Here is a 56,532-nt window from a genome sequence, read left to right as displayed (position 1 = left end):
GCGCATCCCCATCGCCGCCCTCTCCGGCGGCCAGCGCCAGGTGGTCGCCATTGCCCGTGCACTCGTCGGCGACCCCAAGATCGTCATCCTGGACGAACCCACCGCCGCCCTCGGCGTCGAGCAGACCGCCCAGGTCCTCGACCTCGTCGAGCGCCTGCGCGACCGCGGCCTCGGCGTCATCCTGATCAGCCACAACATGGCCGACGTCAAGGCCGTCGCCGACACCGTCGCCGTCCTGCGCCTGGGCCGGAACAACGGCGTCTTCGAGGTGGCGACCACCTCGCACGAGGTGATCATCTCCGCCATCACCGGCGCCACCGAGAACGCCGTCACCCGTCGTCAGGCCCGAATCGCGGAAGAAGCGAAGTGACCACCGAACAGACCACCCCCGCCCCGGCCGCCCCCGCGGTCGACCCCCGCCTGCTCGTCCGCGAGGCCGGCCTCGCCGGCTACCTCGCCGAGTTCAAGCGGAAGATGAAGAACGGCGATCTCGGCTCCGTGCCCGTCGTCCTCGGCCTGATCCTCATCGGCGCCATCTTCCAGGGCATCACCGGCGACTTCCTCAACGCCGACAACCTCACCAACATCACCAAGTGGATCGCCGGCCCCGGCCTGATCGCCGTCGGCATCGTCTTCGTGCTCCTCCTCGGCGAGATCGACCTCTCGCTGGGGTCCGTCGCCGGCGTCTCCGCCTCGATCGCCGCCGTCCTGTCCGTGCGCTCCGGCTACAACGAATGGGTCGCCTGCCTCATCGCCATCGGTGCCGCCGTCGCCATCGGCGCCCTGCACGGCTTCTTCTTCGCCAAGATCGGCGTCCCGGCCTTCGTCGTCACGCTCGCCGGCCTGCTCGCCTGGAGCGGCCTGCAGCAGTACGTGCTGGGCGACAAGGGCACCGTCAACGTCGTCAACGACGGCGTGGTGGCCAACCTGGACACGTACTTCCTCGGCGACGGCGACATCGCCTACACCTGGGGCCTCGCCGTCCTCGGCGTCGCGCTCTTCGCCGCCGGCCAGATCCTCGACGCCCGCCGCCGCGCCACCGCCGGCCTCGCCGCGCGCCCGATGAGCGAGATCGCGCTGCGCACCGGAGTCCTCGCCGTCATCGCGCTGACCGCCGCCTACATGCTCAACCAGGACCGCGGCCTGCCGCTGCCCCTGCTCGTCTTCCTGTCCGTCGTCGTCATCACCGACTTCGTCCTGCGCCGCACGAGCTACGGCCGGCAGGTCTTCGCCGTCGGCGGTGGCGTGGAGGCCGCCCGCCGTGCGGGCATCAACGTCGCCTGGATCCGGATTTCCGTCTTCATGATCTCCGCCGGCATGGCGGCCCTCGGTGGCCTGTTCATCGCCTCCCAGCAGGGTTCCGCGGACAAGATCCTCGGCGGCGGCAACGTCCTGATGAACTCCATCGCCGCGGCTGTCATCGGCGGCACGAGCCTGTTCGGCGGGCGCGGCAAGACCTGGTCCGCGCTCCTCGGCATCCTGGTCATCCAGTCGATCATCACCGGACTCGACCTGGTCCACGTCAACCAGGCCATTCAGTACATGATCACCGGTGCCGTCCTGCTCGCCGCCGTCGTACTGGACTCCGTCTCCCGCCGCACCCGCAAGACCGCCGCGCGCTGACCCGGCGTGACACGCGGCACGGGCCGGCCCGGTACCCACCCCTCGGGTACCGGGCCGGCCCGCCGTGTCGTACCGGCCGGGAGCAACCCTGCCCGCGCTGACTGCTCCGGTCCGGGCTTGACGGCTCACCGCCTCGTCGAGGGCGGACCCGGGCGGAGGCGGCGAGGTGTGAGGGTGGACGCAGACGGCGTCCACAAACGGAACCGTCCTTTGTCGTAGGCGAGTTGCCAGGTCTGTCCGACCCCTGTGACGGCCCGGTGGGCGTGGCTAGCATGAGGCAGCCCAGTCAGAGATCCCAATGACCAGAATCACCGGGAGGATCCACATGAGCGCAGTGATGACCGACATCCGCGACGCAGGCCTGCTGGACATCGACGAGGACACCCTCACCTTCGAGGACGAGCTCGACGCGGACCTCACGCCGGTCGCGTGTCTCGCCGACCCGTGGGTCACGTACGTTCCGACCCGCTTCCCGTGCGAGGTCGACTTCTGACCCGCTTCCCCTGCGAGATGAACGCCTGACCCGAGCGATCAGCCGGGCACGAAGCGGAACCGGGGAAGGGACGGAACCATGGACGCACCACCCGACCCCGGCTCCGCCGAATCGCTGCGACGCAGAGTCGAAGAGCTGTTGCGAAGCGGCGAGGCGCCGCAGCGGAGGGGTGAGGCGCCGCCGAGAAGGGGTGAGGCGCTCGCCGCCGCCACTCCCGTCCCGCGCGGGCCACTGCGCGAGGACGGGCCGTGGTGGTACCTCCAGGACCCGCGGATGCCGGAGCTGGCCCACGGATGGAAGCTGCACGTGTCCACCCGCCCGGGCGAACTGGCGGACCTGCTGGACGTGGTGGTCCCGATCCTGCTGCGCCACACCTGCGACGCGAAGTTCGCCCGGAGCGCCGCGGTGCTGCAGGAACTCAACAGCGGCCGCCACGGCGCCGCCGCCGTCGGCAAAGCCGTGACGCTCTACCCCCGGCCGGACGAAGTCCACGCCCTGGCAACGGAGTTGGCGCGGGCCCTGACCGGATGGGCCGGCCCCGCGGTGGTGAGCGACCGCCGGATCCGGCCGGACGCCCCGCTGTACTACCGCTACGGACCGTTCCGCGTCACGGACGACGAAGCGGAACGCGGCATGACCGGCCCCGACGGCTCGCCGTTCCCGGGCCTGGCCGAAGCCCGTTACCGCCAACCACCCTGGGCGAGCGACCCGTTCACCCCGCCGGACGCCCCCGCCCGTCCGGCGACCACCCGGGTCGGCGACGGGCGCTACCGCATCACGGCGGGCATCACCCGCGCGCCGAGCGGCCACGTCTACCGCGCGGTCGAACTCGCCACCGGGCGCGAGGTGGTGGTCAAACAGGCCAGGGCCTTCGTCGCCGAGGACGGCGCCGGCACCGACGCACGCGGCCGGCTGCGGCACGAACGCCGAGTGCTCGCCGCACTGGCCGGGGTGCCCGGAGTGCCGCCGCTGGTCGACTACTTCCGGCACGGCACCGACGAATACCTGGTCAGCGGCGCGTGCGGGAGACGGGACCTGCGCCGTGACGTCCTCACCTCCGGCCCGTACAGCGCCCTTGCGGTCGCAGGCCCCCGGGACGGTGGGCGCGACGGGTGGACACTGGCGCGCGGGCTGCTGCGGATCCTCGACGCGGTGCACGCGCGCGGCGTGGTGGTGTGCGACCTCAAACCCGCCAACGTGGTGCTCGACCCCGACGGCCGTGCCGCACTGGTCGACTTCGGCGTGAGCGCCCTGGCCGGCGACCGCCCGCCGGGCGCCACCGCCGGCTACGGCCTGCCGGGCGGCACCGGCGACGACCCCACCGAAGACCACTACGCGCTGGGCACCACCCTGCACTACGCCCTCACCGGACTCGACCCGGTCGTCATCGACCCCGACCCGGCGACCAACCGCGACCGCACCCTCGCCTGCCTGCGCGCCGCCCTCCCCGAGGCCGACCCGGTGGTGGACCTGGTCGCGGGGCTGCTGAGTTTCGACCCGGCGCAGCGCGCCGCAGCGGCCTCGCGACTGCGCCGCGCGCGTGCGGACGCCGCTCCCGTACGGCGGCGGCCGACGCGGCCCGGGCGCGCGCTGCTGGACGAGGCCCTCGACCACACCGTCACCACGTGCGTACGGATGGCCCGCGAGCTGGTCGCCGCCGGCCCCGGCGCGGAGCGGCCCCGCACCCTGCTCTCCCTCTACGACGGCGCGGCCGGGCTCGGCCTCGAACTGCTGCAGCACGCGGACCGCCCGGACGCCCGCTCCGCCGCCGCCGACCTCGCCCGCTGGACCGCCGCCCACCCGGCCCTCGACCGCCTCGACGACTCCCTGTACCAAGGCCGTACGGGCGTCGAGCTGTTCCTCGCCGAAGCGGCGGCCGCACTCGGGACGGAACCGCTCCCCTCCGGTCTGCGCGCCGCGCCTGGCCTGGGCGTGGGGACGGACCAGATCGCCGGTGCGGCCGGGATCGGCACCGGGCACCTGCTGCTCGCGGCCGTCGGCTCGGCCGTCGGCGGATCGGCGGCCGTCGGCTCGGCGGGAGACCGGCAGCGCGCCGACCGGCACCGCGCGGCTGCCGCCCGCTGCGCCGCACGGCTGACGACCGGACCGCTCGACGAACCCGAGGACCCGCCCAACCCCGGCACCGCCGCCCTCGCGGAGGGCTTCGCGCACGGCCGGGCCGGCGTCGCCCACTTCCTGCTCGCGATGCCCGACGAGGCGTCGCAGCACACCGCCCGCCGGATCGTCGACGGCCTCGCCGCCGACCTCCCCCGGATCGCGGACGCCGCCCGCCGGCCCGGCGCGACCCGCCGCTACCTCTCCTGGTGCCGGGGACTGGCCGGACTCGGCACGCTGCTGGTCCAGGCCGGCCTCCGGTACGGCGACGAGGACCTGCTCGCCCTGGCCGCCGACGCCGCCGCCACCTGCCGAACCGTCGCTCCGAGGACCGCCCAGGTGTTCCGCTGCTGCGGCCTGGCCGGTGTCGGGGACCTCCTGATCGACCTGGCGGACGCCACCGCAGACGCCCGCCACTGGGCGGCGGCCGAGGACCTGGCGGGTCTCCTCCTCACCCGTGCCGGCGGCCCGCCGAACCGGCCGGTCTTCCCGGGCCGGCAACCGGACGCGGAGGCGCGCGCCTGGGCGGTCGGCACCCCCGGCGTCGCCACGTTCCTGCGCCGCCTGTCCCGGCGCGGCGGCCCGGTGCCGGGGCTGCTGCCGCTGCGCTGAGAAGGCTTTGGAGGGTCTTCGCGGGTGCGGACCGGCCGCACCCGCGCTTCGGTGTGCTCCCAACTCCCGGTGCTGAAAGGGATGTCAGGCACCTTCGGCGGTGGCACGTGGAACGTGGCACGTCGGTCGCGGATCGCTCAAGCGCGGCTGAAGGAGCGACGGGGATGCGCCGCCGGTGCACGGACTACCGGCCCCGACCTGGTCGTCAGCCTGGACGACCACGTCGGCCTCAACGCCCTGCCCGAGGCGCAGCCCCGGCTGGACTTCCTCTTCACCGGCCCGCCCCCGGTGCCCTGGACCGAGCACCTGCCCGGCACCCCCGCACCGGTCACCGACCTGACCGACCTGCTGGAACGCACCGTCGCCCGGCTCGCCGGGGAGGACCTGGAGGTCGTCGTGGTCACCCAGGACGAGCCCGGCGCCCGCGACCGGCTCGGCCTGCACTGCGCCAAGGTGATCGTGCCCGGCACGCTGCCGATGACCTTCGGCCACGTCAACCGCCGCACCCGCGGCCTGCCACGGCTGCTCGAGGTCCCGCACCGGCTCGGCCGCGCCCCGGGACCGCTGCGCCACGACGAACTGCCGCTCCACCCGCACCCGTTCCCCTAGCCGCACCCGTTCCCCTGGCCGCACCCGTTTCCCTGGCCGCACCCGTTTCTCTGGCCGCACCCGTCCCTCTGGCCCGAACCCGTCCCGCCAGCCGTCCCTGTTCGCCCAGCCGTCCGGGAAGGACGCGATGACCACCCACCGCCTGCCCACGATGCTCTGGCACAGCCTGCGCTCGCGCTGCCGCCGCCCACGGCCTCGGCACCACCCCCCTCGGCGGCTTCCGGGACGACCTCGCCCACGAACTCCTCGGCCTCGACGACCGGGAGGAGCCCATCCAGTACCTCCTCCCGCTGGGTCGGCCGGCGGTGGCGTGAAGCCGTGGCACCAACCGGTGGTGCTCGCGTCCGGCCGCCCACGTCCTGGAGGCAGGACCACGATCGGGAGGTGGAGATGGGCGGGCCCGCGCCCGCTGCGGCCCGGTCGGCGGGACGCCGTAGAGTGCCTGGCATGTCGGATGACGAAGTGCGGCGGATCAACGCCTTCCTGGCCGGGTTCGCGCGTCGGCGGGCCGAGCGTACGGTCGAACTCCCGGGCGGGTTCGCGGTGTTCGACGACCGCTTCGCGGGCTCGTGGTCGAACAACCAGGTCTTCGTCGACCGCACCGACACGGCGCCGGCCGCCCTGCCCGGCCTCGTCGACGAGGTGATGGGCGAGCGGCCGTTCCGTCTGGTGTCCGTACTGGACGGGGAGTTCGGGGAGGCGTGCGTCGAGCCGTTCCGGCGGGCCGGGTACCGGCACAGCACCTACCTGGTGATGCTGCACACCGGCCCGACCCCCGCCGTCGGCGAAGGGCGCTGCGTCGAGGAGGTCGACCTGGAGGCGATCCGGGAGCCGCTCTCGGCGAGTTGGCGGACGGCGCTCCCGGCGGCGGGCGAGGAGGTGGTCCGGTCGCTGGTCGACCGGCGGGTGACGTCCCGGCGCGGGGCCGAACGCGTCCAGCTCCTCGGCGCACAGGCGGACAACGGCGAGGTGGCCGCCTGGACCGACCTCTACCTCGAACCCGTCCTCGGGATCGCCCAGGTCGAGGACCTGCTCACCGCCGAGGCACACCGCCGGCGCGGCCACGCCGATGCCGTCCTGGCCGCCGCCCTGCGCCGTGCGACGGACGCCGGCTGCGGCACGCGCTTCCTGATCGCGGAGTCCGACGACTGGCCGCGAAACTGGTACGCGCGCCGTGGCTTCGAGGTCATCGGGCACACCCACGGCTTCGAGCGCACCTGACCCGGACGAACCGGCGCGATTCCCTCACTACGCGCCTTCGGCGGCTCTGCGGACCGCTGAGGAACGTCCGGCGTCGAGCCGCACCACCGTTGGCGGAGGTGCGAAGGCGCGAAGAGCCGGGCGGCGTGGTCAGGACGGGTCAGTCCGCGAGGCCCAGGGGGTCGGGGGCGCTCTCCAGCAACTCGGGGCCGTTGTTGCGGACGCTGTTGACGGTGGGGGAGACGGCGCGGACGCGCAGGTCGCCGCCGGCGGGGCGGCGCAGGAGGTGGTGGAGTTCGGCGGGGTCGGTGTGGGCGGGGGAGAGCCAGCCGGGGAGGTCGTCGGGGGTGATGGTGAGGGGCATCCGGTCGTGGATGCGGCCGGCGCTGTCGGTGGCGTCGGTGGTGATGACGGTGGCGGTGGCGAGCCAGGCGAGCGGGTCGTCGTCGGGGCGGGTGCGGTCGCGCCAGAACTCGTAGAGGCCGGCCATCAGCATCAGGCCGCCGGTGCTCAGGAAGTACGGCTGCTTGTACTTCTTGCGGTCGGCGGTGGCGGGGATCTCGCGCCACTCGAAGTAGCCGTCGGCGGGGATGACGCAGCGCCGGGCGGTGAAGGCCTTGCGGAAGGCGGGCTTGGTGTCGACCGTCTCCGAACGGGCGTTGATCATGCGGGCGGCGCCGGACGGGTCCTTGGACCAGGACGGGACCAGTCCCCAGCGCAGCGGGCGCAGTTGGCGCAGCAGCTCGCCGGTGTCCCGGTCGACGCGCTCCAGGACGGCGGGGACCGGGTCGGTGGGGGCGACGTTCCAACTCGGCGCGAAGCTCTCGGCCGGGTCCCAGCGGAGTTCTCCGAGGAGCGAGACGAGGTCCTGGGGCGTGGTGGTGGAGACGAAGCGGCCGCACATGCCCCCAGCCTGCCACCCCCGACGGACAACCGGGCCGCAACGGGGCCATCACCGGACCGCATCCGGGCCACATCCGGATCACATCCGGGCCATGACCGGGCCGAAGGGGCAGGGGTCGGCGCGGCTCGTGGCCGCCGTGTGGGCGTGGTGCAGCCGCAGCTGGGGCGAGGCGCGCAGCCGGTGGTGGACGAGCCGTGGCGGGGGCCTCAGCGGGGGAGCTGCCCGTGCTCCGTCCACGGGCGCAGCTTCTCCGGGTTGCGGACCGCCCAGATGCGGGTGATGCGGCCGACGTCCACTCCGAAGGCCGCCACGGTCGCGGTGACACCGGCGTGCTGGGCGACCAGGCCGGGTCGGCCGTTGACCGTCCGCTCCAGGAGGGTGAGCCCGGGGGCCTTGTCGGCGATGTGGATCAGGTACTGGGCGATCCGCTCGGCGCCCAGGACGGGGCGCAGGACGGCGCCGACCAGGCCGCCGCCGTCGGCGGCCATCGTGGCGTCGGGGGCGAGCAGGCCGACCAGGGCCTCGATGTCCCCGGCCTCCCAGGCCTCCTTGAAGTGCCGCACCAGACCGGCCTGCCCGGCCCTGGGGACGGTCGGCGGCTGCGCGCCGCGCACCCTGCGGCGGGCCGAGGAGGCCAGCTGCCGACAGGCCGCGGGGGTGCGGCCGACGATCTCGGCGACCTCGGGGAAGGGGTACCGGAAGACGTCGTGCAGGATGAACGCCACGCGTTCGGCCGGGGTCATCGCCTCCAGGACGACGAGGAAGGCCATGTTCACCGACTCGTCCAGGGTGACCCAGTCGGCCGGGTCGGCCGCCCTCTCCCGGCCGCCGCCCGGCCCGCCGATCCACTCGGTACGGTCGGGCAGCGGCTCGGGTATCCACTCGCCGACGTAGCGCTCGCGCCGGACCCGCGCCGATCCGAGCAGGTCCAGGCAGACGCGGGTGGCCACCGTCGTCAGCCAGGCGCCGGGCGCGGCGACGGCCTCCTGCCGCTCCCGCGGCATCGCGTACCAGCGGGCGTACGTCTCCTGGACGGCGTCCTCGGCCTCAGTCAGTGAACCGAGCAGCCGGTAGGCGAGGTTGATCAGCTGCCGCCGCTCGCCGACGATCACGCTCAGGTCCGGTTCGAAGGGACTGTCGTGCGGTCGGTCTTGCGGTCCGTCGTGCGACCGGTCGGGGCCGGGCTCGGAGGGGGTGCTCATGGTCGGGGCCGCTCCCTGGTCCGCTCGTCGTTTCAGCCCGTCGCGGCGCTCGCCGTGTCGACGAGGAAGCGCACCGGGCTGTGAGGCCGGACCGGACCTCACACTCGGCGGCCCTGCGTCGTCGGTTGACCGAGACACTATCGATCACCGCCGCGAGGCAGAAGAGGGGACCGCGTCATGGTCACACCGACGACGGCAGCAGAACCGCGCAGCGTCACGTTCCTGCGGGCCGCGATCGCCCTGCAGACCGCGGCCGTCCTCTTCCAGGCGGTCACGGCCGGCCTGCTGCTGTCCACCTCCTACGGTGAGGTGCTGCACGGCGTCGGGGCGCGGGTGATGTACGGGGCGTCGATGCTGTACGTGCTGGCCGCGATCCTGGCGTGGCGGCCGGGTGGCGGATCGCCCCGGCCGATCCTGTACGCGTCCGGTTTCCTGGTGCTGGCCTCGGCGCAGGTGGTCCTGGGCATCGCGCACGTTCCGTCGGTCCACGTCCCGCTGGGGGTGCTGATCTTCGGCCTGAGTGTGGCGGTGCTGGTGCGGGTGCCGGCCGCCCGCGTCGCGCAGGCGGCCGGCACCCGGTCGGGGTGGCTCAGGAGCTGAGGGTGCCATCCCATCGGCGGGGTCAGGGCGTTGCCGTTGCCGAGCGGGTCGGCGGGGGGTGCATGCGCGCACTCCTGCGGGTGTGGGGGATGCGACAGCCCGTCAGGAGCTTGGGGGAGCCGCGGCCGGCCGGGTGGGGCCGGCCGGCCGCGGGTGGTGCGGTGTGGGGGTCAGCGGTGTGGCGGGGGTCAGTCGGTGACCGCCGCGGTCGCGGAGCGGCCGGGGGCGAGGGTGACGGTGGCGTAGGTGTACGTGACGCCGTCGACGACCCTGGTGTGCGCCTCCCGCGCCTGGCCGTCGACGGTGACGCGCGCGTGCGGCCCTCGGAAGCGGGCCTCCCAAGTGAGCGGCTTCGTACCGGTGTTGGTGACGGTGCTGGCCCGTTCGCCGTCGTGGCGGACGGTCACCGTGCCGTCGCCGACCGGAATGGACGCGACCTGCAGCCAGCCCATCGAGGCGGGTAGCCGGGAGGCGGTGGCGAGCGTGCCGGTGGCCGCGTCCGGCTCGACGCCGAGCAGGCCCTGGACGGTCTGGGCGAGCAGGGTGAACGGAACCTCGGGGTAGTCGCCGTTGAGCATCTGCCCGCTGGCGTGCTGGGCGCCGACGCTCTCGTAGACGTACCGCATCCACTTCCAGGCGGTGGTGCCGTCCTGGTTGGCGAAGAAGGCGTCCGGCAGGTAGGTGTAGGCCTCCAGGTTGACCGAGCGTTCCGGGCCGGAGTCGGCGGCGTCGACGGCGGCGAGGAGGGCGTCCCGGCGGGGCCCGGGGTCGATGAGCCGCTTGACCGGCATCAGCACACTCGCCTCGTAACCCCAGCCGGTGACCGGCCGACCGGCGGTGTCGTAGCCGTGCACGACCTCGCCGGGGTGCTGACTGTCCACGCTCCAGGTGGAGTTGACGTACGAGCGGAGCGCCTCGGCGGCCTGCCGGTAGCCGGCGGCGGAGGTGGCGTCGCCCCGGGCGTCGGCCAGCGTGGCGGCGGCGAGGTAGGCCTGGTACTGGGCGCCCAGCGCGTCACCGGCCTCGGCGTAGGTCCCGGCGGCGTTCTCGGCGTAGCTGGCGGTGCCGGCGAAGATGCTGCGGCTGGTGGCCTGTGGGATCGGCAGGCCGCCGTTGTCGACCGGGCCGGGGTGGCCGGCGATGAACGGGCCGAGGGTGTTGCGGACGTAGGTGCCGAGGGCCGGGTCGTCGGCGTAGTCGCGGTCGCCGGTCCAGCGGTAGGCCTCACCGGCCTTCTGGACGAGCTCGAAGGGCGCGGGCAGCTCGCGGACGAAGCGGTTCGGGCCGCGGTAGTCGATGGCGCCGTACGTCCGGGCGTCGAAGTTGAGCGCCCAGACCGGGTAGAGCCCGTTGACCTCGGTGGCGGAGGCGGCGAAGCCGCGCAGCATGGTCTTGTTCTCGGCGTCCAGGCCCAGCAGGTGCGCGCCGACCAGCTGGTGGGCGAAGTCCCGGCTGTAGAAGGCGGATCGGAACGGGTAGCCGGCCCAGTACGTGGTGTCGTAGGCGGTGCTGCCGGTGCCGCCAGGGTGGTTCTCGTCCATGTCGAGGACGCCGGTGGTGCCGGCCTGCTGCACCCAGCTGTTGGCCTTGGTCTTGGCCCAGTCGAACAGGGCGGCGACCTCGGGGTCGGAAGAGGTGGCGACCGGGTCGTTGGGGGCGGACGGGGCCACGGCCGCGTCGTCCACGTTGACCCAGCCGGTGGGCGAGGAGCCGACGGTGAGGACGAGCCGGTCGCCGGCGGCGACCCGGATCCGGGGGAGGGTGTACTTCGCGTAGGTGGACTGCTCGGGGAGGGTGAGCGAGCGCACGACGGCGCCGTTGACGCTGACCGAGAGGGTGCCCCCGGGGCCGCCGGTCGCGATCCAGGCGGAGAGGTCGTAGCTGCCCGCGCCGGCGGCGGTCGCCTGGTGGGTGATCGCGTAGCCGGGCCCGGCGTCGAGGTAGGCGAGGCGGGCGCCGCCGTGCGGGTTGTTGGTGGCGATGCCGGTGTGCCCGGTGAGGGTCCAGCCGTCGGCGCCCTGCTCGAAGCCGGGGTTGGCGAGGACGAGGGGTTCGGTGCGGGTGAGCGTCCAGCGGTGGGCCGGACGGGCGTCGCAGCCGCCGTGCGCCGGGGTGGGAGCGACCGTGGGAGTAGCGGTCGAAGTCGGCGTCGGCGTGGGCTCGGTGCTCAGGCAGGCGCCGGTGCCGCGTACGGCGAGGGTGTACGTGCCCCGGGGGCCACGGGAGACGGTGAAGCGCTCGGCGTCGGGGGCGGTGCCGCAGTCGGCGGTGGCGGGCGGGCGACCCGGGCCGTCGAGGGTGAGGCAGCGGCCGCTCGCGGCGTTGACGAGCAGGTAGTCGTCGCCGGTGCGGCGCAGCTGCCAGCGCTGGCTGAGCAGTCGTTGGCAGTCCGCGCCGACGACGGGGGTGCCGGGGGCCGATTGCGCGTACTGCGGGCCGAGGCAGCTGCCGTCCAGGGCGGAGCCGAGGACGTAGCTGCCGCCGTCCACGAGCGGTGCCCGGTTGTTGGCGAACGCCGGGTCGTCGGCGAACGCCGGGACGCTGCCGAGGGCCTGGGCGGCGAGGACGGCCAGGAGCAGGAGACCGGACGGTAAGGCGCGGGTGCGGGGCGGCATGGCGGATCCTCTTCCGGTCGGGGGCGGGGTGCTGGGTGGTCGGGAAACTGTTTGAACGTTCAAATCGCTGGATGGTGCATCGCGTGTGATGGGTGACATTTCACATGTTCAGACAAGCCGCGTCAACGGGCCGTGCGGCACCGGCTGTCCGAAAAGAAGCGGCGAGGGCCCCTGCCCGACGGGGGTGGGCAGGGGCCCCCGCGAGGCCGCGCGGTCCGGGCTCTGCGCCCGAGCGCGGCGAGCGTGTCCTCCGGCGAGAGGCACGGACAATGCTCCGTGCAGAGACCGCGGTTGTTCGGTCAGGTCAAGTACTGGGAAAGCCATGATCGTTCCTGATCGCTAATCTGGCGCGGTGACGATCGAGCTGCGCATTCTGTCGACGGTCTCCTGCCGGGGAGAGGAGGTCACCGCGCCCGGGCTGCGGGGGCTGTTGGCGCTGTTGGCGGGGGAGGTGCGTGGTGGGTGCGGCAGCGGGCGGCTGGTGGACGGGCTGTGGCCGCAGGAGGGGCCCGAGCGGCCGGGGAAGGCGCTGCAGGTGCTGGTGTCGCGGGCGCGGGCGAGGTTCGGGGCGGAGCTGATCGTCAGCACCCCGACCGGGTACCGGCTGGGGCTCGGGGAGGAGCGGGTGGACGCCTCGGCGGTGCTGTTGCACGCCGCCGCCTGCGCGGAGAAGGCGCGGGCCGGGGACCATGCCGGGGCACTCGCCGAGGCCGAGGCCGGGCTGGAGCTCTGGGGCCCGGGGGACATCGCGGACGAACCCGCGGGGGCGGACCCGGTCGCCGTGCTGCGTGCCGAACGGGCGCGCACCTACCGGGCGTTGCGGCGGGCGCGGGCGCTCGCACTGGCGCGGACCGGACGGCACGCGGAGGCGGTGGAGGCCCTCGCCGTGGAGGCGACCGGCCGGGCTCGGGACGAGGAGGTGCTGCTGGAGCTGCTGCGCTGCGAGGCCCGGACCGCCGGGGCGGCGTCCGCGCTCGGCCGGTACGACCGCTACCGCCGTGGGCTGCGGGACACGCTCGGCACCGACCCGGGGCCCGAACTTCGGGCGCTGCACCAGGAGTTGCTGCGCGGTGAGGCGGCCCCGGTGCGGCGCGGGGTGCCGCACGAGCCGAACGCGCTGGTGGGCCGGGAGGCCGACCTCGCCGCCGTGGCCGAGCTGCTGCGGACCGCCCGGGTGGTGTCGGTGGTGGGCCCCGGCGGGCTGGGGAAGACCCGGCTGGCGGCGGCCATGGCGCGGGAGGCGGCGCAGCGGGTGGTGCACCTGGTGCCGCTGGCAGGGGTGGTGGCGGACGAGGACGTGGCCGGGGAGGTGGCGGCGGCGCTCGGCGTGGGCGATCCGGCCGGGATCTCCGGCGCGCTGGGCCCCGGGCCGGCGCTGCTGGTGCTGGACAACTGTGAGCAGGTGGTGCGCGGAGCCGCCGAGTTGGCGCACGCCCTGGTGGCCGCCCGCCGGGACGTCCGGGTGCTGACCACCAGCCGTGCGCCACTCGGTATCTCCGCCGAATCGGTTTACCTGCTCCCGGAGTTGGGCCGGGACGCCGCCGTCGAACTGTTCACCCAGCGGGCCCGCGCCGCGCGCCCCGACGTGGAACTGCCCGCCGGGCCGGTCGCCGAACTGTGCGCCCGGTTGGACGGGCTGCCGCTGGCGGTGGAGCTGGCGGCGGCCCGGGTGCGGGTGTTGTCGGTGGCCGAGATCGCCGGACGGCTGGCGGACCGCTTCGCCCTGCTGCGCGGCGGTCCCCGGGACGCGCCGCAGCGCCACCGTACCCTGCAGGCGGTGGTCGACTGGAGCTGGAACCTGCTGGAGGCGCCGGGCCGGGCGGCGCTGCGCGCGCTCTCCGTCTTCCCCGGCGGCTTCACCGCCCGGACCGCCGAGCACCTGCTGGACGACCCCGACGCGCTGACCGTGCTGGAGGACCTGGTCGACCAGTCGTGGCTGCGACTGGTCGACACTCCGACCGGCGGGCGCTTCCGGATGCTGGAGACGGTACGGGAGTTCGGCGCCGCCCAGCGCGCGGACGAGGGGGAGGAGGAGTCCGTCACCAGCCGATTCCTCGACTGGGCACGGGAGTTCGGCCTCGCTCACCACGACGGACCGTTCGGTCCTGCGGCAGTGGCGCAGTGGCGGCTGATCCGGGCGGAGCAGGACAATCTGGTCCGCGCGCTGCGACTGGCCCTCGCCGCCGAGAACGCCGAGAACGGCGGGGGCGCGGGAGACGCCGGGGGCACCGGGGATGTCGGGGATACCGGGGTTGGTCCGGCGATCGCCGCGATCGCCGCCGTCCTCGCCGCGCTGTGGACGACCGAGGGCAACTACGTCCGACTGCTGGCCTTGGCCGAGGACACCGGCGGCCCGGTCTCCCGGCACTGGACCGAGCTCGAACGGGCCGACACCGCCCAGGAATTGGCGGATGCAGTGCGCACCCTCACCGCCCTGAGCACCGTCAACACCCTGCTCACCGCAGGCGGCGGCCTCGGCGCCGGCACCGGCGCGCTGCGCCTGCTGGCCACCCTGCGGCGGCTGCCCCCGGCCGTGCCCGACACCCCCGTGCGGGCGATCGCCGCCGTGATGGCGGCCGTGCCCGAGGTGCTGGGCCCGGACGGCACCCGGCTGGCGGAGCTGTGCGCCGCGTCCGAGCCACTGCTCGCGGGCGTGGCCGAGGCGGTGGCCGGCTACCGGTGGGAGGGCGCACGGCAGGTGGAGCGGGCGATCGCCTCGGCGCGGCGGACGCTGGCGGCCTTCGAGTCGCTGCGGGTGCCCTGGCTGCGGGTGCTGGCGCCGGCCCGCCTGGGCGAGCTGTACCTGCAGGATGAGCGGGGTTCGGAGGCGCTGCCGCTGCTGCGCGCGGCGATCGCGGCGTTGGACGAACTCGGCGACTGGAAGGACATGTTGGGCCTGCGCTGGGGCATGGTGATCGGTAGCCTGCAGGCCGGGGACTCGGACGGCGCCGAGCACTGGCTGGAGCTGGCGGTACGGCACCGGCCGGAGGAGGCGGTCGACCTGGTGGCTCCCGAGCTTGGGGTCCGGGCGGAACTGGCGCTCGCCCGGGGCGAGTCGGCGGCAGGACTGGCGCTGTGGCGGCGGGCCGCCGGGCTGTCGGCCCGTGGGGCGGAGCCGCCCGCGGGCCCCCTTACGGACCCGTCCTGGGCGCTGGAACTGGCGGCGGTCTGCGTGGCCGCGCACGCCCGGCACGGCGAGCTGGAGCGGGTCGCGCCGCTGGCCGCCGCCCTCCCGGAGCGGCTGGCCGCACTGCTGGCCGGCGACGGCGAGGACGGCCAGGCGGTGTTGGTGGCGGGCCCGCTCGCCGGGGCACTGCTGCTCGCGCTCGGCCTGGCCGCGCTGGACCGGGGTGCCCGCGAGTCCGACGCCGAGCGGACCGGGGCCGGGGTGCGGATGGTCGCGCTGGCCGAGCGCTTCCGCTGCCTGCGCAGCTTCCAGCCGACCATGGGATCGGCCCCGGCCCGGCGCGACGCCGAGCGGGCCGACGCGGGGGAGTACCACCGGGCGGTCACCGGGTACGCGGCGCTGGACCGGGCCGCCCTGGCAGCGGAGGCGCTGGCGCTGGTGCGACCCTGACTCCCTGACTCCCTGATGCCCTGACGCCCTGGCGGCGGAGGCGTCGTCGCTGGTGCGGTCCCGGGGCCCTGGCGGGACGCCCCTGCTCAGAGCCGCACCGGCAGCCGCAGCAGGTGGAAGCCGTCGGCCGGCCAGTGGCCGAACTGCAGCTCGTCCCGTCCGACGCCGAGCGCCGCGTCCGGCCGCCGGATGAGCACCTGGTCGAGGACCACCGAGGTGACCAGTCGGCCGAGGGCCGCGCCGAGGCAGTAGTGCGCGCCGTGGCCGAACGCCAGGTGGCCGTCGCCGCGCCCGAACTCCCGGGCGATGTCCAGCCGTTCGGGCGTCTCGCCGTACTCCTGCGGGTCGTGGTCGGCGGCCAGCAGGGCGACGGTCACCGGGTCGCCGGCCTTCAGCGCCGTCGCGGCGAACTCGAAGTCCTCGGTGGCGTAGAGGGTGGCGCCGATCCGCACCAGGCTGATGTACCGCAGCAGTTCGGGGACGGCGCGCTCCAGCAGCTGCGGCTCGGAGCGCAGCCGGGCGAGCTGGTCGGGGTGGTCGAACAGGGCGAGCAAACCGTGGGCGAGGAAGAGGGCGGGCGGGGTGATGCCGGTGTTGATCAGGAGGAACACGACGGTCACCAGGTCGTCCTCGGCCAGCGGCTCCTCGCCGTCGCGGGTGTCGTGCACCAGCGCGGAGATGAGGTCCTCGGTGGGCTCGGCGCGGCGGCGGGCGATCAGCTCCTTGACGTAGTCGACGATGCCGACCAGGCCCTCGACCATCCGGCTGCCGTCGCCGTACGCGAAGTCGCGGATCCATTCGCAGACCCTGGCCCGGTCGGCCGCCTCGACGCCGACCAGCTCGCAGACCACGTACGTGGTGAGCGGGTAGGCGAACTCGCCCAGCAGGTCGGCGGGTTCGTCCTGGGCGGCGAGGCCGGCGATCAGCTCGGCGGCGGTGCGCTCGACGAAGCCGCGCAGGTCGGCGATCCGGCGGGCGGTGAAGGCGCGGGTGAGCGGGGCGCGGCGGCGGGCGTGGTCCTCGCCGTCGAAGAGTGCGAGGTGGCCGGAGAGGTACTTGGCGTAGTCAGCGGGGAAGCCCTCGAAGGCGGCGGCCAGCAGTTCGTCCTGCGGGTCGGACTCGGCGCCGGCCGGGGCGGCGATGCCGCTGCGGTCCCGGACCAGGCGCGGCTCGGTGAGCGCGGCCTTGACGTCGGCGTAGCGGGTGACCAGCCGCACCGGGCTCTCCAGGCCGGGCAGGACGACGTGGGGCAGCTCGGCCTGCTCGCGAAAGGCGGCGTAGGCGCCGACGGGGTTCTCGATGTCCTCGGGGGTCAGCCGGACGGGGGTGGCGGGCGTGCTGGTCACGTGGGTTTCTCGTTTCGTGAGGTGGGGCTTCCGACGTCCCAGAGCCTGCCGGGAGCCGCCTTCAGCGCGGTTTCAGCGCGGTTTCAGGATGCGAGCGTGGTGTCAGGAATCAGGGAACCCGCGCAATTGAACGCGTTCAGAACTCTGGGCTAGGCTGGCCCGAGAAGAAGAGGGGGAACGCATGAAGGTCGTCATTCCCGGAGGAGCCGGCGCCCTCGGCATGCTGCTCGACCGCAGCCTGACCGCCGCCGGACACCAGGTGGTCACCCTGAGCCGCAGACCCGACCGACCCCGGCAGGTCGGCTGGGACGGGCGCACGCTCGGAGCCTGGGCGGAGCAGATCGACGGCAGCGACGTCGTGGTCAACCTCGCCGGGCGCAGCGTCAACTGCCGCTACACGGAGGAGAACCGGCGCGAGATGATGGACTCCCGGGTCCTCTCCACCCGCGCCGTCGGCCTGGCCGTCGCGGCCGCGCGCCGCCCGCCCGCCGTCTGGCTGCAGATGAGCACCGCCACCGTCTACGCCCACCGCCACGACGCCCCGAACGGCGAGCACGACGGCCTGATCGGCGGCGCCGAACCCGACGCCCCGGCCTCCTGGCGGTACAGCATCGACATCGCCCGGGCCTGGGAAGCGGCCCAGGCGGAAGCCGACACCCCGGCCACCCGCAAGGTCGCGCTGCGCACCGCCGTCGTCCTCGGCGCCGAACGCTGCGGCGCCTTCGACTCGCTCTCCTGGCTGGCCCGCCTCGGTGCCGGCGGCCCGATCGCGGGCGGCGCGCAGTACGTCTCCTGGATCCACGAACACGACTTCGCCCGCGCCGTCGACTTCCTGATCGCCCACGAGGAGCTGACCGGTCCGGTCAACCTCGCCGCCCCGCACCCGCTGCCCCAACGCGAGTTCATGCGCGACCTGCGCACGGCCTGGGGCATGCCGCTGGCCCTGCCCGCCGCGCGCTGGATGGCCGAAATCGGCGCCTTCACCCTGCGCTCCGAGTCCGAACTGCTGCTGAAGAGCCGCCGCGTCGTCCCGACCCGGCTGCTCGAGGCCGGTTTCACCTTCGAGTACCCGCGCTGGCCGGCCGCTGCCCGCGACCTCGTCCGGCGCCTGCGCGGGAGGTAGGGAGGCAGCGGGCAGCGGGCAGCGGGCAGCGGGCAGCGGGCAGCGGGCAGCGGGCCGGTGTGGCGGGCGGGTTCGTCACGGAGCCGTCACAGCTGCCGGCCCGCGCTTGTCCGGGCCGCGCGCCGACCGCGAGGGTGGGAGCACGACCGGGGAGGGGCGGGATGGCGACGGGACAACTGGCCTTGATACGGCTGGCGTTCATGCGGCGACGGGCGGACGTCATCGGGGTCGGCTGCCTGCCGGCCCTGATCGCGGCGATCGTGCTGAGCTCGACCGGCGCCACGAGCGTCGGGACGACCCTGCTGATCGGCGCCGCAATCGTCGCCGCCGTGACGGTCGGCGCGCCGCGCACGTTCTGGCTGCGGGAGACGGAGTCGGGCCTCACCGTGGTGCGCCTGCTCGTCGCGAAGCACTACACCTGGTCGGAGATCCGGGGGATGGCCATGGACTTCGACGAGGAGCAGGAGAACAGCGCCCATCGGGTCCGTCTGCGGCTGCGGCTCGTCGACCCGCCCGGCCGGTTCTGGGGTCCGCTCCTCGGCGAACTCACGATCGACGACGACGACCGGCCGCGTGGAGTCGAACCGCGCGCCCTCGCCGAGCTGTTCGCCCTCTTCGGCCGGCACGGCCTGCCCGTCGACCGCCCGGAGTTCGCGGACGCCGTGCTCTCCGCCCACGGCCTGCCGCCGCTCCCGCCCCCACCCGCACGGACCGTGCCGGTCGGGACGGTGCCCACGCCCGGGGAGGCGTACGCGGACGCGCCCGCCGTCGCGGAGGAGAACCGGCACCTCGACGCGTACCGGCGCAGCGGCAACGAGCCGCCCCGGCGGCGGCGCGAGTACCTGCTGCGCCGCGCCGCGCTGTGCGACCGGCTGGCGGCGGGCACTGGCGACGCGGACCTGGAGGAGGTGGCGGGCGCGCGGTTCGCGGCCGAGCAACTGGCCGACCACGACGGCGTCACCGCCGACGGCGACCCGCGCGGGTACGTCCGCCGGCAGTACCTGGACTGGAGCCGACGATCGGGCCGCTGACCCCCTGCTGACCCGGCTGGGCCCGGACCCGCCAGAGCTGCCAGAGCTGCCCGGGCACGGAGGCGTGATCAGCCCCGGGTCGGTCCCGCCCACGCCAGCAGGCGTTCGCGTGGCCAGGTGGTGACCAGCCGTTCGGGGCCGAGGCCGAGGCGGGCGGCGCGGGCGTACCCGGAGGTGATCCAGTGGAGCTGCTCGGGCGCGTGGGCGTCGGTGTCGACGGCGAACAGGCAGCCCGTCTCGGCGGCCAGGCGCAGCAGCTCGTCGGGCGGATCGCGGCGCTCGGGGCGGCAGTTGATCTCCACCGCCGTGCCGGCCTCGGCGCAGGCCGTGAAGACGGCCTCGGCGTCGAAGCGGGACGGTGGCCGGCCCCGCCCGGTGACGATCCGCCCGGTGCAGTGCCCGAGGACGTCGGTGCGCGGGTCGCGGACCGCCGCCAGCATCCGGGCGGTCATCGGCTCCGGGTCGGCGCGCAGCTTCGAGTGCACGGAGGCCACCACGAGGTCGAGCCGTCCGAGCAGGTCCGGCTCCTGGTCGAGGGAGCCGTCCTCGAGGATGTCGCACTCGATCCCGGTCAGCAGCCGGAACGGGCCGTCCTGCTCGTTCCAGGCCGCGACCGCGTCGAGTTGGCGCCGCAGCCGTTCGGGTTCGAGGCCGTGGGCGATCGTCAGCCGGGGCGAGTGGTCGGTGAGCACGGCCCAGCGGTGCCCGAGAGTGCGGGCGGCCTCGGCCATCTCCCCGATCGGGCGGCCGCCGTCGGACCAGTCGGAGTGCAGGTGGCAGTCGCCCCGCGCGGCGCCGAGCAGCTGCCACCCGGCGGCCGCGGCGGGCCCCGCCTCGGCCTCCAGCCGGGCCAGGTACGGCGGTGTCACGCCCGTGGAGGCCTGCGCGATGACCTCGGAGGTGACCGGTCCGACGCCCCGCAGCCGACGGACCCGGGCGGCGTCCACGGGCCCGGGCGCCAGGCCGTGGACCGCGTCGGCGGCCGTGTGGAACGCCCGGACCCGGTAGGGCGAGGCTCCGTTCCACTCCAGCAGGAAGGCGATCCGCCGCAGCGCTTCGGTCGGGTCCACGGCCGTGACCGCCTCAGGGCGCCGCGAGGGTGAGCGCCGCCAGCTCGTCGACCACGGCGGTCAGCCGGCCCCGGCGGCGCAGCGCGCGCCGCTGGCGGTCGGCGCCGGTGCCGTGCCGGTGGATCCGGGTGAGGGCGGCTTCCACCGTGGCCAGGTCACCGGCGGCGGCCAGGCCGGGGGCGGCCCGTTCGAGGAGGCGGTCGGCGAGTGCGGCCATCGGGACGTGCCGTCCGGTGAGCGGGTCGACGCCGTTCCCGGACAGACCGCTGCGGGCGGCCTGCCAGTGGGAGGCGCGGACCACCGCGGCCGGACACACGGGGGCCGGCCGTCCCTCGCCGATCTCGTCGAGCAGGACGACGGCGAGCCCCCGCAGCAGCGCGGCGAGCAGCAGGACGGTCCGCAGGTCTGCGTTGACGTCGGCGACCCGGACCTCCAGCGTCGGGACGTGCTCCGAGGGCCGGGCGTACCAGTAGACCATCCGGCGGTCGAGCAGGACGCCGGACCTCACCAGGGCGGCCACCAGGGCCTCGTACTGCTCCTCGTCCAGCACCGGGGCCGGGCCGACGGTGGGCCAGCGCGCCCACCGGACGGTGCGCCAGCTTGCGTACCCGCTGTCCCGGCCGTCCGTGAACGGGGAGTTGACCGCGATGGCCTGGACGACCGGAAGCCAGGGACGCAGGTGGTTGCCCAGTGCCAGCGCCTGTCCGCGGCTCACCGTCCCCAGGTGGACGTGGCAGCCGCAGAGCGCGCCGGCGTAGCCGTCGACCACCCCCTCGTAGCGGGCCGCCATCGCCCGGTAGCGCGGGTCGTCGGTGACCCGGCCCGGCCGCGGGTCGCCGAGCACCGGCGTGCCCGAGGCCACCAGCAGGCAGTCGGCGTCGGCCGCCGCGGCCGCGACGACCGAGCGCAGGCGGACGAGGTCGGCCCGCAACTCGTCGAGCCGGGTGGCAGGCTGCGTGCACACCTCCACCTGAACGGCGAAGAACTCGGCCTGGACCTGCTCGCCCAGCACGGTCGCGGCGTCCGCGATGACCTGGGGCGCACGCTCGGCGGGCAGCCGGGTGTGCCGGTCGACCAGCAGGAACTCCTCCTCCACCCCGAAGGTGGGCAGAACCGGCCTGGCTGCTCCCCCGGTGACCGCGGCTCGCCGCCCCGGGGCGGGTGCGCCGCACGCGGCGCCCTTGACGTCGATCGGCCCGGGCCCGGCGTCGGTCGCGAGGCCGGGGCTCGGAGGGATGTGGATCCGCATGGCGGGCGTCTTGCCGGGCGGCCGGCGCCGAAACGTCGTCCGACGGGCCTGCGCCCGAGGCTGCTGCCGGCCCCGCGCCCGGGCGCGTGCAGGCGCGCGTGTAGGCGCAGGAGCGCCGGGCAGACGCTGGTCATGGACGAGGACCAGGCGGCCTGCCGGGCCACCTCCGGGACGGACCCGCCGGGTCCGGCACCGCGGGATCCGGGTGGGTCCGGCGACCCCGGATCGGCGTGAGGGGGACGGTATGGACCTCTTCGGACATGTGTCGCTCCCACGCCCCGTCGGGGCACCGAGCGCGGAGGTGAGCAGGAGGCTCGTCTTCCCCGGCCGCGGCGGCAGTTGGGTCGGCGCCGGTGCGGTGCAGCGCAGCCGTGTGTTCAGCCGGCAGGTGCTGCGGTCCTGGCACTGGCTGCCGACCGCCGACGAGGAGCGGCAGTTGGTGGTCGAAGATGTCCTGCTGATGGTCTCCGAGCTGGTCACCAACGCTTGCATGCACGCCCCCGGCGGCCCGCGTGAGCTGCGGTTGCGCTGGGACGGCGAGCGGCTGCGGGTCGAGGTCGCGGACGCGAGCCCGGTGCCGCCGAGGCTGCGCCCGTACGCCGACCCGGGTCGGCCGGGCGGGCACGGGCTGCGGGTGGTGGAGCGGCTCTCCCGGTCCTGGGGCTCGGAGCCGGAGGGCGGCGGGAAGCGGGTCTGGCTGGAGGTGGCGGCCCCGGTCCCTCTTGTCGACCATGGCGGAGAACACGAGCTGACGGGTCATGAGGGCCGTACGGGACCCCGGGGGACGTGACCCCGGAGGACGTGACCCCGGAGGCGGCACCGGCACCGGCACCGGTTAGGCACCGGCACCGGTTTGGCGCCGGTGCCGGCCGGGTGTCGGTCGGCTCGGCTCAGTGGCCGAGCGCGTTCGCCAGCTCGCGTTTGTTCATCTTCGAACGGCCCTTGATGTTGCGGTGCTTGGCCTCGTTGTACAGCTGGTCGTAGGTCGGACCCTGGGAACCGCTGTGTGAGCGCTTCCCGCCGCGGTGGCCGGAGGACACGTCATTGATCGAGCTGCGGCTCGCGGTCTCCGACTCGCCGTGCCGGGCGCGCTCCTTGTTGACCGTCCGGGCGGCGATCTCCTTGGCCCGCTTCTCGCTCTCGCCCCGGTCGAGCGCGCTCTCCTTGATGTGCTCGTACTGGCGCTCCCGCTTGGGGCTGGATCCTCGGGGCATGATGCCCCTCCTTTCGTGGCCGAGGTGGTTCGAGGTGTGACGGGATCGCGACTACCCGTACAAATCAGAAAAAAACGATCGAAACATGAATTCAATGTCGTATGTCGGGTAGAACCTCATGCAGCGGCCACGACCGGATCCGGCCGCTCCAGCACCCGCCGGGTGCCACCGGGACCGCGCTTGAAGAAGCCGGGCACAGGTCCTGGGGGAAGAAGCCCCCGACGCGCGAACGAAAGCTCGCGCCCCGTCGCCGGGCGTTCACCCCGATGCCCAGGAGAAGTCAAGTGTCCACCTCACTGGAAACAGCCCGCCAGGATGCCGTCACGCCTCCCGTGCTGCCCGCCGACCTGCCGGATCTGCCTGCCGACCTCCCGCCGAGACCCTCCGAGGCCGAACTGAGGTCGATGGGGAAGACGGAGGCCCGCGAAATCAGCGACGCCCTGTTCGAACGTCTGGCCGGCCTCGCCCGGGAATCCCACGCCTACAGCTACGTCCGCGGCACGATCATCGAACTCAACATGCCGCTGGTGCGCTTCATCGCCGCCCGCTTCCGGCACCGCGCCGAGGACATGGAGGACATCCTCCAGGTCGGCACGATCGGCCTGATCAAGGCCGTCGACGGCTACGACCCACAGCGCGGCGTCGAGTTCGTCACCTACGCCATCCCGACCATCACCGGCGAGATCAAGCGGTTCTTCCGCGACACCTCCTGGCCGGTGCGGGTGCCGCGCAGCATGCAGGAGCTGTACCTGACCGTCGCCCGCGGCTCGGACCGCCTCGAACAGGAACTCGGCCGGCTGCCGCAGCCCGAGGAGCTCGCCGAGGGCCTGCACCTCACCGTCGAACAGGCCACCGAGGGGCTGCTCGCGGGCCGGGTCTACCGCCCCAACTCCCTGGACGCGCTGCGCGACCAGGACGCCGACGAGAGCGGCAGCGCCCTGCTCGACCGGCTCGGCAGCTACGACCCGGGCATCGAACTCGTCGACTTCCGCACCGCCGTGCGCCCGCTGCTCGCCGACCTGCCGCGACGCGAGCAGATCGTCCTCAAGCTCCGCTTCTGGGACGGCTGCACCCAGTCCCAGATCGCCGAACGCATAGGCGTCTCGCAGATGCACGTCTCCCGACTGCTCAGCGCCACCCTCACGCGGCTGCGCGAACAGCTGGAGGACCGCGAGGCCCCCGGCTGGACCGACGAAGTCGAGGAATCCGAGGAAGCCGACGAGGCCGAGGAAGCCGATTCGCCTCGCGACCCGGACGGACCGCAGGACCCGGACGGACCGCAGGACCCGGACGGACCGCACGACCCGGCCTGAGACCGTCGGCCGGCGCCGAGGGCGCTAAGCGAGAGCGTCCCGAGCGTACGGCCACGTCCGGCGGACCGAAGGAGGACCAGGTGACCACGACCGCGGCGGCGCTCTTCGACGTCGACGGGACCCTGCTCGACACGGCCTACTTCCACGCGCTCGCCTGGTGGCAAGCCCTGCGACAGCACGACCGGACGGTCCCGACCGCCCGGGTCCACCGGGCGATCGGCATGGGCGCCGACCAACTGCTCGACCACCTGCTCGGCGAGGACCGCGACCACGGCGACGACGACGCGATCACCGCCGCCCACGACGCCCTCTACGCCGCCCACTGGCCCGCGATCACGCCACTGCCCGGCGCCGCCGACCTCCTCCACGCCTGCGCCGCCCGGGGCCTGCGGGTCGTCCTGGCCAGCTCCGCCTCCGAGCGGGAACTGACCGTGCTGCGCCGCGCACTGGACGCCGACGACGTGATCGCGGCCGCCACCACCGCGGACGACGTGGCCGCCACCAAACCCGCGCCCGACCTCGTCCGGGCCGCCCTGGACCGTGCGGGCGCGGCCCCCCGGGACACGGTGTTCGTCGGCGACACGGTCTGGGACATCGCCGCCGCCGACCGTGCCGGGGTGCCCTGCGTCGCTGTCGAGAGCGGCGGCTTCTCCGCGCAGGAACTCCTCGGCGCGGGCGCCGCCGAGGTCCACCGCGACACCGCCGAGCTGCTTGCCGACCTCGACAGCAGCCTGCTCGTGCAACGGCCTGTGGGCTGACGGCGCCACGGCCGCCCTGTCGCCGGCCCTCGGTACGGCGGGGGAGCCGCCCAGGGGCTCCCTGCTCGCGGGCAGGTGCGTGCTCGCCGGGGCATCCGGGTCGCTCGCCGTCCGGTTGGGGCCCGCCCGTCGCGTTAGCGGCCGCGCACCCCGGGCACCCGCTACGGCGGACCGAAAGCACCCTGCGGACCGGGAGTACTGCGTAGACCCGGAGCACTGCGCAGACCCGGAGTACTGCGCGGCGACGAGGCGGAGGGTATGGAGGCGGAGCGTATGGAGGCGAAGCGTATGGAGGCGAAGGGCATGGACGGGCGGCAGCGGGACGTACGGTTCGGCGACCACCCGGCGGCGACGGGCGGCCCGCCCGCCCCGCGCGGGCCCCTGTCGGCGGCGGTGCTCGCGCTGGCGGGAGCGGGAGCGCCCGGCGCCGGACGCCTGCTCGCGCCGCCCGGGCCTTTCACCCACCCCTGGGGCGAGGACCACCAGCTCGCTCTCCACCTCTGCTACGAACTCCACGACCGGGGCCTGCCGGGCGTCGACCCCGGCTGGGAGTGGGACCCCGAACTCCTCTCGCTGCGACGCTCGTTGGAACGGCCGTTCCTCGCCGAGGTGCGCGCGGAGGCGGACCCCGTCCCGCCGCTGGGGGAGGCGCTGGAGCGGGCGCTGACGGATCCCCCAGACGGCACCGGTTCCTCGCACTTCCTGCTGGCCGAGGGCGAACTCCGGCACGCCCGCGAGTACCTGGTGCACCGCTCGCTGTACCACCTCAAGGAGGCGGACCCGCAGCTGTGGATGCTGCCGAGGATCCACGGCCCCGCGCAGGCGGCGCTGATGGCGATCCTGTACGACGAGTACGGCGCCGGACGGCCCGAACGGGCGCACGCCCTGCTGTTCGCCCGGATGATGACGGCCTTCGGCCTGGACCCCGGCTACCGGCACTACCTGGACCTGGTTCCCGCGCCGACCCTGGCGGTGGTCAACCTGATGACGCTCCTCGGCCTGCACCGGGCCCTGCGCTTCGCGGCGGTCGGGCAGTTCGCCACCATCGAGATCACCTCCTCGCCCGGATCGGCCCGGCTGGCCGCGGCGCTCGAACGGCTCGGCGGCGGCCCGGACGGCACCCTCTTCTACCGCGAGCACGTCGAGGCGGACGCCGTCCACGAGCAGTTGGTGCGGCGCGGGGTCATCGAGGAACTGGTCGCCGCGGAGCCGGAGTCGGCGAAGGACGTGGCGTTCGGCATCGCCGCCGCCGCGGTCGTGGACGGCCGCTTCGCGGACCACCTGCTCGACTGCTGGCGGGCCGGGCGGACCTCCCTCCGCTCACCCCTGCCCGACGGCCCCGCCCTGCCCGACGGCCCCGCCCTGGCCGCCGGTCCGTCCTGAGCCCCGCCCCGGCCGGCCGCGCCTGCGGTGGCTGGTGTCGCAGAACGGGTAGATCCGGCTCCGGCGGCAGGCGCACAGCGCCACCACGGGGCGCTCGGAGACCCGGACCGTGCCGTCCGGCAGGACCACCTCCACCGGGCCCTCGACCAGCAGGGGACCGCCCGGCACGACGACCACCCTGGTCGCGTCCCGGTCAGCGTTCGCGGACACCGCGCACCACCACCAGCTCCTCCTCGCGCTCACCCGGCCGGATCAGCCCGCGCCGCTCGAACAGCGCGGCCCGTGCGGTCATCACCGGCCCGAACCGCTGCCGCCGCCGGGCCGCCACGTGCACGCGCAGCCCCGCCGCGCGCAGCAGCGCGAGGGTGGCGGGGACGTCCGCGAGCGAGGACTGCACGAGCAGCAGCACACCGCCGGTGGCGAGCAGGCCGGGGGCCGTCCGGCAGATCCGGTCCAGGACGAGCCGCCCGTCCGGCCCGGCGTCCCAGGCCAGCGCGGCGCCCCGGCCGGCCGCGCCCGCGGCGGGATCGACGGGGACGTACGGGGGATTGGCGGTGATCAGGTCGAACCGCCCACCGGCCACCGGGGCCAGCAGATCGCCCCGGCGCAGCCGGATACGGAGGTGGTGCAGGCGGCTGTTCAGCCAGGCGGTCGCGACGGAGCGGGCGGACAGGTCCACCGCGGTGACCTGCGCCCCCGTCCGCGCGGCCACCAGCGCGACCGCCCCCGTTCCGGTGCAGAGGTCGAGCACCCGCCCGGAGGCGTCCAGATGCTCCCGGCGCACGCACCGGGCCAGCAGCCGAGTGTCCCCCTGCGGGGGATAGACCCCGGGTGGTCGAAGCACCAGCATGACGAGTGTCTTTCCGGTCGTTTCGTCCGCACCGTCAGGCCCGGGCAGGCGCGGCGGCGCGGGTCGGGCCATCGGACGACGGCGGTCGTTTCCTCCAGGCGTGCTCCCCGGGCGGCTGCCCCCGGTCGTGGGCGCGAAACGCCGCCCGGTGACGCGGTCAACCGGCTCCAGCCAATCAGCCCTGGTCAACCGGCCCCAACCAACCGGCGCCAGTCACCTGCCCCAGCCAACCGGCGCCGGTCACCCTGCCCCCGGCAGCCGCACCTCCAGGTGCCCCGAGAGCACCCGGGTCTCCAGCACCGGCTGCGGCGCGGTGGCCGGACCGTGCACCACCTGGCCGTCCCGCAGCCGGAACTCGCTGCCGTGCCACGGGCAGCGCAGGCAGCCGTCGGCGACGGTGCCCTCGGACAGCGGCCCGGACAGGTGGGCGCAGCGCTCGGCCAGCACGTGGCAGCTCTCGCCGTCCCGGACCACGACCACGGCCAGCTCACCGGCGGTCCGGCGGACGGCCCGGTCGGCCGGGAAGTCCTCCAGCGGGCCGAGGCCGACCCAGTCGGCCGGCGCCAACCGGGGGACGGCGGCGGCCCGGTCCGGTCCGGCGGCCTGCCGGTAGGACAGGTGCGCGCCGAGCGCGGCCCCGGCCGAGACGGCGCTCAGCCCGGCCAGGCCGAGCGCCCGGCCGCGGACGCGGTGCCCCCGGCAGCGTGCCAGCAGCGACCCGGCGTAGAGCAGTACCCCGGTGGTGTTGGAGAGCGCGTGCACCAGGCCGGTGCGGCGGCGCGGCGGATCGAGCCGCGCCCAGTCCACCCAGCCGGCGAGCGCGGCGGGTCCGGCGGCCAGCAGCCCGGCCGCCACCAGGGTGCCCGCCGACCGGCGCCCGCCCGGGGTGAAGTCCAGCAGGGCGGCGGACGTCCAGCAGCCCAGGGGGAGCTGGACCAGCGCCGGGTGGAGCGGATGGCCGAGCCACACACCGTGCAGGGCGTCGCGGTACGGCCCGAGCGGGAGTGCCTCGGCCGCGTCGGCGAGCGGCTGGGCCGGGGCGTCGAGGAAGTCCCAGTGCTCCGGCGCCTCCAGGGCGCGGCGCAGCCGACGGGACCAGCGGTGGGTGTGCAGGGGTGAGGTGTCCATACCGAGCGGCTAGCCGGGCACGGGCCGGCCAAACCCCGGAGCCGGGTGGTGTCAGCCGGGTGGTGTCATGAGCCGATCAGGGTAGCCGCGCGGGGCAGGCCGGGCCGGGTCGGCGGCCTGGGGGACCCGGTCGCGATCCTGGCGGGCTGACCACCGTCCCGGCCCTCTCGGCCCTCTCGGCCCTCCCGGACCCGACCGGGGCCGGGACGGTTACACCGGGGCCCTCCGGGCAGACGCGCGGTCGGCCGGGAAATGACCCGGCCCGTACCAGCGAGGAGGCCACGGATGAGCATCGTGAAGGAATCGGTCGACGTCGACGTCCCGCTGCACACCGCCTACAACCAGTGGACCCAGTTCGAGGAGTTCCCGCGCTTCATGGAGGGCGTCCAAGCGGTGACCCAGCTGGACGACCGGCACAACCACTGGCGCACCAGCATCGGCGGCGTCAGCCGCGAGTTCGACACCGAGATCGTCGACCAGCTGCCCGACGAGCGGATCGCCTGGCGCACCACGGACGGCGAGGTCGAGCAGAAGGGCGTGGTGACGTTCCAGCGGCTCGACGAGGGGCGCACCCGGATCAACATGGCCATCGACTTCCGGCCCGAGGGCATGGTCGAGAAGGCCGGCTCCGCGATGGGTGCGGTCGACCGGCGGGTCAAGGGGGACCTGAAGCGGTTCAAGGAGTTCATCGAGCACCGCGGCCAGGAGGAAGGCGGCTGGCGGGGGCGGATCAGCCCCGGCTGATCCCGGCTCCGTCCCGTGCGGCAGCATCCCGTGCGGCTCCGTCCCCAGGGGCGGAGCCGCACGGGTGTGCGCGACACCCGGGGACCGACGAGCCGCTTCCCGGGCCGCCGCCCACACCGGCCCGGTTGGCCTCGGCCACGCGGGGTAGGCGCGGCGGCATGGAGGACATCGGACCACCGACCGGCGATCCCGCCGGCGACGACGCGGACCAGTTGGACCTGTGCGACCACTGCGGACTGGCCGTCGCCAACGCCGACCTGCTCGGCGCCCTGGTGCCGGATTCCTCCGCGCTGCACCCCACCGACCCGGACCTGGACGGCAAACGCATCCTCATGGCCTGCTCGGTCGACCACCTGGCCGCCCTGATCGAGGACTACCGCCACCGCCCCTTCGTCCAGGAGGAGCAGTGGGCCGGCAAGGTCTGCCGAGCCATCGCGGACAGCGACGAGCCCGTCCCGATCAGCGTGGTCGCCCGACTGAGCGGCCTGTCCGAACACCAGGCGGTGCAGGGCGTGGAATGGCACAACGCCCGCGCCCGGGAGTGGCAGAAGCGCTACGGCGGCCACGGCGAGCACTGACCGCAACGCGGAGGAACGGTCCGGGGCGGGCGCTGCCCCCGTCGCCGGGCCGCGTTTGGCCGGGAGCCGTCCGGGGACACGCCCGGGCGATGGGGGAAGACCATCGACAAGGAGACACACGATGTCGAACGATGCCATCGTCCTGCTGCGGGAGGACCACAAGGAAGTCCGCCGCCTGTTCCGCGAGTACCGGGGACTCGTCCAGGGCGACGGCGACGGCGGCGCGCAGGCGCGGCACGAGAAGGTCGAGCAGATCGTCGAGGCGCTGACCGTCCACACCTACCTGGAGGACGAGCTGGTCTACCCCAGGATCCGCAAGGAGGTGCCCGGGCTCGCCGAGACCATGGACCGTGCCAAGGAGGAACACCACGTCGCCGACCTGCTCTGCGAGGAGCTGAGCCGGATGGCCCCCGACGACGACGGCTACGACGCCAAGACCGCCGTCCTGATCGACGCCGTCGAGCGGCACATCGAAGAGGAAGAGGACGACTGGTTCCCGAAGGTCCGGGCCGCCCTCGGCCGCAATGAGCTGCGGGAGATCGGCGAGCGGATGCAGGCCGTGCGCGAGACCGCACCGCGCCGACCGACCTCCGGTGGTGTGCTGCGCCGCATCGCCGACGCGCTGGAGGGCTGACCGCCCGGGAACGCGGAAGGAATCGACCCCTCACCAGTGAGCCTCACCGGTGAGGGGTCCGTTCTCGAGGTCTGAGGGCCGGGAGGCCGGTCATCCGTCCCCCCGGCCCCGGCCGCCGCCGCCCGACTTCTTCCCGCCCCCCGACTTCTTCCCGTCTCCGGGCTCTTTCCCGTCGCCCTCGGGCCCTTCCTCCTCCTGGAAGGACACGTCGACGTGCTGTTCGGGGCGGCGTTCCTCCTGCCGGGCGACGGAGGACAGGACCGCCTCGTCGGCGTCCGTGAGCGGCGGCTGCAGCAGGCTGCGCGGCCAGAGCCGGCGGGCGAGCACGACGTTGGTCTCGGCCGCGTACACGGTGACCTGGGCGGCCAGGTAGAGCCAGAAGAGCAGACCGATCACGGTCGCGAAGAAGCCGTAGATCTGGCTCGCGTGGCGCAGCTCGTGGGTGACCAGGAGTGAGCCGCTGGCCTGGAGGGCGGTGAACAGCGGCCCGGCGAGCGCGCAGCCGGGCCACAGTGCCCGGGTGGGGACCTCGCGTGGGGTGAGCACCCGGAAGCAGGCCAGGCACAGGGCGGTGTTCAGCAGCGCCGAGACGATCAGGCCCCCGATCCGGGCGGGCACCCCGCCCAGGGCGGTGCCGAGCAGCGAGGCGGCCGCCGTGCCCAGTACCAGCCCGGTGCCCAGCACGGCGAACAGCAGCAGGCTGCGCGCCAGCCGGGGCAAGTAGCCGGGCCGCTGCACCCCGGGGATGTTCCAGACCTCGGCCATGGCGTGCTGGAGGACCTGCGCGATGCCGAGCGCCCCGTACAGCATTCCGAGCGCGCCGATGAGCAGGGCCAGGCCACTGCCCTGGAGGGAGTGGACGTTCTGGCGCAGTTGGTCGCCGATGATCGGGAAGTCGGCGAGCGCGGAGTCCACGACCGAGCGCTGGGCGCCGGGATGGCCGTGCAGGACGAATCCGAGCACGGTGCTGAGCAGGAGCAGCAGGGGGATCAGGGCGACGAAGCCGTAGTACGTGATCAGGGCGGACAGCAGCCCGCCGCGGTCGTCCCCGTACTTGCGTACGACGCCTACCACCACGCCGGAAGCCCGGTGGCGTTGCTGGAAACCGTCCACGCCCCGCAGGGCTCGTTCGATCGGGTTCACATCCGGCGTCTGCCCCCGCCGCGCGGGCCGACACCCGCGGATCTCCGGTCGTCGGCACGGATTGCTCCGCCGTGGGCCGGGCACGCGCGAAGCGACAGCGGACGCAGCACGGGACAGCAGAACACAGCACGGGACGAGGAGGCAGCCGTGAACGGGATCCCCCAGGGCGGTGCGCGAAGGGTGCCGCCGCGTCGCCGGCCGCGCCCGGCGTCCTGACCGGTCCGGCGACGGGAACGGCGTCATGGCCTTCCAGCATCCATCCGAGCGCAGCCGTACGGGCCGGGGCCGGTTCGAACGGTTGGCGGAGGCGGCCTCCAACCTCACCAGCTCCCCGGCCTTCTACGCGGCCTGCGTGCTCCTGGTGCTGGCCTTCGTGGCGGTGCACGCCGCCGGCCTGGCCCTGGAGTGGCAGATCCTGGTCGGGGACACCATGACCGCGCTGAACCTCCTGCTCCTGACCCTGCTCAAGAACGCCGAACGCCGAGCGGAGCACGCCGTTCAGCGCAAACTCGACGCCATTGCCACCGCCCTGCTGCGGCAGGCCGACGGGAAGGACCCGGGCGATGCCCGCAGCGCACTCGAAAAGGCCATCGGCATGGAGGAGGAGGTCTGAGCCCTGAGCCCGGCGGTCACCGCACCACTGAAGGCCACCCTGGTGGAGGCCACCCTGGCCGACACGTTGACGGAAGGACGATTGCCATGAGCGTTCCCGAGGCGAACGAAACCCCGCAGGTCGACGACGAGACGCGCGAGCGGTCCTCGGAGCAGCGGAACATCACCGCCCCCACACCGCCGGACGTCCGGGCCAAGGGGGAGGACGACGACGAGCCCGAGCCGCCCGCAGCCGACACCCGGGCGCCGTGACAGACCCGCGCCCGCGCCGGCCGGGGCCGCCCCGGCCAGGACCGTCGCCCCGGCCATGGCCGCCCCGACGGTCCTGCGAGGGGTATGGCTACCACCGGTACCACCGTCGGCCGCCGCCGCGGTCACCCGAGGTGAACACGAAGCCCAGGACCCACAGCACCAGGACGGCGAGCGCGATCCACCACAGGATGTGTATGGCGAAGCCCGCGCCGCCCAGGATGAGCGCGAGCAACAGGACGAGAACGAGAATGAGCATGGGGATCGTCCTTCCACGGGGAGCGAGCCGTTCGGCAACAGCGTGTGCCCGCTTCGGCCGCGTCCATGCGTGGCCCCGTCCGTACGTGCGGCATCGGGCCGTCACTGGGAAGGCGCGGAGCCGACAGGAGGTGCGAGCGGTGAGCTGCGACGATGCCGTGCTGGGCGGCGTGCTGGCCCGGCTGCTGGCCCGTTCCCGGGAGGGCGGGGCGGCGGAGCTGCCCGGGCTGGTCCGGGAGGCGGCCCGCGCGCTGGGCGCGGACGGGGCGTGGGTCTTCCTGGCCGACGTCCAGCAGCGGCACCTCGTCCCGCTGCCCGGTTCCGAGGACGGGGCTGACGGCCACCAGATCGACATCGAGGGGACGCTCGGCGGCCGCGCCTACCGGCTGCAGCAGACCCAGCTCTCCTCGGGACCGTCCACGGTCGGCTGGTTCCCGCTGGTCGACGGAGTCGAGCGGATCGGCGTCCTGCGGATCGAAGGCGGGGCGCGGGACCGGGGCACGATCGACGGCTGCGAGGCGCTGGCGGCCCTGGTCGCGCTGCTGGTGGTGTCGAAGAGCGCGTACAGCGACGTCATCGTGGAGGTCGGCCGCAGGGAGCGGATGAGCCTCCAGGCCGAACTGCTGTGGGCCTTCCTGCCACCACGCACCATCGGCACTCGCCACGTCACCTCCAGCGCCGTCCTGGAACCGGCCTACGACGTGGGCGGGGACGCCTTCGACCACTCGATGGCGGGCAGCCGCCTGCACGTGTCCCTGTTCGACGCGATGGGCCACGACCTGGCCTCCGGTGGCGCCAGCTCGGTCGCGCTGGCCGCCTGCCGCTGCACCCGACGGGCCGGCGGCGGCCTGGCCGACATCGTCCGGGCCATTGACCGCACGCTGGCCCAGTGGATCCCCGACCGGCTGCTGACCGCGGTGATCGCCGACCTCGACACGGCCACCGGCGAACTGGCCTGGGTCAACTGCGGCCACCCGCCGCCGCTGCTCATCCGGGACGGCCGTGTCGTCCCGGACGCCCTGCGCCGGCCCGCCGAACTGCCGCTCGGGCTCGGCTTCCACGAGGACGGTCCGCAGCCCGTCCACCACGCCAGACTGCAGCCCGGCGACCGGCTGCTGGTCTACACCGACGGGGTCACCGAGGCCCGCTCGACCTCCGGCGAACTCTTCGGGGAACACCGCCTGACCGACACCCTCGTCCAGCACATGGCCGGCGGAGACCCCGCCCCCGAGGCCCTGCGCCACCTGATCCACGCCCTGGTCACGCACCAGGACCACCAGCTGCGCGACGACGCCACCATCCTGCTGGCGGAGTGGCACCCGCACCGGCCCGGGCCCTGAGCTCTGGTCGGGCCCTGAGCTCTGGTCCGGCCCCGAGGCAGGCCAGGGCCCTGCGGCAGGCCGGCGCCCTGAGGTCGGCCGGAGGGTGTTCGCGGACTACGGCTCCAGCAGCCGGTCCAGCACCCGGCCGAACACGACGCGCCCCAGGGCAGCGATGACCGGATCGGCGAACCGGGGCAGACCGGCGATCCGCAGCTCCTCCGCCCAGACCGCCTCACTGCCGCCGTCCACGGCCCGGACTCGCAGCACGGCCCCGCCACGCACCGGGCGGCCGCGCTTGACCAACCGGCAGAGCCCGTCGCGCCCGGGTGCGGGAGCGGCCAGCTCGACGATCTCCATCGGGTCGTCGAGTCGCAGCGGCCCGACGGACGTCCGGGCCAGGACGACGTCGCCCGCCTCCCGGCCGGTGCCCCGCGCGACGCCGACCCGGGTGAACGGCACCCGCTCCCCGTGCCGGGGCCAGGCCGTCAGCCGCTCCCAGCAGACGGCCGGCGGCAGCGGCGAACGGCGGGTCAGGACGAAACGGGCCATGAGGCCCACCGTAGTGCCGCCCGGGCGCCGGGTGCCCGTCCGCAGGGTGCGCGCCCGCCCCGGAGAGGTGCCCGTCCGCTCCGGCGAGGTGCCCGTCCGCAGGGTGCCCGCCCGCTCCGGCGAGGTGCCCGTCCGCAGGGTGCCCGTCCGCTCCGGCGAGGTGCCCGTCCGCAGGGTGCCCGCCCGCTCCGGCGAGGTGCCCGACGGCGTCGCGGTCCACCGAGGGCTGCGCACGCCGGCCGCGACTCCGCCGGCACGCAGGGGAGTCGGTCCTCGCGCGGGTGCGGGCACGGCCTGCCGGGCGGGTTACGTCCGCCCGCCCAGTAGCGCCGCCACTGCCGCCAGGTCGCTGTCCTCGCCGAGCAGCACCACCAGTGGCGGGTGGGCCGGGGGGCCCAGCCGGGCGATCTCGTACGCGGTCACGCCGAGCCCCGGCGGGGCGACGAGTGCGACCGGCGCGCGGGACTCCAGCAGCGGGCCGAGTACCGGCCGGTAGGCGGCGGCCGGTGGGTCGGTCTCGACCGGGCGCAGCACACCGAGGGCCTGCGGGCCGGGCCAGCCGCGGGCGGCGCCGGGGTAGCGGGTGCGCGGGACGCCGGGCGGGGACAGCAGCAGCACCCAGCCCGCGCCCGGGCGGGTGGCCTGGCGCAGCACGTCCAGCCGCACCGCCGGGCTGTCCGCGCCCGGGACCCCGGAGCCTGCTGGGCCGCCCGGGCCGTCCGGGCGGCCCGCGGACTCCGCGGCGCCGCCCCCGGGCTCGCCCAGCCGTGGCGCCGGCTGTCCGGCGAGCGTGGTGCGCAGCACCTCGGTGGTGCTCAGCGCGCTCGGCAGGTCCGGGAAGCTGCGCAGCAAGTGGGCGCTCTGGCTGAGGAGTTCGACGGCGTCCTGGTCGGCGAGCAGGGCGCGGTCGTGGGTGGTGGTGAGGACCAGGCCGCCGGTGGTGTCGTAGTGGGCGGCGAGGGTGATCGGGTACGAGGTGAAGGTGCCGGCCGGTGCCGGGCTCTCCACGTGGATGCCGTGTGCAGCCAGGTCGTTCTCCAGCCGCAGGTGGTGCGTCGCGGTCGGCTGGTGTTCCAGCACGACGAGGCTATTGGGCCGTGGTCCGCGTGAGCCGGCGGTCCAGTGGTGTGCCTGCCCGGGGGAGACCCACTCGTACGCGGCGAGGTCGAGGACCCCGTCGCGCAGTGCCGCGAGCAGTTGCGGCACGGTGGTGCCCGGGTGGACCCGGACGGTGATCGGCAGCGGGTTGCGCAGCGCGCCGGGCAGCCGGTCGATGCCGTCCAGCGGGATGCCCCGGCCGGAGACGGTCACCGCGAAGCCGACCCGCACGGCCTGGGCCGGGCGGCGGGGCCGGCCGGCCTGCGCGGCGCGGTACAGCAGCAGCGCCCAGGCGGCCTGCAGCGCGCTGCTCTCGCCCGCGCCCGAGGCGGCCGCCCAGCCGCGCAGCCGTACCGCCTCGTACGGGGTGAGCCGGCGCCGGGCTCGGCCGCTGCCGCGTCGGCGCGGGTCGGGGGCGAGCGGCAGGACGGCGGTGGCGCCGGGCCGGGTGGACCAGAACTGCCGTGCGGCGTCGGTGTTTTCGGCCTGCAGCCAGCGGGCGTGGTCGCGTATGTCGGGGCGGCGCTCGCCGCCGGGCAGGACGCCGCCGGTGAGGTAGGCGCGGTAGAAGGACTGCAGCAGCAGGCGCACGCTCCAGCCGTCCAGCATCGCGTGGTGGTAGCTGAGCAGCACCCGGGTGGCGGGTCCCTCGTCGGCGTCCGGCGGGGTGTCGAGCAGGGTGGCGCGCAGCAGGGCGGGGCGGCGCAGGTCGAAGCCGCGTCGGCGGTCGGCGGCGAGCAGTTCGTCCCAGTCGGCGGCGTCGTGCGGGTGCCGGGTGACCTCGGGGGCGGCGTGTTCGTGGAGCACCATCCACGGCTCGCGGTCGCGGCCGCCGTGGCGGTCCTCGTTGCCGTTCCCGTCGCCGTCCTCGTCCCAGTCGAAGGCCGCGCGCAGCACCGTCTCGTGGTCGATGACGGACTGCCAGGCCGCCGTGAAGCGCTCGGTGTCCAGCGGCCCGTGCCAGTGCCAGGACAGCTGTTCGACGTGCCGACCGCCGTGGTCCGGCTGCCCGAGGACCTGGCGCAACATCTCCCGCTGCAGCGCGCTGGTCGGCACGGTGACGGGCTCCGGCGGGTGCGCCAGCGCTTGGCGCAGCTCCTCCAGCAGCGCGAGGGCGGGCCCGGGCGGGCCGGGCGCGAGGCCGACGAAGAGCCGCACCGGGCCGTGCGCGCCGTGCGTGCCGTCCGAGTCGTGCGGGCTGTCCGGGCCGGACCTGCCGTCCCGTGGGTCCTCGACCAGGACCGCCCGCAGTCGGGGCCCGGTGGCGAGGCTGCGCCCCAGCTCGGTGAGCAGCCGGTCGAGGTCCTCCGGGCCGTCCGCCGTTCGCTGCCACAGCAGGTCCGCCCCGGTGCCGCCCGGCTCCGGCAGGACGGCCTGCAGAGCGGCCTCCAGCGCGGCGCGCAGCACGTCCGGCCGGTACGTCCGGTGCAGCTCGACCAGCAGGAACTCCTTCGCCCGGGCGGGCCGGACGGCGGCCGGCCGGGGCCCGGCCGCCGTGCGGGCCAGTGCGGCGCTCACCGCCCCGGCGTCGAGCCGTCTCGGCGGGCGGGCGGCGGGCAGGCAGGGCTCGGGCGCGGGTGCGCCGGACACCAGCAAGGTGACGGGTGCGCTGGAGAACTGACGGTTCGTCATCACTGATCAGGGCACCGGAGCCCGAGTCCTTCCCGTGGGCCGGCCAGGATCGCGCCGGGGTTACTGGGTGGCGAGGCCGCCGCAGACGTTGAGTGCCTGGGCGGTGATGCTGGCGGCGGTCGGGGTGGTGAGGTAGCCGGCCAGCGAGGCGACCTCCTCGGGGGTGGTGTAGCGGCCGAGCGGGATGTGCGTCCGGAAGTGTTGGTGGATGGTCTCGGGGGTGGTGTTGTAGGCGGTCGCGTACTCGTGGTGGATCCGGGTGGTGTGCGGGGTCTGGACGTAGCCGGGGCAGATGGCGTTGACGGTGGTGCCGGTGGGAGCCAGCTCCTTGGCCAGCGCCCGGGTGAAGCCGATCACGGCGTGCTTGCTCGCGGTGTACGGCGCGCCCAGGGTGACGGCCTGTTTCCCGGCCGTGGACGCGATGTTGATGATGCGGGGGTGCGTGGTGCTGGTGATGTGGCCGTGCCGGAGGGTTTCCCGGGTGACCAGGAAGACGGCGTTCAGATTGGTGTCGATGACGTCGTACCACAGGTCGTCGGTGGTGGTCGCGGTGGGCCCGCCGCCGGTGCGTCCGGCGTTGTTGACCAGCACGGTGATCGGGCCGTGTTCGGCGACCGCGTGCCGGATCAGCTCGGCGACCTGGGCGGGGTCGCGGACGTCGCACGGCAGGCCGTCGGCCTGGTGGCCCTCGCCGCGCAGGGTGGCCAGCGCCTGGTCGATGTGCTGGGCGGTGCGGGCGCAGATGAAGACACGGTGGCCGCGGCTGCCGAGTTCGCGGGCGATGGCCAGGCCGATGCCGCGGGTACCGCCGGTGATCAGGGCGAGGGGTTGCTCGGGTGCGGTGGTCATGACGCGTCCTGTGGGTGAGGGCTGGGAGAGGTCGGCGGGCGCGGCCATCCGGGCGGGGCTCAGGCCGAGTACAGGTTGTAGGTGGTCGGGTGGGCGGTGGTGGGCGTGTTGAGGGTCGGGTCCAGGGTGAGGATGGCGTGCTGCAGGTGCTGCAGGTGCGGGGAGGGCTGGATGCCGAGTTCGGTGGTCAGCCGGCGCCGCAGGTGGTGGTAGGCGGTGAGGGCGCTGGTCTGCCGGCCGGCCCGGTAGAGCGCGACCATGGCCTGGGCGTGCAGGCCCTCGTGGTGCGGGTGCTGGTGGGTCAGGTGGGTGAGTTCGGGGATCAGCTCGTTGTGCCGGCCGAGCCGCAGATCGGTGTCGATGCGCCGCTCCAGGGTGATCAGCCGGCTCTCCTCCAGGCGCATGATCTCGATGGTGAGGATCGGCCCGGGCCGCACGTCGACGAGGGCGGGGCCGTGCCAGAGCGCGAGGGCCTGGCGGAAGCGGGCGGCGGCCTGGTGGTCGTGGCCGTGGTTGAAGGCGTGCTGGCCCTGGGTGAGCAGCAGGTTGTAGGTGTGGACGTCCAGGTCGTCCGCGTGCGCGGTGAGCTGGTAGCCGCCGTGCCGGGTGGTGAGGATGTCCTTGGCGGTGGTGTGCGGGGTCGGCCCGAGGGCCTGGGTGATGCGGCGGCGCAGCTGCAGGATGTACGTCTGCATCGTGGTGAGCGCCTGTCTGGGCGGGTCGTCGCCCCAGATCTCCTCGATCAGGGTGGCCGTGGGCAGGACCCGGTTCGGGTAGAGCGCCAGGAGGGCGAGGATCTGGCGCTGCTTGCCTGCGGAGGGGACGACGGAGATGCCGTTGAGGTCGGCGGTGAGGGGGCCGAGGACTCTGAGCTGCATGGCGGTTCTCCCTTCGTGCGCGGGACGGTTGTCGGTGCGCGGGTCACGTGGTCGTGTCAGGTGCTGCTCGTACTCGTACTCGTACTCGTACTCGTACTCGTACTCGTACTCGTACTCGTACTCGTGCTCGGGCCCCTGGGGCGGACAGGTGTTCGAAACCGGGGGATGGTGGGGTGGACGCGTCGCACCCTAGTTCTGCCAAGCGGCGGGGGCCGGATTCCTCGAGTGCCCGTCGAGCGCGGTTCCGGGCGCTCTGGTGGGGGCTTCCGGGCAGCCCGACGCGGCGGAGCGGCACCCGGGGTGGGGCCGCCCCGCCGCACGGGGCCGCCATCGGGGACACGGGAGCCGCGGGGGGACATGGGGCCCGCAGGGGCTACTTCTTCCGCAGGTCGCCCGAGAATCCGCCGACCAGCAGGTGCAGGCTGCCGTCCGGGTTGCGGGTGTACACCTGGTCGTGCGGGTCGGCGGCGCAGCCGCTCAGCGAGTTCATCGGGGCGGTGCGCAGGACCACCCGGTCGGCGGTGGCCTGGACGAGGTTGGCGACGGCGTCGCAGTAACGGGTGCCGACGCCGCCGTTGTTGTGGATCTGGGCGACCGGGTCGTTGGGGCGGCCCTGGCTCAGGACGATCGTGAAGTCGGGCTTGAGGAAGGTCTGCTCGCTGCCCAGGGTGCCCTGCCAGGTGCCGAGGAAGGCGGCCGGGATCGCGCCGTCGGACGTCGCGGTGGGGGTGGCGGGGGCCGCCGAGGTCGACGGCGGCGGCTTCGCGGTGCCGGTGTCTTCGTCGCGGGTGGCCAGGAACACCGCCGTACCCGCCAGTGCGACGGCCAGCACGGCGACGAGGACCAGGGTGGCGCGACCCGTGCGGCGACGGCCGGGCTGCGCCGGGTGCGGGTGCGGGTGCGGGTGCGGGTGCGGGTGCGGGTACGGGTGCGGGTACGGCGGGTAGGCGCGCGGGGGCGGCGCGGGGACGGTGGTGGCCGCGGACGGCGGGGGCGGCAGAGTGGCCCAGGCCGGCGCCGGCCCGAACCGCCCCGGAGGCGAGGCCGGTTGAGCGGCCTGTTGAGCGGCCTGTTGGGCGGGCGATTGCGCGGCCGGTCGGCGGCCCGGTCGGGGGCTGGGTTGGGCGGGTGACTCGCCGTCCAGGTCCAGCAGCTCGACGGCCAGGGTGGCCAGCGCGGCGGCGATCGCAGACGGCAGCCAGGTCCGCCCCTCCAGCCGCTTGCCCGCCGTCCGGTCGTGCGCCGTCAGCCGCTCGCGCAACTGCTCCGGGGTGGGCCGCCGGTCCGGGTCCTTGGCCAGGCAGTCCGCCACGATGGCATGCAACTCCTGGTCCGCGATGTCGAGTTCGGGCTCCTCGTGGAGCACCCGGTAGAGCATCACGGCCGCGCTCACCCCGGAGCCGAACGGTGCGGTGCCGGTGGCGGCGTGGGCGAGCACGGCGCCCAGTGAGAAGACGTCCGAGGCGGGCCCGGCGCCCCGGCCCTCGGCCTGCTCGGGGGAGAGGTAGCCGGGGGAGCCGACCACGAAGCCGGAGCGGGTGAGCGCGGTCGCCGCGTCCAGGGCCCGGGTGATCCCGAAGTCGATCAGCCGCGGGCCGTCCAGCGCCAGCAGCACGTTCGACGGCTTGACGTCCCGGTGCACCAATCCCTGTGCGTGCACGGCCTGCAGGGCCTCGGCGAGCCCCACGCCGAGCGAGCGGACGGCCGGTTCGGGCAGCGGGCCGAAGTCCCGTACGGCGGTGCCCAGGGAGGGGCCGGCGACGTATCCGGTGGCCACCCACGGCTGGGCGCCCTCGGTGTCCGCGTCCAGTACGGGGGCCGTCCACCGCCCGCCGACCCGCCGGGCGGCGGCCACCTCGTTGCGGAACCGGATCCGGAACTCCGGGTCTGCCGCGTACTGGTCGTGCACCAGCTTGACGGCCACCGTGCGCCCGCCCGCCGTACGGCCCAGGTACACCCGGCCCATTCCGCCCGCACCGAGTCTCCGCAGCAGGCGGTACTCGCCGACCTGCCGCGGATCCCCGTCCCCCAGCGCCTCCACGCCGATTCTCCCCTCGCCGCGCCCGCCCCGTACTCCACGCCAGACGGTACTGCCCGGAGGCGCGGTTCCGGTTCCGGATGCGGGGGACGGGATCCCGTACGGGCGGGCGCCGTTCAGCCGCGGGCGACGCCGCTGGGGGTGCCCGCGGGGGCGCCGCCCGGGGTGCCGCTCGGGGGGGTCGCGGCCGGCGCCGGGAGGTGCGCCTGGTGGTCCGCCGGGTAGAACTGCCGAGCCCAGTGCCGCATCGTGCCGATCGGCCCGTCACCGGCGGCGAGCCCGGGCGGCGACAGGTACTTCTTGGTGGACCAGATCGGGAAGTCGGCCGCGGTGAACTCGAGGTTGCGCTTGAACATGGGCCCCGCCAGCATCGCGGTCACCGCGCGGCTGACCGTCCGGGCGACGGCCGGCGGCAGGCCGGCCGGCTCCCGCATGACGAAGCGGCTCGCCTGCCGCAGCTGCATCCGGCCGGGGGCGACCTGGGTGGCCATCACCAGCGAGCAGATCTCCAGGCCGAGCGAGGGCGTGCGCACATCGGTGTGCAGGGCGGCGAGGCCGTACCCGTCCACCTCCACGTCGACCTGCCGCAGGCCGAGTAGCGGGAAGGTCTCCCGCACCCGCATCGAGATGTGGAAGCGGGTGCCGTCGAAGGTCACGGGGGCCGCCAGCTCGCCCTGCGGCCAGCCGTGCAGGGTGACGAAGTGGCCCAGGTCGAAGGAGTTCTCCATGACGTCCTGGGCGTAGCCGGGCATCTCGAAGGAGGCGTAGCGCAGCGGCCGCCGTCCGTCGCCGAGCAGGTGCCAGGACGGGATCTCCCAGTCGGGCTCCCGGCCGTCGTGGTGGCGCCAGACGAAGACGGCCTCGTTGACCTCCCGCACCGGCAGTTGCGCCAGGGCGGCCTTCGGCGGCGGGGTGCCGTAGCCGGTCCGTACGCAGCGGCCGTCGGCGTCGAAGGCGAACCGGTGGAAGGGGCAGACCAGGTCGTCGCCCTCGACCTCGGCGAGGCCGAGGTGGGCGCCCAGGTGCGGGCAGTACGGACGGATCGCGCGCAGACGGCCGTTGCGCAGCCGGTACAGCACGACGTCCTCGCCGGCGAGTTGGCGGGTGAGGACGGTGCCGGGCTCGAGTTCGGCGGAGAAGGCGAGTGCGGACCAGCCGTCGGGGTAGGGCAGGGCCGGTGGCAGGGCGACGTCGGCCGTCGTGGGGCGGTCGCTGACGGGGTGGACGTGCTGGTGGGACACGCGCATGACTCTCCTGTCGGGGGGCTGTCCGGCGCCGCCCCTCCCAGGCGATGAGCGCTCGAACGGAAGGCATTTCAGATGCTAGCCACGGATCGTGAGTGCCCGCACGGACAACCTCCCCAAGGGAGGAGAAGTCTGATGATCGGTCAGCCAGAAATGGTCAAAGCTTGGCAAATTCCGGCCGCCCCTCTGGATGTGCCATTACACATGTCACATCATGCTCCCCATGAGAAAAGCCATCGCCCTGTTCGCGGCCGTCACGGCCGTCGCCGCCCTCGGCGGAACCTCTGCCTCTGCCGCCGGACCCGACGCCACGGACCTGGTCGACAGCGGTCAGGGCAAGCTCGTCTGGAGCTCCTGCAACGATGCCACCACCCCCGCGCTGCAGTGCGCGATGCTCGACGTGCCGGTGGACTACGCCGACCCGCACGGGCGGAAGATCGCCATCAAGCTGAACCGGCTCCCCGCCACCGCGCCCAAGGACAAGCAGCAGGGCCCGATCCTGCTCAACCCCGGCGGCCCCGGCGACTCCGGGCTCTGGATGCCCGGCTACATCTCCGGCAAGCTCCCGGCGGACGTCGCCTCGACCTACGACTGGATCGGCTTCGACCCGCGCGGCACCAACGGCAGCGACCCGCATGTGGTCTGCGACGCCCACTACTTCGACGCCGAGCGCCCCGACTACCAGGTGAGCCAGGGCACGTCGAAGGCCTGGCTGAAGAAGGCGGCCGGCTACGCCGCGGACTGCGCGGCCGACTGGTCCTGGCTGCTGCCGCACATGGCCACCGTCGACAACGCCCGCGACATGGACAGCATCCGCCGGGCGCTCGGCGTTCCGAAGATCAACTTCTACGGTGGCTCCTGGGGCACCTCGCTGGGCTCCACCTACGGCCAGCTGTTCCCCTCGCACGTGCGCCGGATGGTGCTGGACAGCATCGTCGGACCGACCATCAGCTGGTACGACCACAACATCCTGCAGGACAAGGAGCACCAGCGCCGCTTCGACGCCTTCGCGGCCTGGACCGCCAAGGCCGACTCCGTCTACCACCTGGGCACCGACGCCGCCGCCGTCGAGCAGGCCTACCACCAGGTCGAGGACGCGCTGCGCAAGGAGCCGGTGGACGCCGCCCCGGCCCCCGGCAAGATCGGCCCGGCCGAGTTCGAGGACACCTTCTACGGCGGCGGCTACAACTTCCTGCGCTGGCCCCGGATGGCCACCGTGCTCTCCGCCTACCTCACCCAGCACGACAGCCGTCCGCTGAACATCGCGTACAACCGGTACGCCGCCCCGGGCGCCGACGACGGCGCCTTCCCGGCCTACAACGCCGCCCAGTGCACCGAGAACGCCTGGCCGCGCGACTGGGAGGTCTGGAAGAAGGACCAGGCCAAGGTGAACGCGACCGCGCCCTTCTACACCTATAACAACATGTGGTACAACGCCGCCTGCATGTTCTGGCCCTACCAGGGCAACCCGGCGGGCCGGCTGAAGATCACCGGCAAGGGCCTGCCCCCGGTCCTGCTCTTCCAGGCCACCGAGGACGCCGCCACCCCGTACGAGGGCGGGCTCGCCATGCACGACGCGCTGCCCGGCTCCAAGCTGGTCGTCCAGAACGGCGGCAGCTTCCACGAGATCCTCTTCCACGACAACGCCTGCCTGGACGACACCTTCACCGCCTACCTGCGCGACGGAAGCCTGCCCCAGGGCAAGGGACGGATCGCCAAGACCTGCGCGCCCGAAGCCGACCCGGCCCCGGTGTACGTGACGCCGCCGCCGGCCGCCGCCAAGGCCGCGCCCGCGACCGCCCCCGCGGCCGGCCTGTCGCCCACCGACCCGGAGGCCGTGCGCGGCGTCCTGCGGTAACGGCCCGACCCCGGGCGGCCCGCAGCCCGCAAAGCCCGTAGCCCGCACAGCCCGTAGCCCGCAGTCCGTCGGGTTGCGGGCTACCCGGCGGTCACCTGTCCGACGTATGGTCGGTCCCCGTCAAATCCGAGCCACCCTCACCTCAACCGGGATGACCATGAAGAGATTCGGAAGGCGCCTGCTCGCCCTGGCCGCCTGCCTGCCCGTACTCGCCGGGATGGCGACGGGCACCGCGAGTGCGGCCCCGACAGGCACCACCGTCGGGCAGTCGGCGGTGTCCTGGACCGGCCCGCTCAGCACCCGCGGGCGCTACATCGTCGACGCGAACGGCGACCGCTTCAAGCTGAAGGCCGCCAACTGGGCCGGGGCACAAGGCACCTGGGAGGGCAGCGGGAACGTCGACGACCCCGCGAACAACCAGGCCGGACAGGTGTCGCACAACATCCCGCTGGGCCTCGACCGGGTGCCGATGGCGCGCCTCCTGGCCGACTACCACGGGCTCGGCCTCAACAGCATCCGGCTGCCCTTCGCCAACGCGATGATCCACGACACCGCCCCGGTGCCGGACTCCGCCGTCGCCGCCAACCCGCAGCTGAAGGGCAGGACCCCGCTTCAGGTGTACGACGCCGTGGTCGCGGCGCTCACCGCCGACGGCTTCGCGGTCATCCTCAACAACCACACCACGAGCTACCGCTTCTGCTGCGGCCTCGACGGCAACGAGCGCTGGAACAGCGGCCAGTCCACGCAGGCGTGGGAGGACGACTGGCTGTTCATGGTGAACCGCTACCAGGCGAACAAGCGGGTAGTGGGCGCCGACCTGCGCAACGAGGTCCGCCGCGACACCTGGGACGACCCCAACTGGGGCCTGGGCGACGCCCACGACGAGTACGCCGCCTTCGAGGAGGCCGGAAACCGCATCCTCCAGGCCGACCCCGACATGCTCGTCATCATGGAGGGCATCAACTGGTACGGCATCCCCGCCGCGCCGTTCAGCCACGGCCGCCCGACGCTCACCCCGGTCCGCAACCTCTCCAACACCCTGATCGACTCCGGCAAGCTGGTGTACTCCGCGCACTTCTACGCCTACACCGGACCGGCCAACACCGGTGCGGGCAGCGGCCCGGGAGCGACGAACGACCCCCGCTACGAGGACTTCACCCCCGAACAGCTCGCCCAAGTGGTGGACGACCAGGCGCTGTTCGTCACCCAGGCCGGGCAGCACTTCACCGCCCCGGTGTGGATCAGCGAGTTCGGCGCGGGCGGACGCGGCTCCACCGACGCCAAGGAACAGGCCTGGCTGCACACCTTCACCGACCTCCTCGCCGCCCGCGACACCGACTTCGCCATCTGGCCACTCGTCGGCTGGGCCGACACCACCGGCCGGCCGCTGGACACCTGGGCCCTGCTCTCCTACGATCCGGCCGGCAAACGGCTCGGCCTGAGCGACCCCGGCGACTGGCGGGCCACCGACTGGAACAAACTCGTCGACGCCCCCGCGCTGACCGGCCCGGTCGCGCAGCCGAACCACTGGAACATGCTCGACCTCGACCACGGCGACCAGAACGCCTCCCGCCGGATGCTCGCCCGCCCGGACTGGAACAGCGGCAACCGCAAGGGCACCTGCCCGGACGGCCAACGCCTGGTCGCCCTCGGCCGCGGCGACAGCCGGGGCCTGTGCACCGACGCCGGCGAACCGGCCACGGGCAGCGGCGACTGGGTCACCGTCACCGACGAACGGTACGTCACCGAGGGCGACTGGGCGTCCGGCTACAACAAGCTCCAGTGCCCCGACCACACCGTCGCCGTCGGCTACAGCGTGCACAGCGACGCCATGTCCGCCCTGCTCTGCGCACCCGCGGCCGGACCGCTGCCCGCCACCGGCCGCAACGTCTGGTTCGACCACGGCGACAACCGGCCCACCAGCGGCGGCTCGGTCGCGAGCGACTGGGCGCCGGGCCACTACAAGGGCCAGTGCGCCGACGACGAATACCTCGCGGGCGTCGCCTACACCTGGCGCTGGCTCCACTACGGCGCCCCGGACGCCCTGCTCTGCCGCCCCCTCGGCTGACCCGGCCGACCGGCCTCGCCGGCGCGACCGGCTGAGCGGCCTCGCCACCACGGGGCCGGGCGTGGGCAACCGGCCCGGGCCCTGGCGTGGGCAACCGGCCCGCCGGCCGGTTGCCCACGCGGGCGTCAGACCTGCGGCACCACCAGGGCCACGGCGAGCGGCCGGGCCACCGGCGGCGTACCTCCGTACGCCCTGGTGGCCCGGCCGGGTTTTGGTTCAGCCGGGTCGGGTCAGCCGGCCGCGACCGACCTGGCGCCGTCCATGAGGCCCTTGCGCGCCTCGGCGACGATCTCGGTCTGCCGGATCAGCACGTCGACGGCGCCGGTGACGAGAGCGATCTCGGCCGGCGTGGTCCACCCCGGCCGGTGGATGATCGTGAGCAGTTCGTCGAAGCCATCGGTGGTGACCGACTTCGTCACGGTGGCGAGGTGGTTGATCCGCTGCTCCAGGTGGGCCAGCTGGTCCTTGTCCATGGCGGGTTCAGCTCCTGTGATCGTCGGGGGATGCGAGCAGGCCATGTCTACCCGAACCGTCTGCGGCGCCATAGGCGCTGAACGGGTGGACTCGGAGCGCCCCGGACCGTCCCCCTCGCGGTGCCGTCCGTCGGATCGTCAGCTCGTCGACACGGGTGAGGAGCACCCCCGAAGCCGGGCGTCCGTCGCTACGGCTGCCGCTACGGCTGCCGCTACGACCGCCGCGACCGCCGCTACGACCGGCCGGGGCCGCCGGCCGCGGACTCGATCGCGCCGCTCAGCAGGCGGTGGGCGGTGTCGACGTCGCCGTCCCCGTTGAGGAGGAGCAGCGCCGACGCCGTGGCCGAGTGGAGCGAGTCCGTCCCCTCCGGGGCGGCCTGGCGCGCGTCGTCGAGCAGCCGGCGGGCACTGGCCAGGGCTCCGGTGGACTCGGCGCCCAGGTAGGCCGCCTCCGCGAGGCGACGGCTGCGGTTCGGCCCTTCGGGGGTGAGGGAGGCCGACCGGATCAGCGTCCGCATGGCCCCGGCGGCGTCCCCGCGGCGCAGGGTGAGGCCCGCGGCGTGCTCCAGCAGCGCGGCGACCTCCTCGTCGGGTTCCAGCGTGGCCTCGCCCAGGTGCCAGGCGCGGAGCCCGGGCTGGTCGACGAGCAGGTGGGCCAGGGCCGCGTGCGCGGCACGCCGTTCGCCGCTCGGGGCGTGCCCCACGACGGCGGAACGGATCAGCGGATGACGGAACCTCAGCCGCTGCCCGCCCTCCTCGATGTGCACCAGTCGGTCGCGTTCGATCGGCGCCAGGTCGTCCAGGTCGTACCCGCCCGCGACCCGCCGGGCGGCCGCCTGCAGCACGCCCAGGTCGCCGGTCCCCTCCAGGGCCGCGAGCAGGAGCAGTTTCCGGGCGGGCGCGGGCAGGCCGGTGACCCGCGAACCGAACAGTGTCTCCAGTCGGCTGCTCAGGGGCAGGACGGCGGGGGAGTCCTCGGCGGCGGGCCGCAGGGCGGTCGGAAGTTCCAGCAGCGCCAGCGGATTGCCGCCCGCCTCGGCCAGCAGCCGCCGCCGCACACCGCGCGTGAGCCCGGGGAACCTGGTGCCGAGCAGCGTGGCCGCCGCCTCGTCGTCCAGGGGCGGAAGGTCGTAGGTGGGCAGGGCGCCCGCCTCGTGCGGGCTCAGTTCGCCGGAGCGCGCCGCCGCCACGAAACTGATGCCCAGGCCGGTCACCCGCCGGGCGACGAACCCGAGCACCGTGCTGCTGGCGCGGTCGACCCGGTGCAGGTCGTCGATGACGACGAGCAACGGATCACCGTCGGAGACCGTCTGGAGGAGCCGCAACACGGCGTTGGAGACCAGGAGTTGTTCCGGCGGCCGGCCGGTGTCGAAACCGAGCGCCACCCGGAGGGCGGCGCGCAGGGCGGTGTCGAGATGCTCCAGGGCGTCCAGGAACGGGAAGAGGATCTGATTGAGGCCCGAGTAGCCGCAGTGGGCCTCGAGCTCCACGCCGGCGGCCCGGAGCACCCGGACGCCGTCCGCGAGTGCGGACCCGGCGAGCGCGTCCAGCACGGCGCTCTTCCCGACGCCCGCCTCCCCGGCCAGCAGCAGCGCACCGCCGCCCGCCCCGATGCGCAGCCGTTCACGGAGCACCCGCAGGTCGCTCTCCCGGCCGATCAGCGGCCCAAGCCCCGCAGCGCCGCGTGCGCCGCCCGCGCCACCCCTGTCCTCCACCGCTGTCCCCTCCCCGAGGCCCGCCCCCGCCGTACGGGGAGCCGCGCCCCGTCGAGGAGAGTTCCTCCGCCCGGCCGTGAACGCCCCCTGGCCGGGCCCAGTATGCCGGACACTCGCAGGTCAGGGCGGTGGAGGGCGCGGTGGGCGGTGCGGTGGACGGTGGTGGGCGGTGATGTGGGTAGGAAACGGATTTCGCGTTTAGCGGCTTGTCGCATAACCTGGTCTTACCGACGCGGGGTGGAGCAGCTCGGTAGCTCGCTGGGCTCATAACCCAGAGGTCGCAGGTTCAAATCCTGTCCCCGCTACTACCGGAGGCCGGGGTCGACGCATCAGTGCGTCGACCCCGGCCTCTTTTCATGCGGCCCCCCTTTTCCTGGGGCTCCCTTTTTCCTGCGGCTCCCTCCGGCTCCCCGCCCTGGCTTTCCGCATGCGCGACCGCTTTCGCGGATTCCCCCAGTCGCGCTCTCCCGTTCGGATTTCGAGGACATTTCCGACGGCGGTCGAGGAGGGGTCGAGAGGCGCTGGAAAGAACTTTCGGGCGGCGGTGGGGTGTGTTGTGGTGGGTGCCGAGGCCCGGGCCGCAGGTGCGAGGGCGGCCGTGGGCGGGCGGAGCGCCGCTGGTGAGCGGTGTAGACGCTCGCGCATGGAGCTGAGTGCGGTGGCTATGGTTCGCCCGACCCGGGGGGATTTGAATGGTGCCACGACGACGATCCGATCGGCGGAACAGGCGCCCTGGGGGCGTCGGTCGTCTGTGATTCCTCCGTGTCTTCGAATCGAGGGTGATCGTGATGGCTGGTGTGGTGGATCTTGCGGTGGATGCCGGTGTGGTGCTTGTCGTGGGTGGTACCGGGAAGACGGGTCGGCGGGTGGCGGATCGGTTGACGGCGCGGGGTTATGAGGTGCGGGTGGGTTCGCGGTCGGGTGCGGTGCCGTTCGACTGGAACGACCGGGGTACGTGGGAGGCGTCGTTGGTGGGTGTGAGTGCGGCGTATCTGACGTATTACCCGGATCTGGCGTTTCCGGGTGCGGTGGAGGCGGTGGGGGCGTTCTCGCGGTTGGCGGCGGCGCGGGGTGTGGGTCGGTTGGTGTTGTTGTCGGGGCGTGGTGAGGAGGCGGCGGAGGCGGGGGAGAAGGCGGTGATGGAGTCGGGGGCGGCGTGGACGGTGGTGCGGTGCGCGTGGTTCGACCAGAACTTTCAGTGAGTCGTTCTTCCTGGAGCCGGTGCTGGCGGGGGAGTTGGCGTTGCCGGTGGGTGGTGCGGTGGAGCCGTTCGTGGATGTGGAGGACATCGCGGAGGTGGCGGTGGCGGCGCTGACGGAGGCGGGTCACGGGGGTGAGGTGTACGAGGTGACGGGGCCGCGGTTGCTGTCGTTCGGGGATGTGGCGGTGGAGTTGTCGCGGGTGGTGGGTCGTGAGGTGCGGTTCGCGGCGGTGTCGGAGGAGGCGTACCGGGGGGTGTTGGCGGAGGCGGGGTTGCCGGCGGACTTCGCGGAGTTGTTCGCGGTGATCCTGGATGGTCGCAACGCGTCGTTGGGTGACGGGGTGCGGCGGGCGTTGGGTCGTGAGCCGCGGGACTTCGCGGACTACGCCCGTGAGGCTGCCGCCTCGGGCGTGTGGAACGTATGAGCCGGCTCGTCCCTGGTGGCCCCAACCGGCCTCCCTCGGGCGGGTGTTGGAAGGGAAGCTGAACGGACTCTGGAGGTCTGGTCATGTCGGACGGCACAACGGTCTGGTCGAGCGAGCAGGGCATCGGCACACTGCCCGGCCACATCAAGGGCTTCGGCCTGATGCACGTGGCGATGCGCCGCGACGCGGCACGGCTGAGCGCCGCTGCCGCACGCGGCTCGTCGGGATCCACGGCGGAGCTGGCGGAGTGGTTCGGGCGGCTGCGCGCGGTGATCGACTGGCACCACCACAGCGAGGACGAGATCCTCTGGCCGTACCTGCGTGGCCGGATGGCCGGCTTCGACGGCGGTGGGGTCCTGGAGGAGGACCACGAGGCGCTGGACCGGTCGATGCGACGGGTGGCAGGGGTGCTCGGCTCCGGCCTGCGCGCTGAACTGCCGGAGGCTGCACAGGCGTTCGAGGCCCTGGTGCGCGATCACCTCGGACATGAGGAACCGGTGGTGTTCCCGGCGCTGGCCGGCCTGCCGGTCGACGAGTACCTGCGGGTCGAGCGCCGGATCATCCAGAGCGCGCCGACCCGGGTGATGACCTACCTGCAGCCCTGGATGTTCGACGGCGCGGACGCGGCCGCCGTCCGGGCGGTGTCGGCCACCATCCCGGCCCCGGTGCGGCTGATCGGGCGGACGGTGCTGGAACGGCGGTACCGGCGCAGCCTGGCACCGGTGCTCTGAGTGGCGGTGCCGGGTACTGCCAGGCAGTACCCGGCGGTGCCAGGCGCCGCAAGGCATCGCAAGAGGCCGCAAGTGCCCACCTGCGGGCCGTGGTTCCGGTAGTCGCGCTTCCGTTGCGCGGCGCACCGCACCGTGGGCGGTGTCGTGTGTACCACGTTCGTCGGCACCGCAGCCCGCGGGCCGGGAGAGTGAAGGGGTCCTGAGATGCGTTCGGATCAGACCGCGGTTCCGCTGTCGTACTCCGCGCCGTCGGCCATCGGAGGTGTGGGGATGGGAAGTTCGGCGCACGCCGTCGGGCAGAGCAAGGCGACCGGGCCGCTGTTGGTGGGTGCCACCGTCGCGATGGGGTTGATGGCGGGGCTGTTCTTCGCCTTCGACGTGTCGGTGATGCCCGGTTTGGCGGCGAGTGATGACCGGACGTATGTGACGGCGATGCAGCACATCAACAAGTCCATCGAGAACGGCATGTTCGGCCTGGTGTTCGTCGGGGCGTTCGCGGCGACGGGTCTGGCCGCGTGGCTGCAGCACAAGGCGGGTCGTCGGCAGGCGGCGCTGTGGGCGGCGGCGGCGACGGTGCTGTACGTGGTGGCGCTGCTGGTGACGATGGGCGTCAACATCCCGCTCAACAACCAGCTGGCGGCGGCCGGTGACCCGTCCCAGATCCAGGACCTCGCGGCCGTGCGGGCCAAGTTCGCCGACACCTGGGTGCCGGTCAACATGCTTCGCACGGCGCTGTGCGCGGGCGGCGTGCTCGCGCTGACCCGCTCCCTGGTGCTGCACGGCCGGTTCGGCCGCACCGGCCGCTGAGGCCCGGCCGCACCGCCTCGGGTGCCCGTCCGCCACCTGCGGACGGGCACCTGCGCGTTCTCCCCGGTCCGGACCGGACCTGCCCGGTCCGGTGCGGACTGAACCGGACCGGACGAGCCGGGTCGAACTGCGCCACGTGGCCGGGTGCGCCGGAGCGTGCGCCGGTGCGCCGGGTCGGTGACTTCGCCCAAATCACTTGGAGAGACATCGAGTTGGCGCAGGAACCGGATGTGGTGGAGCATGGGCGGGCCCGGTCTGTTGCGGCGCGCTTGCGCCGCGGCCGCGGCACCGTACGCGTGCTGGGGAGGAGGCGGGGCCGGTGAGTCCGGCAGATCGTCCGTTTCTGGTCCGGGGGAGGGCGGTACCCCTGGCCAGGTACCTGGCCGAAGAGGACATCGAGGGCCTGGTGGCGTGCTCGTGCATCGGCAACGAGGTGAGCATCGACCTCGCCGACACCCGGATCCTCGTGAGCCTGGTCGACATCGCCGACGTGGTCAGGCTCAACTTCCACATGGTCCAGGACGGCCCGGCCAAGCCCCGCTCCTGGTCGCGCCGACTGCCCGCCGGCACCGGCCCGCGCGAGATCGCGGCCCGGATCGCGCTGGACGTCCGCACTCTGGAACGCGAGTTGGCGCCGCTGCGGCGCCGCCCGCCGGAGGTGCCACGGCGGCGCCGCCCGGGCTGACGGGGGAGAGGCGCCCGCGGGAACGGCCGGGCCCGGCAGCGGTGCGCTGCCGGGCCCGGCCGTGTCGGCGCCGTTACCCTTCCTGTCGGTGTGTCAGCGCCCCTGAAGGGAACGGACATTGTTGCCGAAGGTCCAGTTCTTCGAACCGTCCCAGTTGATGGACCAGGTCATCAGCCCCTTGAGGCTGCTGGACGCCCCGCTGCCGTAGGAGTTCCAGGCCTGGGCGACCTGCCCGGTGCTCAGGTAGCCGCCGCCCGCGCCCGGCTGCGCGGGCAGACCGGGGACCTGCTTGTCGTACGGGACGCGGATCGTGGTGCCCTGGACGGTCAGGCCGTTGTTCAGGCAGGTGGTCTGGGCGGTGAAGCCCTGGACGGTGCCGGCCGAGTAGGAGTCACCGGAGCAGCCGTACATGCTGCCGTTGTAGTACTGCATGTTCAGCCACCAGAGCCGCCCGTTGTCCAGGTACTTCTTGATGACCGGCAGGTAGGCGCCCCAGATCGAGCCGTAGACGATGCTCGCGCCGGTGACGTAGGCGGTTTCTGGAGCGATGGTGAGGCCGAAGCCGGGCGGCATGGCGGCGAGGACGCCGTCGATGATGCGGATCAGGTTGGCCTGGGAGGGCGACAGTGAGGTGATGCTGCCGCTGCCGACCAGGCCGGTCTCGATGTCGATGTCGATGCCGTCGAAGTGGTTGGCCTGCAGGATCGGCACGATGGTGGAGACGAAGCGGTCGGCGACGGCGCTGTCGGACAGGTCGATGCCGGCCGCCGCGCCGCCGATGGACATCAGGACGGTCAGGCCGCTCGCCTTGGCGGCACAGACCTCGTCCGGGGTGGGGACCTTGACGCCGCTGTCCATGCCGTTCTGCCAGAGCGCGGTGCCGTCGGAGAGGATGACGGGGAAGGCGGTGGTGACCACGTTGTAGCCGTGGCCGGTGATCCGCTGGTCGGTCAACGGGATCCAACCCAGCGGCGGGTGCACGCCGTTGGCGGCGCCGTCCCAGTTCTCCCAGTAGCCCTGCAGCACCTTGCCGGCCGGGCGCTGCTGCTGTCCGCATCCGGTGGCGGCGGCGGTGGGTGTGGTGGGCGTGGTGGATGTGGGGCGGGCGATGGCCGTGGCGGGCGCGGTGGTGGCGGCGGAGGCCGTGGCGGTGGTGGGGGCGATCGCGGCGACAGCGAGCGCCAGGGCGCCGAGCAGGCGCGCGCTACGGCGGGTGTGGTGGGTGCGGTGGCCTGCCCGGCGCAGGGCAGGGCGGAACGTACGGTGGGCCATGACGGTCTAGCTCCCTTCCGGCCATGGCCGACACGCCCCGTGGAGGTGGGGCGGCGTGGGGGTGGCCATGGCGAGGTGACGTGGGGGTGGTCGGTCGGCGGGAAGCCCGGCCGCGGCGCGTGTCGACGGCCCGGGTGGCGCGGCCCTGACACACACGTCGTCACCCGGCAGGGGGTGTGGTGCAGCCGCTGGGAATCGTAGGAGCGTGCCGATGGACCGTCAATAGGTCTGGACCACTTGGCCCTCCTGATGGCCGGCCCGGCCTCCGTCGGCAGGCCCGGGGACCACCGGATCCTTACCCCCTGTTAGGGTCGGCGGACGTGACGGACAGGGCGACGAAGCAGTACGAGGCGATGCTGGCACACTTCCCGCGAGCCGCCGAGCAGCGCGGTTTCGCCGTGGACCCGGCACAGCGGCCGGCCGTCGAGCGGTTGTCGCGGCTCGCCGGGGAACTCACCCGCACCGGGCTGCTCCACCGCCGCCCTCCGCGCCACGTCTACCTGTGGGGCCCGGTGGGCCGGGGCAAGAGCTGGCTGGTGGACACCTTCCTGGACGGGCTGGCCACCTCGCGCAAGCGGCGACTGCACTTCCACGACTTCTTCCGCCGCCTGCACGAGGGCGTCGCCCTGCACACCGCCTACCCGCACCGGGACTCCGCCGGCGAGCGGGTGGCAGCGGTCGACCGGGCCGTGGACGAACTGCTCGGCGACTGCCGGGTACTGGTCTTCGACGAGTTCCACGCCCACGACGCCGGGGACGCGATGCTGGTCGCCCGACTCTTCCGGAACCTGCTGGACCGGCGGATCACCCTGGTCACCACCTCCAACTACCCGCCCGCCGGGCTGATGCCGAACCCGCTCTACCACCACCTGTTCGAGCCGACGATCCGGCTGATCGAGGAGCGGATGGACGTGGTGGAGATCGCGGGCCCGGTGGACTTCCGCCGGGAGCGGGAGCGGGAGCGGGAGCGGGATCCGGAGTCGGAGCGGCAGCCGGCGGACGGCGGACCGCAACGCTTCACGCAGGGCGCGCGGCTGCGGACCGGGGACACGAGCGGCCTGCACGCACTCGGCCTCACCCCGCCGACCGCGGGCGAGGCGGCCGAGATAGTCGTGCACGGCCGCCCGCTGCCGGCGTCGGCGGTCCGCGACGGCGAGGCGTGGTTCGGCTTCACCGAGCTGTGCGAGGGGCTGACCTCGGCCGCCGACCAGCTGGCGCTCACCGAACGCTTCGCCACCCTGGTGCTCACCGGCGTACCGCCGCTGGCCGACGCGACCCCGGACGGGCGACGGCGCTTCGCCGACCTGGTCGACATCTGCTGCGACCGGGACGTCCGGCTGGTGCTGATCGGTGCCGACCCGATCGGCGGCCCGACCCCCGACGAGAACCTGTTCCGCGACCTGGACCGGACCGCGAGCCGCCTCGCCCTGCTCAGGTCTGCCTGACGACGGGGCCGGGCTCCGGGGCCGCAGGCACCGGCTCCGTTCCCAACACGGTCGCCAACACAGTGCAGCGGCCGTCCCCCCTACCTTGGCAGGGCCGGGCAGTGTACCGGGCGGTGCTCGACGCCCGGCTGCACTACGGGGTGACGCACGGGGCGACGGGGCGACGATGGCCCTGGTCAAGGCCAACGTGGCCACGTCCGGCCCGATCCTGTGGAAGACGGGCTTCACGGCCTTCGGCCAGGAGCCCGTCTACGCCGTCCCACTGCGTCAGGGTCCTCCTTTGGAACCGGGGGCGGCCCAGAGGTAGATGCCTGCGATGTGCACCAACGGCTCTGGCCGCGCCCACGATGCGTCAGTCACACGGCACACCAGACCAGCGATCAGATGATCAGCAAGAAGCGGCCTAGCGTGTCACCAGCCAGGACAGGCTCGCGGTCAGGTTCGCGCGCAGCGCCGGGTCCACCACGGCCGGGGTGGGGTCGGTGGCGACGGCGGTGAGGAGGTGCGGCCGGGTGCGGGGCCCGGTCAGCTTGAGCTCGGCGAGGTCCAGCGCGGTGCGGCCGGTGAGCCGGGGCAGCTCGCGCCCGTCCAGGAACCAGCGCAGCCGGGTGCCGGGCACCGGCAGGCCGACGCTCAGGCGGTCGGCCGCCGTGAGCCAACTGCCGGTGGCGGTGGGACTGGTGAGCGGGGTGGCGTGCCGGTAGAAGCCGGCGATCATCGCCTCGCGCCCGGGCAGGTTGAACTCCCGCCCGAGGGAGCGCATGATCGAGTTCTCGGTCGGCCGGTACAGCCCGGCCGGGTAGTAGCCGCCGCCCTCGTACGCGCCGACCGTCCCGCCGTCCGGGGAGGCCTGCCCGAGCCAGCGGGACCACTTGGTGCCCTGCTGCTGCATCCGATCGGCCGTCAGCGTGCTGATGTTGGCCTGGGCCGGCTCGTCGCCCTGGTACGTGCCCTGGCCGTCGTACGCGTACTCGTCGGCGAGCTTGCCCAGCGAGTGCCCGGTCTCGTGCACCGCGATCTGCCCGGACTTGGCGTTCCCGCCCGCCACCGTGGCGATGCCCTCGTAGCCGAGCGACGACTTGACGTCGTTGTAGCCGGCGCCGCCGTACTTGGCGCTGTTGGCCACCACCAGCACCAGGTCCGCCTGCGGGGCCTTCGCCGCGTACCGCTCGACCGCCTTCTCATCGACGCAGAGCAGCCGCTCCACGCCGTCGCACCAGAAGTACGAGCCCAGCGCGGTGTGGCGCACCGTCGCCTGGTCCGGATCCCCGGTCACCCCCGACTCCGGCGAAACCGCTGACACCGCCCAGACGTTGAACAGCCCGCGATAGGTGGCGTACGGCTCGACGGCAGTCACCTCGCGCCACTTCTCGGCCGCGTCCGTGAGGAACTTCTGCTGCTCCTGCGCGGCGTAGCCGTCGCCGATCACCACCACGTCCAGCTTGGTCGCCGGGTCGCCACTGCTGACCAGCGGCGTCACATCGCCGTCGCCCCGCACCGCAGCCGCGCCCTGGGCCGGAGCGGCGACGAAGGGAGACGCGGCCGGGGCCTGGACACGGGCGATGCTGCCGTCCTCGGCGAAGGCCTCCACCTGACGGGTGGGTGCTGCGGAGGCCGGCCCGCCGCTGGTCGGCGCGTTGTCGGCGGGCGCGCTCCAGGCGGGAGCGGAGCCGAGGAGTGCTGATGCGAGGGCGGCGGCGAGCAGGGCGGTGGTGGTTCTGGCGGCGATGCGGTGCACGGGTGTTGTCCTCCCCGGTGAGCGGTCTGTGGCCTGCCTCCTTCCCATGTCGGGGACCTGACAATCATGCGGTGCCCCGCCGGGCTTTACTCGATTCACTGGAACCGGGCGACGGCCGAGACGCGCCACGCGATGAGCCGGGAGCACCGCGCTGTGGCTGGGTGTTAGGGGGTGTTAGGTGTTGTTGGGGGTGTGGGGTTTGGTGGGTTTGGGTGTGGTGGTGTGGTTGGTGTGGGTGGTGGTTTGGTAGTTGGTGAGGTCGAGGTGGCGG

The 56,532-nt window shown here is 74.0% G+C and carries 48 protein-coding genes, 1 tRNA gene and 2 pseudogenes (1 of these 51 only partly in view); 29 read left to right on the top strand and 22 right to left on the bottom strand.

What is annotated here, in order from left to right:
• From ACZ52R_RS33075 to ACZ52R_RS33045, 7 genes and pseudogenes are all read left to right on the top strand, one after another.
• Positions 1-370, top strand: partial view of an ATP-binding cassette domain-containing protein gene (locus ACZ52R_RS33075; protein WP_360501970.1) — the 3' end only. Its footprint begins 419 nt before the window's first position; 370 of the gene's 789 nt are visible here — the last part of the coding sequence; its start codon lies off the left edge, out of view; it ends in the stop codon at positions 368-370.
• A complete protein-coding gene (locus ACZ52R_RS33070) occupies positions 367-1,623 on the top strand; it encodes a sugar ABC transporter permease (protein ID WP_360501972.1) in 1,257 nt (418 codons plus the stop codon). Before ACZ52R_RS33075 ends, ACZ52R_RS33070 begins: the two co-directional genes overlap by 4 nt.
• Positions 1,624-1,948: 325 nt before the next feature.
• Positions 1,949-2,116 (top strand): SflA family class IV lanthipeptide, encoded by a 168-nt coding sequence (locus tag ACZ52R_RS33065; protein ID WP_465614908.1) that lies wholly within the window; start codon positions 1,949-1,951, stop codon positions 2,114-2,116.
• A 78-nt stretch (positions 2,117-2,194) separates the two neighbouring features.
• Positions 2,195-4,843, top strand: coding sequence for a class IV lanthionine synthetase LanL (gene lanL, locus ACZ52R_RS33060; RefSeq protein WP_465754683.1), 2,649 nt, complete (start codon positions 2,195-2,197; stop codon positions 4,841-4,843).
• Positions 4,844-4,957: 114 nt separating this feature from the next.
• Positions 4,958-5,452: a YcaO-like family protein gene (locus ACZ52R_RS33055; protein ID WP_465754682.1), complete on the top strand. Its 495-nt coding sequence runs from the start codon at positions 4,958-4,960 to the stop codon at positions 5,450-5,452.
• Positions 5,453-5,640: 188 nt separating this feature from the next.
• Positions 5,641-5,766, top strand: a pseudogene (locus tag ACZ52R_RS33050) (nitroreductase family protein); the annotation flags it as partial.
• 133 nt (positions 5,767-5,899) lie between these two features.
• A complete protein-coding gene (locus ACZ52R_RS33045; RefSeq protein WP_465754681.1) occupies positions 5,900-6,673 on the top strand; it encodes a GNAT family N-acetyltransferase in 774 nt (257 codons plus the stop codon).
• Between the two features lie 139 nt (positions 6,674-6,812).
• Here the strand turns inward: ACZ52R_RS33045 and ACZ52R_RS33040 are convergent, their stop codons facing one another.
• Both ACZ52R_RS33040 and sigJ read right to left on the bottom strand, forming a co-directional pair.
• Positions 6,813-7,556, bottom strand: a complete 744-nt coding sequence (locus ACZ52R_RS33040; protein ID WP_465754680.1) for an SOS response-associated peptidase — start codon at positions 7,554-7,556, stop codon at positions 6,813-6,815.
• Positions 7,557-7,762: 206 nt separating this feature from the next.
• Complete coding sequence (gene sigJ / locus ACZ52R_RS33035; protein WP_465754679.1) at positions 7,763-8,758, bottom strand: RNA polymerase sigma factor SigJ; 996 nt, start codon at positions 8,756-8,758, stop codon at positions 7,763-7,765.
• Positions 8,759-8,935: 177 nt separating this feature from the next.
• On the opposite strand from sigJ, the gene ACZ52R_RS33030 reads away from it, so the two are divergent.
• Positions 8,936-9,358, top strand: a complete 423-nt coding sequence (locus ACZ52R_RS33030) for a hypothetical protein (protein ID WP_465614914.1) — start codon at positions 8,936-8,938, stop codon at positions 9,356-9,358.
• A gap of 188 nt (positions 9,359-9,546) precedes the next feature.
• Here ACZ52R_RS33030 and ACZ52R_RS33025 read toward each other — a convergent pair whose 3' ends face one another.
• Positions 9,547-11,973 carry an RICIN domain-containing protein gene (locus ACZ52R_RS33025; protein WP_465660607.1) on the bottom strand — a complete coding sequence of 809 codons (2,427 nt, stop codon included), beginning with the start codon at positions 11,971-11,973 and terminating at the stop codon, positions 9,547-9,549.
• 352 nt (positions 11,974-12,325) lie between these two features.
• Between ACZ52R_RS33025 and ACZ52R_RS33020 the strand changes: the two genes are divergently transcribed.
• On the top strand, positions 12,326-15,550 hold the full coding sequence (locus ACZ52R_RS33020; RefSeq protein WP_465754678.1) for an ATP-binding protein: 3,225 nt from the start codon (positions 12,326-12,328) through the stop codon (positions 15,548-15,550).
• An 86-nt stretch (positions 15,551-15,636) separates the two neighbouring features.
• Here the strand turns inward: ACZ52R_RS33020 and ACZ52R_RS33015 are convergent, their stop codons facing one another.
• Positions 15,637-16,896 (bottom strand): cytochrome P450, encoded by a 1,260-nt coding sequence (locus ACZ52R_RS33015; protein WP_465754677.1) that lies wholly within the window; start codon positions 16,894-16,896, stop codon positions 15,637-15,639.
• Positions 16,897-17,077: 181 nt separating this feature from the next.
• Here ACZ52R_RS33015 and ACZ52R_RS33010 point away from each other — a divergent pair, with 181 nt between their 5' ends.
• Complete coding sequence (locus ACZ52R_RS33010; protein WP_465754676.1) at positions 17,078-18,019, top strand: TIGR01777 family oxidoreductase; 942 nt, start codon at positions 17,078-17,080, stop codon at positions 18,017-18,019.
• A gap of 161 nt (positions 18,020-18,180) precedes the next feature.
• The gene (locus ACZ52R_RS33005; RefSeq protein ID WP_465754675.1) at positions 18,181-19,050 is read left to right on the top strand and encodes a hypothetical protein; all 870 of its coding nucleotides are present in this window, start codon (positions 18,181-18,183) and stop codon (positions 19,048-19,050) included.
• Between the two features lie 68 nt (positions 19,051-19,118).
• On the opposite strand, the gene ACZ52R_RS33000 is transcribed toward ACZ52R_RS33005, so the two are convergent.
• Together ACZ52R_RS33000 and ACZ52R_RS32995 are read right to left on the bottom strand one after the other, a co-directional pair.
• Complete coding sequence (locus ACZ52R_RS33000; RefSeq protein WP_465754674.1) at positions 19,119-20,120, bottom strand: PHP domain-containing protein; 1,002 nt, start codon at positions 20,118-20,120, stop codon at positions 19,119-19,121.
• A gap of 13 nt (positions 20,121-20,133) precedes the next feature.
• The gene (locus ACZ52R_RS32995; RefSeq protein WP_465614921.1) at positions 20,134-21,369 is read right to left on the bottom strand and encodes a carboxylate-amine ligase; all 1,236 of its coding nucleotides are present in this window, start codon (positions 21,367-21,369) and stop codon (positions 20,134-20,136) included.
• Positions 21,370-21,670: 301 nt separating this feature from the next.
• On the opposite strand from ACZ52R_RS32995, the gene ACZ52R_RS32990 reads away from it, so the two are divergent.
• The gene (locus ACZ52R_RS32990) at positions 21,671-22,159 is read left to right on the top strand and encodes an ATP-binding protein (protein WP_465754673.1); all 489 of its coding nucleotides are present in this window, start codon (positions 21,671-21,673) and stop codon (positions 22,157-22,159) included.
• A gap of 100 nt (positions 22,160-22,259) precedes the next feature.
• Here ACZ52R_RS32990 and ACZ52R_RS32985 read toward each other — a convergent pair whose 3' ends face one another.
• A complete protein-coding gene (locus tag ACZ52R_RS32985; protein ID WP_360510044.1) occupies positions 22,260-22,583 on the bottom strand; it encodes a plasmid stabilization protein in 324 nt (107 codons plus the stop codon).
• A gap of 266 nt (positions 22,584-22,849) precedes the next feature.
• Here ACZ52R_RS32985 and ACZ52R_RS32980 point away from each other — a divergent pair, with 266 nt between their 5' ends.
• The 3 genes from ACZ52R_RS32980 (at position 22,850) to ACZ52R_RS32970 (ending at position 26,037) form a co-directional block, all read left to right on the top strand.
• Positions 22,850-23,896 (top strand): SigB/SigF/SigG family RNA polymerase sigma factor, encoded by a 1,047-nt coding sequence (locus ACZ52R_RS32980; RefSeq protein ID WP_465754672.1) that lies wholly within the window; start codon positions 22,850-22,852, stop codon positions 23,894-23,896.
• An 80-nt stretch (positions 23,897-23,976) separates the two neighbouring features.
• Positions 23,977-24,654, top strand: coding sequence for an HAD family hydrolase (locus ACZ52R_RS32975; RefSeq protein WP_465614924.1), 678 nt, complete (start codon positions 23,977-23,979; stop codon positions 24,652-24,654).
• Between the two features lie 303 nt (positions 24,655-24,957).
• The gene (locus ACZ52R_RS32970) at positions 24,958-26,037 is read left to right on the top strand and encodes an iron-containing redox enzyme family protein (protein WP_465754703.1); all 1,080 of its coding nucleotides are present in this window, start codon (positions 24,958-24,960) and stop codon (positions 26,035-26,037) included.
• Here ACZ52R_RS32970 and ACZ52R_RS32965 read toward each other — a convergent pair.
• From ACZ52R_RS32965 to ACZ52R_RS32955, 3 genes are all read right to left on the bottom strand, one after another.
• Complete coding sequence (locus ACZ52R_RS32965; RefSeq protein WP_360510048.1) at positions 25,975-26,247, bottom strand: CDGSH iron-sulfur domain-containing protein; 273 nt, start codon at positions 26,245-26,247, stop codon at positions 25,975-25,977. The genes ACZ52R_RS32970 and ACZ52R_RS32965 overlap by 63 nt on opposite strands.
• A complete protein-coding gene (locus ACZ52R_RS32960; protein WP_465614925.1) occupies positions 26,231-26,887 on the bottom strand; it encodes a HemK2/MTQ2 family protein methyltransferase in 657 nt (218 codons plus the stop codon). The genes ACZ52R_RS32965 and ACZ52R_RS32960 overlap by 17 nt, the downstream gene beginning before the upstream one ends.
• Before the next feature lie 240 nt (positions 26,888-27,127).
• On the bottom strand, positions 27,128-28,015 hold the full coding sequence (locus ACZ52R_RS32955) for a Rieske (2Fe-2S) protein (RefSeq protein WP_465614926.1): 888 nt from the start codon (positions 28,013-28,015) through the stop codon (positions 27,128-27,130).
• Between the two features lie 285 nt (positions 28,016-28,300).
• On the opposite strand from ACZ52R_RS32955, the gene ACZ52R_RS32950 reads away from it, so the two are divergent.
• The 3 genes from ACZ52R_RS32950 to ACZ52R_RS32940 all read left to right on the top strand — a co-directional run bounded on the left by ACZ52R_RS32950 (position 28,301) and on the right by ACZ52R_RS32940 (position 29,971).
• Positions 28,301-28,759, top strand: coding sequence for an SRPBCC family protein (locus tag ACZ52R_RS32950; protein ID WP_360510051.1), 459 nt, complete (start codon positions 28,301-28,303; stop codon positions 28,757-28,759).
• A 158-nt stretch (positions 28,760-28,917) separates the two neighbouring features.
• Positions 28,918-29,337, top strand: a complete 420-nt coding sequence (locus ACZ52R_RS32945) for a hypothetical protein (protein ID WP_465614927.1) — start codon at positions 28,918-28,920, stop codon at positions 29,335-29,337.
• A 121-nt stretch (positions 29,338-29,458) separates the two neighbouring features.
• The gene (locus tag ACZ52R_RS32940; RefSeq protein WP_465614928.1) at positions 29,459-29,971 is read left to right on the top strand and encodes a hemerythrin domain-containing protein; all 513 of its coding nucleotides are present in this window, start codon (positions 29,459-29,461) and stop codon (positions 29,969-29,971) included.
• Positions 29,972-30,061: 90 nt separating this feature from the next.
• Here the strand turns inward: ACZ52R_RS32940 and ACZ52R_RS32935 are convergent, their stop codons facing one another.
• Positions 30,062-31,114: a YihY/virulence factor BrkB family protein gene (locus tag ACZ52R_RS32935; RefSeq protein WP_465614929.1), complete on the bottom strand. Its 1,053-nt coding sequence runs from the start codon at positions 31,112-31,114 to the stop codon at positions 30,062-30,064.
• Between the two features lie 241 nt (positions 31,115-31,355).
• Here ACZ52R_RS32935 and ACZ52R_RS32930 point away from each other — a divergent pair, with 241 nt between their 5' ends.
• The gene (locus ACZ52R_RS32930) at positions 31,356-31,727 is read left to right on the top strand and encodes a low affinity iron permease family protein (RefSeq protein WP_360510055.1); all 372 of its coding nucleotides are present in this window, start codon (positions 31,356-31,358) and stop codon (positions 31,725-31,727) included.
• A gap of 86 nt (positions 31,728-31,813) precedes the next feature.
• Entirely contained in the window at positions 31,814-31,978 is a 165-nt protein-coding gene (locus ACZ52R_RS32925) for a hypothetical protein (protein ID WP_465614931.1), read from the top strand.
• Positions 31,979-32,066: 88 nt separating this feature from the next.
• Here ACZ52R_RS32925 and ACZ52R_RS32920 read toward each other — a convergent pair whose 3' ends face one another.
• A complete protein-coding gene (locus ACZ52R_RS32920) occupies positions 32,067-32,234 on the bottom strand; it encodes a hydrophobic protein (RefSeq protein WP_465614932.1) in 168 nt (55 codons plus the stop codon).
• 139 nt (positions 32,235-32,373) lie between these two features.
• On the opposite strand from ACZ52R_RS32920, the gene ACZ52R_RS32915 reads away from it, so the two are divergent.
• Positions 32,374-33,573 carry a PP2C family protein-serine/threonine phosphatase gene (locus ACZ52R_RS32915; RefSeq protein ID WP_465614933.1) on the top strand — a complete coding sequence of 400 codons (1,200 nt, stop codon included), beginning with the start codon at positions 32,374-32,376 and terminating at the stop codon, positions 33,571-33,573.
• 96 nt (positions 33,574-33,669) lie between these two features.
• Here the strand turns inward: ACZ52R_RS32915 and ACZ52R_RS32910 are convergent, their stop codons facing one another.
• The 6 genes from ACZ52R_RS32910 to ACZ52R_RS32885 all read right to left on the bottom strand — a co-directional run bounded on the left by ACZ52R_RS32910 (position 33,670) and on the right by ACZ52R_RS32885 (position 41,846).
• Positions 33,670-34,338, bottom strand: a complete 669-nt coding sequence (locus ACZ52R_RS32910; protein ID WP_465754671.1) for a hypothetical protein — start codon at positions 34,336-34,338, stop codon at positions 33,670-33,672.
• Between the two features lie 72 nt (positions 34,339-34,410).
• Positions 34,411-36,834 carry a condensation domain-containing protein gene (locus ACZ52R_RS32905; RefSeq protein ID WP_465754670.1) on the bottom strand — a complete coding sequence of 808 codons (2,424 nt, stop codon included), beginning with the start codon at positions 36,832-36,834 and terminating at the stop codon, positions 34,411-34,413.
• A 60-nt stretch (positions 36,835-36,894) separates the two neighbouring features.
• A complete protein-coding gene (locus tag ACZ52R_RS32900; RefSeq protein ID WP_465614936.1) occupies positions 36,895-37,683 on the bottom strand; it encodes an SDR family NAD(P)-dependent oxidoreductase in 789 nt (262 codons plus the stop codon).
• Between the two features lie 59 nt (positions 37,684-37,742).
• Positions 37,743-38,561 (bottom strand): AfsR/SARP family transcriptional regulator, encoded by an 819-nt coding sequence (locus tag ACZ52R_RS32895; RefSeq protein WP_465614937.1) that lies wholly within the window; start codon positions 38,559-38,561, stop codon positions 37,743-37,745.
• A 373-nt stretch (positions 38,562-38,934) separates the two neighbouring features.
• Positions 38,935-40,602: a serine/threonine-protein kinase gene (locus ACZ52R_RS32890; RefSeq protein WP_465754669.1), complete on the bottom strand. Its 1,668-nt coding sequence runs from the start codon at positions 40,600-40,602 to the stop codon at positions 38,935-38,937.
• 113 nt (positions 40,603-40,715) lie between these two features.
• Entirely contained in the window at positions 40,716-41,846 is a 1,131-nt protein-coding gene (locus ACZ52R_RS32885; RefSeq protein WP_465754668.1) for a Rieske 2Fe-2S domain-containing protein, read from the bottom strand.
• Positions 41,847-42,066: 220 nt separating this feature from the next.
• On the opposite strand from ACZ52R_RS32885, the gene ACZ52R_RS32880 reads away from it, so the two are divergent.
• Both ACZ52R_RS32880 and ACZ52R_RS32875 read left to right on the top strand, forming a co-directional pair.
• Positions 42,067-43,701 carry an alpha/beta hydrolase gene (locus tag ACZ52R_RS32880; RefSeq protein WP_465614940.1) on the top strand — a complete coding sequence of 545 codons (1,635 nt, stop codon included), beginning with the start codon at positions 42,067-42,069 and terminating at the stop codon, positions 43,699-43,701.
• A gap of 151 nt (positions 43,702-43,852) precedes the next feature.
• Positions 43,853-45,769 carry a glycoside hydrolase family 5 protein gene (locus tag ACZ52R_RS32875; protein ID WP_465660600.1) on the top strand — a complete coding sequence of 639 codons (1,917 nt, stop codon included), beginning with the start codon at positions 43,853-43,855 and terminating at the stop codon, positions 45,767-45,769.
• A gap of 230 nt (positions 45,770-45,999) precedes the next feature.
• Here the strand turns inward: ACZ52R_RS32875 and ACZ52R_RS32870 are convergent, their stop codons facing one another.
• A complete protein-coding gene (locus tag ACZ52R_RS32870; protein ID WP_360509823.1) occupies positions 46,000-46,242 on the bottom strand; it encodes a hypothetical protein in 243 nt (80 codons plus the stop codon).
• A 233-nt stretch (positions 46,243-46,475) separates the two neighbouring features.
• Positions 46,476-47,957, bottom strand: a complete 1,482-nt coding sequence (locus ACZ52R_RS32865) for an AAA family ATPase (RefSeq protein ID WP_465754667.1) — start codon at positions 47,955-47,957, stop codon at positions 46,476-46,478.
• Positions 47,958-48,188: 231 nt separating this feature from the next.
• Between ACZ52R_RS32865 and ACZ52R_RS32860 the strand changes: the two genes are divergently transcribed.
• The 5 genes and pseudogenes from ACZ52R_RS32860 (at position 48,189) to ACZ52R_RS32840 (ending at position 51,806) form a co-directional block, all read left to right on the top strand.
• Positions 48,189-48,262, top strand: a tRNA-Met gene (locus tag ACZ52R_RS32860).
• Positions 48,263-48,745: 483 nt separating this feature from the next.
• A pseudogene (locus ACZ52R_RS32855) lies at positions 48,746-49,583 on the top strand (Rossmann-fold NAD(P)-binding domain-containing protein).
• Positions 49,584-49,666: 83 nt separating this feature from the next.
• On the top strand, positions 49,667-50,314 hold the full coding sequence (locus ACZ52R_RS32850) for a hemerythrin domain-containing protein (protein ID WP_465754666.1): 648 nt from the start codon (positions 49,667-49,669) through the stop codon (positions 50,312-50,314).
• Between the two features lie 270 nt (positions 50,315-50,584).
• Entirely contained in the window at positions 50,585-51,121 is a 537-nt protein-coding gene (locus ACZ52R_RS32845) for an anthrone oxygenase family protein (RefSeq protein ID WP_465754665.1), read from the top strand.
• Between the two features lie 319 nt (positions 51,122-51,440).
• Positions 51,441-51,806 (top strand): hypothetical protein, encoded by a 366-nt coding sequence (locus tag ACZ52R_RS32840; protein WP_465614946.1) that lies wholly within the window; start codon positions 51,441-51,443, stop codon positions 51,804-51,806.
• A gap of 93 nt (positions 51,807-51,899) precedes the next feature.
• Here the strand turns inward: ACZ52R_RS32840 and ACZ52R_RS32835 are convergent, their stop codons facing one another.
• The gene (locus ACZ52R_RS32835; protein ID WP_465754664.1) at positions 51,900-53,078 is read right to left on the bottom strand and encodes a chitinase; all 1,179 of its coding nucleotides are present in this window, start codon (positions 53,076-53,078) and stop codon (positions 51,900-51,902) included.
• 320 nt (positions 53,079-53,398) lie between these two features.
• Here ACZ52R_RS32835 and zapE point away from each other — a divergent pair, with 320 nt between their 5' ends.
• On the top strand, positions 53,399-54,523 hold the full coding sequence (gene zapE, locus ACZ52R_RS32830) for a cell division protein ZapE (RefSeq protein WP_465754663.1): 1,125 nt from the start codon (positions 53,399-53,401) through the stop codon (positions 54,521-54,523).
• Between the two features lie 403 nt (positions 54,524-54,926).
• Here the strand turns inward: zapE and ACZ52R_RS32825 are convergent, their stop codons facing one another.
• A complete protein-coding gene (locus ACZ52R_RS32825; protein WP_465614949.1) occupies positions 54,927-56,261 on the bottom strand; it encodes a M64 family metallopeptidase in 1,335 nt (444 codons plus the stop codon).
• Positions 56,262-56,532 lie beyond the last annotated feature (271 nt).

The organism is Kitasatospora sp. NPDC034023, from assembly GCF_055575795.1.
This window is presented reverse-complemented; position numbering and strand designations above follow the sequence as displayed.

Excerpts from the sequence above, each read along its gene's own strand:
- ACZ52R_RS33065 (WP_465614908.1), top strand. The coding sequence starts at position 1,949 with ATGAGCGCAGTGATGACCGACATCCGCGACGCAGGCCTGCTGGACATC.
- lanL (WP_465754683.1), top strand. The coding sequence starts at position 2,195 with ATGGACGCACCACCCGACCCCGGCTCCGCCGAATCGCTGCGACGCAGA.
- ACZ52R_RS33045 (WP_465754681.1), top strand. The coding sequence starts at position 5,900 with ATGTCGGATGACGAAGTGCGGCGGATCAACGCCTTCCTGGCCGGGTTC.
- ACZ52R_RS33040 (WP_465754680.1), bottom strand. The coding sequence starts at position 7,556 with ATGTGCGGCCGCTTCGTCTCCACCACCACGCCCCAGGACCTCGTCTCG.
- sigJ (WP_465754679.1), bottom strand. The coding sequence starts at position 8,758 with ATGAGCACCCCCTCCGAGCCCGGCCCCGACCGGTCGCACGACGGACCG.
- ACZ52R_RS33030 (WP_465614914.1), top strand. The coding sequence starts at position 8,936 with ATGGTCACACCGACGACGGCAGCAGAACCGCGCAGCGTCACGTTCCTG.
- ACZ52R_RS33025 (WP_465660607.1), bottom strand. The coding sequence starts at position 11,973 with ATGCCGCCCCGCACCCGCGCCTTACCGTCCGGTCTCCTGCTCCTGGCC.
- ACZ52R_RS33010 (WP_465754676.1), top strand. The coding sequence starts at position 17,078 with ATGAAGGTCGTCATTCCCGGAGGAGCCGGCGCCCTCGGCATGCTGCTC.
- ACZ52R_RS33005 (WP_465754675.1), top strand. The coding sequence starts at position 18,181 with ATGGCGACGGGACAACTGGCCTTGATACGGCTGGCGTTCATGCGGCGA.
- ACZ52R_RS32995 (WP_465614921.1), bottom strand. The coding sequence starts at position 21,369 with ATGCGGATCCACATCCCTCCGAGCCCCGGCCTCGCGACCGACGCCGGG.
- ACZ52R_RS32985 (WP_360510044.1), bottom strand. The coding sequence starts at position 22,583 with ATGCCCCGAGGATCCAGCCCCAAGCGGGAGCGCCAGTACGAGCACATC.
- ACZ52R_RS32980 (WP_465754672.1), top strand. The coding sequence starts at position 22,850 with ATGCCCAGGAGAAGTCAAGTGTCCACCTCACTGGAAACAGCCCGCCAG.
- ACZ52R_RS32970 (WP_465754703.1), top strand. The coding sequence starts at position 24,958 with ATGGACGGGCGGCAGCGGGACGTACGGTTCGGCGACCACCCGGCGGCG.
- ACZ52R_RS32960 (WP_465614925.1), bottom strand. The coding sequence starts at position 26,887 with ATGCTGGTGCTTCGACCACCCGGGGTCTATCCCCCGCAGGGGGACACT.
- ACZ52R_RS32955 (WP_465614926.1), bottom strand. The coding sequence starts at position 28,015 with ATGGACACCTCACCCCTGCACACCCACCGCTGGTCCCGTCGGCTGCGC.
- ACZ52R_RS32950 (WP_360510051.1), top strand. The coding sequence starts at position 28,301 with ATGAGCATCGTGAAGGAATCGGTCGACGTCGACGTCCCGCTGCACACC.
- ACZ52R_RS32945 (WP_465614927.1), top strand. The coding sequence starts at position 28,918 with ATGGAGGACATCGGACCACCGACCGGCGATCCCGCCGGCGACGACGCG.
- ACZ52R_RS32940 (WP_465614928.1), top strand. The coding sequence starts at position 29,459 with ATGTCGAACGATGCCATCGTCCTGCTGCGGGAGGACCACAAGGAAGTC.
- ACZ52R_RS32930 (WP_360510055.1), top strand. The coding sequence starts at position 31,356 with ATGGCCTTCCAGCATCCATCCGAGCGCAGCCGTACGGGCCGGGGCCGG.
- ACZ52R_RS32925 (WP_465614931.1), top strand. The coding sequence starts at position 31,814 with ATGAGCGTTCCCGAGGCGAACGAAACCCCGCAGGTCGACGACGAGACG.
- ACZ52R_RS32920 (WP_465614932.1), bottom strand. The coding sequence starts at position 32,234 with ATGCTCATTCTCGTTCTCGTCCTGTTGCTCGCGCTCATCCTGGGCGGC.
- ACZ52R_RS32905 (WP_465754670.1), bottom strand. The coding sequence starts at position 36,834 with ATGACGAACCGTCAGTTCTCCAGCGCACCCGTCACCTTGCTGGTGTCC.
- ACZ52R_RS32900 (WP_465614936.1), bottom strand. The coding sequence starts at position 37,683 with ATGACCACCGCACCCGAGCAACCCCTCGCCCTGATCACCGGCGGTACC.
- ACZ52R_RS32895 (WP_465614937.1), bottom strand. The coding sequence starts at position 38,561 with ATGCAGCTCAGAGTCCTCGGCCCCCTCACCGCCGACCTCAACGGCATC.
- ACZ52R_RS32885 (WP_465754668.1), bottom strand. The coding sequence starts at position 41,846 with ATGCGCGTGTCCCACCAGCACGTCCACCCCGTCAGCGACCGCCCCACG.
- ACZ52R_RS32880 (WP_465614940.1), top strand. The coding sequence starts at position 42,067 with ATGAGAAAAGCCATCGCCCTGTTCGCGGCCGTCACGGCCGTCGCCGCC.
- ACZ52R_RS32875 (WP_465660600.1), top strand. The coding sequence starts at position 43,853 with ATGACCATGAAGAGATTCGGAAGGCGCCTGCTCGCCCTGGCCGCCTGC.
- ACZ52R_RS32870 (WP_360509823.1), bottom strand. The coding sequence starts at position 46,242 with ATGGACAAGGACCAGCTGGCCCACCTGGAGCAGCGGATCAACCACCTC.
- ACZ52R_RS32850 (WP_465754666.1), top strand. The coding sequence starts at position 49,667 with ATGTCGGACGGCACAACGGTCTGGTCGAGCGAGCAGGGCATCGGCACA.
- ACZ52R_RS32845 (WP_465754665.1), top strand. The coding sequence starts at position 50,585 with ATGGGAAGTTCGGCGCACGCCGTCGGGCAGAGCAAGGCGACCGGGCCG.
- ACZ52R_RS32835 (WP_465754664.1), bottom strand. The coding sequence starts at position 53,078 with ATGGCCCACCGTACGTTCCGCCCTGCCCTGCGCCGGGCAGGCCACCGC.